Source organism: Herbidospora yilanensis, assembly GCF_001570565.1.
GTDB lineage: Bacteria > Actinomycetota > Actinomycetes > Streptosporangiales > Streptosporangiaceae > Herbidospora > Herbidospora yilanensis.
Genome location: NZ_BBXE01000037.1, coordinates 24,913 through 81,528 on the forward strand (window position 1 = coordinate 24,913; position 56,616 = coordinate 81,528).

Sequence of the window (56,616 nt, forward strand, 5' to 3'; positions counted from 1 at the left end):
TCGCCGGAGGCGCGGGTGGCCAGGGTGGCGATCAGGTCGTCGGCCTCGAAGCCCGCCAGGGACAGGTGGGGCACCTTGAGGGTGTCGAGCAGCTCGTGGATCAGCAACATCTGGCCGCGGAAGTCTTCGGGCGTCTCCGACCGGTTGGCCTTGTAGTCGGCGTAGGCCTCATGGCGGAAGGTCGGCTCGCTGCGGTCGAAGCAGACCACCAGGTGGGTGGGCGTCTCGTCGCGCATGATGTTGGTCAGCATCGACAGGAAGCCGTAGACCGCCTCGGTGTGCTGGCCGTCGGTCGTCATGAGGTTGGCGTCCTTCAGCGCGTAGAACGCCCGGTAGGCCAGCGAGTGGCCGTCCAGCAGCAGCAAACGGGGGGTCTCTTCGGTCTTCGGCACGCTCAGAGCCTAGTCTCCCCCTACGACAGAACCACCCGGAAAGGAAGAGCCTTGACCCAAGAGCTCGTCGCGCTGATGAACGCCGCCGGAACGGGCCATCTGCCCGACCGGATGGGCATCGAGTTCCTGGAGGTGACCGCCGAGAAGGTGGTCGCCCGGATGCCGGTCGAGGGGAACACCCAGCCGTACGGGCTGCTGCACGGCGGCGCCTCGGTGGTGCTGGCCGAGACGGTCGGCTCGATCGCGGCGATGTTCCAGGCCGGCGAGGGCCGGGCCGCGGTCGGCATCGAGATCAACGCGACCCACCACCGGTCGGCCAGGTCGGGCCACGTCACCGCCACCGCCGTCCCGCTGCACCGGGGGCGGACGCTGGCGACGTACCAGATCGAGGTGGTCGACGACGCGGGCCGCACGGTGTGCACCTCACGCCTGACCTGCATGCTTCGCGATCACGCGGTTTCCTGACAACCGGGCATCACAAAGCGGCATCACCCTGCACAGGGGCCACCGCTGTCGCTACTGTCTTCGTCTGAGGGGCCCGTGGCGGGCTGAGTAGACAACGTGCAGCGCCGGGGAAGCTCTGCACGGCCCCAAAGGTCAGCCACGGGCCCTTCCCATTCCCCCGATTCGGCCACCCCGACCTGCGGGGACGATGCAAAACGCACACGACACAGCCAGGTCACCGATTGGTGACGAACTGCCCCTAAACGGGCGTTCGGCTCTATGCTCCGGCCATTACACCGTGGACCTATCGCGGTGTCCCGTGTTCGGGATGGCGAGGCACAACCCCGTCATGACCTACGAGGAGCACCATTGCGCAGAGCCGTGATCGCGTTCACGGCCTTCATGGGTGGACTCATCTTCGTCTTCTTGGCCGGAGCGTCCACAGCGTGGGCGGCCGAAGGCGAAGAAGTCAGAGGCACACTCAGAATCCAAGGCCAGCCTGTAGCAGGCGTGAAAATCACCGTGGCGACCGACGCTGACGCGCCCGTCGGAGAGGCCACGACCGGAGCGGACGGGGCCTGGAAAGTCGCCGTCGACAAGGCCGGTTCTTACAAGGTCACGCTGGACCAGGCCACCCTTCCCGCAGGGAAAGCGCTGCGAGACCCCGACCGCGGGACGCTGACCGTCCAGGTTTTCGAGGGTAACGCGCGTAACGTGCTGTTCGGATTGGTCGACGCCAACGCCCCTCCCCAGGGGCAGCAGGGTGACGGGGGCGGTGGCAGCTCCTACTGGACCCGTGTGGCCCAGCTCGTGTTCGAGGGCCTCAACCTCGGCCTGATCATCGCGCTCGGCGCGGTCGGGCTCTCCCTGATTTTCGGTACGACTGGTTTGACCAACTTCGCCCATGGTGAGCTGCTCACCATCGGCGCTTTCCTGGCGTTCTTCTTCAACACCGTCCTCGGCCTGCACCTGCTGATCGCGGCGCCGATCGCGCTCGTGCTCGCGGCGGGCCTCGGCTGGGGACAGGACCGGTTCTTCTGGGGCCAGTTGCGGCGCCGCAAGACCGGCCTCATCTCGATGATGATCATCTCGATCGGCCTGGCCCTGTTCCTCCGGGCCCTGCTGCTGTTCCTGTTCGGCGGCGGCGGCGAGTCCTACCAGCAGTACGTCGCCCAGGCCGGCATCCAGATCGGCCCGATCGCGGCCACGCCCAAGAGCCTCATCGCCATGGGCATCGAGATCGTGGTGCTGATCGCGGTGGGCCTCGCGCTGACGTACACCCGGCTGGGCAAGGCGACCCGCGCGGTCGCCGACAACCCGGCGCTGGCCTCCTCGTCGGGCATCAACGTCGACCGGGTCATCCGGCTCGTCTGGGCGTCCGGCACCTGCATCGCGGCGCTGGCGGGCATCCTGCTCGGCACCACCCAGAACCTGAACTTCCAGATGGGCCAGCAGGTCCTGCTCCTGATGTTCGCCGGCGTCACCCTCGGCGGCCTGGGCACCGCGTTCGGCGCCCTCGTCGGCTCGCTGGTCGTCGGCATGTTCGTCCAGGTCTCCACGTTGTGGATCCCGCCGGAGATGAAGACCATCGGCGCGCTGGTCGTGCTGATCATCGTGCTCATGGTCCGGCCGCAGGGCATCCTCGGCCGTCGCGAGCGGATCGGCTAGGAGGCACACATGGACTGGACACTCATCTTCAGCCGGGCCGTGGAAGCGGGCATCGGCTCCGAGGCCATCATCTACGCCCTCGCGGCGATCGGCCTCAACGTGCAGTTCGGCTACACCGGCCTGCTCAACTTCGGCCAGGCGGGCTTCCTGGCCATCGGCGCGTACGCCATCGCGGTGACCGTCGCCACCTTCGGGCTGCCCTTCTTCCTGGGCGTCGGCATCGGCCTGCTGATGGCCGTCGTGATGGCCCTGCTGCTGGGCATCCCGACCCTGCGGTTGCGGGCCGACTACCTGGCCATCGTGACCATCGCGGCGGCGGAGATCGTCCGCCTCGTCGTGCGGTCGGTCGCGCTGTCGGACACCTTCGGCGGCACCGACGGCCTCCAGGCCTTCTCGGGCGCGTTCTACGACCTCAACCCCTACCCGCCGGGTGAGTACGGCATCCCCCCGATCATCGGGTTCGACAACCGGTCGATGTGGGTGCTGACGGTCGGCTGGTCCCTGGTGGCGATCGCCTCGTTCATCCTGTTCATGGCGATGAAGAGCCCCTGGGGCCGCGTGCTCAAGGCGATCCGCGAGGACGAGGACGCCGTGCGCAGCCTCGGCAAGAACGTGTTCTCGTACAAGATGCAGGCGCTGGTCATCGGCGGCGTCATCGGTTCGATGGGCGGCTTCATCTTCGCCCTGAGCCGGTCGGCCGTGCAGCCCGACCTGTTCTCGACCGACCTGACGTTCTACGCGTACACCGTGCTGATCCTCGGTGGCGCGGCCCGGATCCTCGGCCCGATCGTCGGCTCGATGCTGTTCTGGTTGCTGCTCATCTTCATCGGCACCGGGATGGAAGAGGCCGTCAACACCGGCGCGATCACCTTCATCACGGTCAACCAGGTCGGCGCGATCCGCCTGATGCTCGTCGGCCTCGGCCTCATGCTGCTGCTGATCTACCGGCCGCAGGGCATCTTCGGGGACAAGAGGGAGATCTCAATCGATGCACGCTGAATCGCGCCCGGCCGGAAAGGCGGCGGCCCTCAAGGCGTTCGAGGGCATGGCCGCCGAGCCCGGGGTCCCCAAGCCCGACCCGATCCTCGTCGTCGACAACGTGGTGCGCCGCTTCGGCGGCCTGACCGCCGTGAACGTCAAGCACGTCGAGATCCAGCGGGGCAGCATCACCGCCCTGATCGGCCCCAACGGCGCGGGCAAGACGACGTTCTTCAACCAGCTCACCGGCTTCGACACCGCCGACGAGGGTCAGTGGACCTTCAACGGCCGGGCCATGAACGGGGTGTCGGCCTACAAGGTCGCCCGTCAGGGCATGGTCCGCACCTTCCAGCTCACCAAGGCGCTCTCGAAGCTCACCGTCATCGAGAACATGCGCCTCGGGGCCCAGTCGCAGAAGGGCGAGAACTTCTTCCGCGGCCTGGTCCCGGGCCTGTGGCGGGGTCAGGAAGACGAGATCACCGCCAAGGCCGAGGACCTGCTGCGGCGCTTCAAGCTCGACGCCAAACGCGACGACTTCGCCGGCAGCCTGTCGGGCGGCCAGCGCAAGCTGCTGGAGATGGCCCGCGCCCTCATGGGCGACCCCCAGCTCGTCATGCTCGACGAGCCGATGGCGGGTGTGAACCCGGCCCTGACGCAGTCGCTGCTCGGCCACGTGAAGAACCTGCGCGAGCTCGGGATGAGCGTCCTGTTCGTCGAGCACGACATGGACATGGTCCGCGACATCTCCGACTGGGTCATCGTGATGGCCCAGGGCGAGGTGATCGCCGAGGGTCCGCCCGACAGCGTCATGTCGGACGAGCGGGTCGTGGACGCCTACCTCGGCGCCCACCACGACGCCCCGCTCTCGGCCGAGGAGGAGGAGCGGCAGCTCCACGAGGCCGAGGCCGAACTCGACAAGGAGAGCACGGAATGAGCGCCGCCGACCCGAACGCGATCGTCGACCGCTCGGCACACGTGGCGGCCGCCGAGAACGCGCTGCTGCGCTGCGACGAGCTGTTCGCCGGCTACCTGCCGGGCGTGAACATCCTCAACGGCGCCGACCTCTACGTGAACGAGGGCGAGCTGATCGGCATCATCGGCCCCAACGGCGCCGGCAAGTCGACCCTGCTCAAGTCGCTGTTCGGCCTCGTCGAGGTGCGGACGGGCTCGATCACCCTCAAGGGCGAGAACATCACCGGCCTGAAGGCCCACGCGCTCGTGGAGCGCGGGGTCGGCTTCGTGCCGCAGACCAACAACGTGTTCCCGTCGCTGAGCGTCGAGGAGAACCTGGAGATGGGCGCCTTCCAGGTGCCCAAGAAGTTCAAGGAGCGCTTCGAGTTCGTCTGCGAGATCTTCCCGGCCCTCAAGGACCGGCGCAAGCAGCGGGCGGGCTCCCTGTCGGGCGGCGAGCGGCAGATGGTGGCCATGGGGCGCGCCCTCATGACCGAGCCGTCGGTCCTGCTCCTCGACGAGCCCTCCGCCGGTCTGTCGCCGAAGCTGCAGGACCTGGTGTTCATCCAGGCCCAGCAGATCAACCGGGCCGGCGTCACCGTGATCATGGTCGAGCAGAACGCGCGCCGCTGCCTGCAGATCTGTGACCGCGGCTACGTGCTCGACCAGGGGCGCAACGCCTACACCGCCTCCGGCAAGGACCTCATCAAGGACCCGAAGGTCATCGAGCTCTACCTGGGGACGCTGGCCCGCGCCTGACGTCTCCCTCCTCGAAAAGGCCGCCGGGTTCCTCCCGGTGGCCTTTTCTGGTTCCGTACCGGAAAGGGGTTTCTCATGGCGCCCAGCCGCCTGCTCGCCCTCGCCGCCCTCGGGCTGCTCACCGCCTGCGCCTCCGCGCCGTCTCCGCCCGCCGCGGCCTCCACCGATCTGTACGTCACCGGCGCCGACCCCGCGGACGATCCGTGCCAGCGGGTGGTCTCGGCGCTCGGGTTCGCCGAACACGTCCTGAAGCCGGCGGGGCAGGAGGACACGCAGGAGTTCGGCGAGGGCGTGCGCGGACGCATCGCCTACGTGGAGGGCGTGATCCTCAGCTACGGCGAGCGGCTGCCGGCTGGGCTGGCGGAGCACACGGCGACCCTGAAGCGGACGATCCGGGTGCTCGTGCCCGCCGCGACACCCCGCGAGAAGGCGGTGGCGGCGCTGAGGGAATGGCGGGCGGCGGCCACGGCGATCGAGGAGAAGTGCTCCTAGGCGCGATGTGACATATCATCCGCGCCCCTGGTTGCCCCCCTGGCGGCCCGCGACGGACGGTCCGGGGGGAAGACCCGATCCCGAAGCCGGAACCCGCAGAAAAGGACTGAGGCCCCCGCCGTTCTCCCGAACGGCGGGGGCCTCGATCACTTCAGGCTGAGCGGGGGAAGATCAGCCGTCGACCTTACCGGCGAGGTAGGTCTCGTTGGTGTACTTGTTGTCCTTGCCGTACTTGTAGATGCCGATCGTGGCCTCGGACGGGTCGCCCGCGTCGGAGAACTCGACCGGGCCGCTGACGCCGTCGTAGTCGATGTCAGTGCCGGCCTTGAGCAGGTCGAGGCAGGCCTTGTAGTCGGTGCACTTGGTGCCGCCCTTGCTGACCGCGACCAGGTTCTTCGAGATGCCGGTGCCGGAGTCGTCCTTGCCCGCCTCGGCGGCCAGGGCGATCAGGATGGTGGCGTCGTAGGACTCGGGGGCGTAGCTGAAGTCCCGGAGGTCGGGGTTGGTCTTGAGCAGGTTCTCCTTGAACTTGCCCTCCGAGGCCGCGCCGGGCAGGGTGCCCTTGACGCCCTCGAGCAGGCCCTCGGGGAAGTCGGCCGAGTAGTCGGCCAGGTTGCCGTCGACGAAGTAGATCTTGACCTTGTCCGGGCCCAGACCCTGCTTCTCGAGCTCGGGGATGAGCTTCTTGGTCTCGTCGAACGAGATCAGCGCGATCGAGTCGGGGTTGGCTTCCTTGATCTTCGCGACGTCGGCCGAGAAGTCGGGAGCGGCCGGGTCGTAGGCGACCTCGCCGGCGATGGTGCCGCCGCCGCCCTCGACGGACTTCTTGACCTCGGCCGCGAGGCCGGTGCCGTAGGAGTCCTGGCGGTTCATGATGGCGATGTTCTCGCCGCCGTCCTGGATCATCAGGTCGCCGAGCACGCGGCCCTGGAGGACGTCGGACGGGGCGGTCCGGAAGTAGAAGCCCTTGTCGTTGTACGACGTGAACTCCGGCGAGGTGTTCGCGGGCGAGAACTGGACCACACCGGCGTTGACGATCTTGTCGATGACGGTGAGGGACACACCCGACGAAGCCGCACCGATGATCGCGTCGGCCTTCTGCTGCAGCAGCTTGTCGACGGACTGCGAAGCGATGTCGGTCTTCGCGTCACCGGAGTCGGCGTGGATCTTGGTCACCGGCTTCCCGAGGACACCGCCGGCAGCGTTGATCTCTTCCACGGCCAGGTCGACGCCCGCGAACTCCGGCGGACCAAGGAAGGCCAGGTCACCAGTCTGGGGAAGGATCGAGCCGATGGTGAGGGTGCCGTCGCCCGCGGCCGCCGCCGTGGTGGCGGGAGCGGCGGCGGTCGTGGCCGGCGCCGAGGTGGCCGGCGCGGCCGTCTCCTCGCCACCACCACAGGCCGTCAGGGCAAGGCTGGCGGCCGCGGCGACTGCCAGCACCCGCCCCATGGGGGCAATGCGGATCATGAAGTGTCTCCTTCATCCATGCAACGGAACGCCGGGCTTAACCAGGACACCGTCCCGTTCGAATGCTGGAAACGTACATAACTCGCAGACGCCTTGCCAGAAAAGCGTCTGAACTGTGGACACTTGGATGCGGAGTCGTAATAAGTCCTCAACACACCGCGCCCTCCGGCCCTGACCTGCGCGGTCGCGGGCCGGAGGGATCTTGGGCCGGTCAGGCCGACTTGTCGGGCGGACCCGCGGCCTCGGCGACCACGATCTGGGCGACCTGACGCATGCTGAGACGGCGGTCCATCGAGGCCTTCTGGATCCACCGGAAGGCCTGCGGCTCCGACCATCCGTGCTGGGCCATGAGCAGGCCCTTGGCCCGCTCGACCAGCTTGCGGGTCTCCAGCCGGTCGGAGAGGGTGGTGACCTCCTTCTCCAGGGCCGCGATCTCCTCGTGGCGGCTGACCGCCATCTCGATGGCCGGCACCAGGTCGCCCTTGGTGAACGGCTTGACCAGGTAGGCCATCGCGCCGGCGTCTCTGGCCCGCTCGACCAGGTCGCGCTGCGAGAACGCCGTCAGGATCAGGCAGGGCGCGATGCGCTCCGACACGATCTGCTCGGCGGCCGAGATGCCGTCGAGGACGGGCATCTTCACATCGAGGATCACCAGATCCGGCCGGAGCTCGGTGGCGAGCTTCACGGCGCTCTCCCCGTCACCGGCCTCGCCGACGACGGCGTAACCGTCTTCTTCCAGCATCTCCTTCAGGTCGAGGCGGATCAGGGCCTCGTCTTCCGCGATCACCACTCGCCGCTGCGTTCCACTCACGCACAAGAGGTTACCGACGTCCGCTAGATTGGGACCACGCACGCCCCGATAGACCAACGGCAGAGTCAATGGCCTCAAAATCCATCAAGTGTGGGTTCGAATCCCACTCGGGGCACTTTTTCGTCATGCCCTGATCCGCGCAGGCGGGGCCGAACGCCGAAAGGCCGCCACGTCGTACGTGACGGCCTTTCCGGATGGGCGGGTCAGCTCAGGTTGGGGTGGGCCACGGCCGAACCGATGGTGTGCACACGCAGGGCGTTGGTCGACCCGGGGTTGCCGGGGGGCGAGCCCGCCACGATGACGATCTTGTCGCCCTTCTCGAACGTGCCGAGGGCGAGCAGGGACGCCTCCACCTGACGCACCATGTCGTCGGTGTGGTGCACGAACGGCACCTCGAAGGTCTCCACGCCCCACGTCAGCGCGAGCTGGCCGCGGACCACCGGGTTGCTGGTGAACGCGATCAGCGGGATCGGGCTGCGGTAGCGGGCCAGGCGGCGCGCGGTCTCGCCGGACATCGTGAAGGCGACCAGGGCCTTGGCCCCCACGATCGCGCCGACCTCGGCGGCGGCGCGCGCGATGGCGCCACCGGTCGACTCGGGGAGCCGGTCGAGGTTGTGGGTCGCGTGGAGGGTGGAGTCCTCGGCGGCGGTGGCGATGCGGGCCATCGTCGCGACCGACTCGATCGGGTAGTTGCCGACCGAGGTCTCGCCCGACAGCATGACCGCGTCGGCGCCGTCCATGACGGCGTAGGCGACGTCGGAGGCCTCGGCGCGGGTCGGCCGGGGCGCGGCCATCATCGAGTCGAGCATCTGGGTCGCCACGATGACCGGGTGGGCCTTCTCGCGGCAGAGCTCGATGATCCGGCGCTGCACGATCGGCACCTGCTCCAGCGGGAGCTCGACGCCCAGGTCGCCGCGGGCGACCATGACGCCGTCGAACCGGTCGACGATCGCCTCCAGGGCGTCGACGGCCTGCGGCTTCTCGATCTTGGCGATGATGGGCAGATGCACGCCCTCTTCGTCCATGATGCGGTGGACGATGTCGGCGTCCTCCGGCGAACGCACGAACGACAACGCGATCATGTCGAAGCCGGTGCGAAGGGCCCAGCGGAGGTCCGCTTCGTCCTTCTCGGTCAGGGCCGGGGCGCTGACGGCGACGCCCGGGAGGTTGAGGCCCTTGTTGTCGGAGATCATGCCGCCGATGACGACCCGGGTGGTCACCCGGGGGCCCTCGACCTTGTCGACCTCCAGGTGGAGACGGCCGTCGTCGACGAGGACGGTGTCTCCCGGCTTCACATCGCCGGGCAGGCCATCGTAGGTGGTGGAGACGAGGTCGCGGTCTCCGGGGACGTCTTCGGTGGTGATCGTGATGATGTCACCGACGCCGAGGCGGACCGGGCCCGAGGCGAACTTGCCCACCCGGATCTTCGGCCCCTGGAGGTCGGCCAGCACGCCTACCGCGCGGCCGAGCTCCTCGGCCGCCTCCCGCACCCGGACGAAGACCTCTTTGTGCAGCTCGTGGCTGCCGTGGGAGAGGTTGAAGCGGGCGACGTCCATGCCCGCGCTGATCAGTTCCCGCAGCCGTTCAGGGGACGAGGTGGCGGGACCTAGGGTACAGACGATCTTTGCTCGACGGCTCACGAGTCCTAGCCTAATTGGTCCAGACCACTTGAATGTGACGGCACCCATAGCTGTGGCCAAATTGTCAATGACTTCACGCGATAGCCGACGTGTCCTAGCCTGTCCCGCTATGGGGTGGTACTGGAGGTTGGCTGCCGTCTTGACGCTGATGAGCGCCCTCGCGTGCGGTGGACAGGCTACCGAATCGACCGCGCCGCCTACCGGTGTTTCGGTCGCGTTGCAGCAGTGGCGTTCGGATGTCGCGGTCCATCGTGTCCAGGTCTCGGTGACCAACACCACCGAGACGCCTCTTCACATCACCGACCTGCGGCTCGACTCCCAGTCGTTCGAGCCCTCCGCCCCCGTGAGGGTCGACACCACGCTGCCCAGGACGCCCCGGACCGACTTCCCGATCACGTACGGCCGGGCCCGCTGCGACGCCGCCGCCATCCCGCCCGTGAAGCCGACCGACGTCGTCGCCACGATGGCGGTGGGCGACGCCCCGCCGAAGGAGGTCCGGTTCCCGATCCCGGTCACCGACGACCTGCTGACCCGGCTCGTGAAGTACGAGTGTGGCGAGTACATCCTGAAGCAGTCGGCCACGATCGCCTTCGGCCCGGACTTCCGCAGACGGGGCGACGACCTCGAAGGGGTCCTGACCGTCACCGCCACCCGTCCGGTGACCATCGACGACGTCGACGGCACGACCCACTACGTCCTGGAACCGGAGAAGAGGCGACCCGTCGCCGAGATCGCGCCGGGCACGACGGGCGTGCCGGTCACGATCCGGCCCACCCGCTGCGACCCGCACGCCTTCGCCGAGGCCAAGCAGGCCTACCTGTTCCAGGTCTGGGGACACACCGAGGGCGGGGAGACGTACCGGATGATCGTCACCCCGCCCAAGGAGATCCAGGAGAAGCTGCTCGACTACGCGATCGAGGTCTGCGACTTCCCCGCCACGTGACGCCGGTGGCGGATGACCGCGAACCCGATCCAGGAGACCGCGACCACCACGATGATCGCGACGCGGACCTCCGTGAGATAGCGCGTCGGATAGACCACGCCAGTGAGGTAGGTGTCGATGAACCCGCCGGGTTCCAGCAGCCGCGCGCCCGCCCGCTCGCGGGCCCAGTTCTCCAGGGCCGTCAGCGGGCACTCGACCACCCCGGTGAGCTGGATCGCGCCCCAGACGGCGAACCCCAGGCTGGGCCAGATCAGGCGGGGCCACCGCCACGCCAGGTAACCCCCCAGCGCGATGTACGCGATGACGAGAAAATGAACGACCATCACGGTTTGCCACAGAACGTGATAAATCATTTTTCGAACCTAGGAAGAGAACCGAAGGCCGGAATCCGTCCGGCTACTCATCTCCTCTCTAGGTACCCGGAATCGTGACCGCCTTCAGCGCGCTGACGATGCCGTTCCCGTAAAAGCCGTTCCGCGACGCGGAGCCCACGCAGACGTGGGTGGTGTCGGCCGAGTAGCGGTAGTTGCCCGAGGCCGGGCAACCGCGGTCGTAGGTGGAGGCGTAGAGCAGGCTCTCCAGCTTGGCCGGGTCGAGCTCCAGGCCGCCCCTGCCGGGCTTGCCGAACCGGGCCACCAGCAGCGCCGCGACCCCGGTGACGTGCGGGGCGGCCATCGAGGTGCCTTCGAGGTACTGGTAGTAGGAGCAGGTGCCGTTCTTGCACTCCCGGATGACCGAGGAGGTCAGCGGCTGCCCCTTGGCGTCGATCGCAGTCGAGGCCCGCAGCGCGTTCTTGGGGGCGGCGGCCAGGATCTCCCGGGCGGCGCCCTTCAGCGAGGTGCCGGTGTCCAGGGCGTCGCCGCCGGGGGCGGCCACGTCGGCCTGCTCGGCGCCGTAGTCGGAGTAGACGGCCTTGCGCTTGCTCGGGCCGACCGAGGTCACCGTGATCACGCCGGGCAGTTCGGCCGGGATGCTCAGGCAGGTGTTGTCGATCTTGCGGGACTTGGCGGCGCCCGACGGGTAGTCGGGGCTGCCGACGTCCTCGGCCGGGGCGCCCAGGTCGGTGGAGCCGTTGCCGATGGCGCCGATCAGGGTCACGCCCCGGGCGCGGGCGTAGGCGACCGCGCGGCTCATGCCCGCGATGATGGCCTTCTGCTCCGACTGCTGGGCCGGGGTGTCGGCCGGGTTGGCCGGGCAGTTGAAGTTCCACGGGTCGACGTAGAACGACATGTTGACCACGTCGATGCCGTTGTCGCCGGCGTACTTGAGGGCGTCCATGGTCGGTTTGAGGAAGAAGTAGCCCGAGTCGGTGCCGGCGCGCAGGTTGACCAGCGAGACGCCGGGCGCGACGCCGCCGACGCCGATGCCGTTCAGCGGCGAGGCGATCGTGCTGGCCACGTGGGTGCCGTGGCCGTCGTCGTCGACGTCGGCCGGGTCCTTGCAGCCCTTGTGCTCACACGGGCCGTCGAGGTTCTTGCCCTTGGAGTCCTTCGGCCGGTCGACGACGAAGTTGCGCGACAACGTGCGGTTGAAGTTGGGCGCGATGTCCGGGTGCCTGCCGTCGATTCCGGTGTCGATGACCCCGACCAGCACCTTGTGGTTGCCGATCTCCTTCTTGTACGACCCCGACGGCGTCGCCCCGATCATCCGCATGTCCCACTGACGGCCGGAGAGCGGCTCGTCCTTCACCGCCGCCCGGCGGGGACCGGCGGCGGGCCTGGCGCGGGCCACCTCGCCGATCGGCCTGTCGGTCATGACGCCCACGATCGCCGGCCCCGACGGGAGGCGGGCCGCGCGGGCCACGAGGTAACCGAGCTGGGCGTCGCCGGACAGCACGTCGCCGCCGGCGGCCTCGACCGCGTCGGTCGCGGCGCCGCGCTGGCCGGGCGTGTAGAACACGAGGTAGTCCTGGGAGACGGCGGCCGTCTCCTGGGAGGCCGCGCAGGCCGTGGTCAGCAGGGTGAGCGTCAACCCCGCGATTACTGCCTTACGCACCGGTCCTCCTTGGGTTCCGAATCTTTCCGATCCTCGCGAACCCATCCGGGCGTCCGCAACTCACCGCGCATTCCGCATAAGTAGATATTTCGGAATTGCCCTTGAGTCACTCGGGGAAAACAACAAAACGGTGCCCCCGGGAATACCAGGGGGCACCGTTTTGACGTACTAGACCAAAGGACGAGCCGTCGGCGGGATGGCCACCGGCAGGGCGGTCGCCCCGGTGAGGTAGTCGTCGACCGCGGCGGCGGCCGACCGGCCCTCGGCGATGGCCCACACGATCAGTGACTGGCCGCGGCCCATGTCACCGGCCACGAAGACGCCCTCGACGCCCGAGTGGTAGGTGCGGTTGCGGGAGACGTTGCCGCGCGGGTCGTAGAACTCCCCGGCCGACAGTTCCGCCAGCTCGTCGAGCAGGCCGGCGTGTTGCGGGCCGACGAAGCCCATCGCCAGGGTGACGAGCTGGGCGGGCAGTTCCCGCTCGGTGCCGGGGATCGGCTTGAAGCCGGCCGCCGGCCCCTCGACGTCCACCACCCTGATCGCCTGGAGGTTGCCCTCGGCGTCCTTGACGAACTCGGTGGTGGAGACGGCGTAGACCCGCGCTCCCCCGCCGTCGGCGAGCTCCTCGTGGGCCGACTCCATCTTGAACAGCATGGGGAAGGTCGGCCACGGCTGCCCGGCCGGGCGCGCCTCCGGCGGCATCGGCATGATCTCGAGCTGGGTCACCGAGAGGGCGCCCTGGCGGATCGCGGTGCCGATGCAGTCGGCCCCGGTGTCACCGCCGCCGATGACCACGACGTGCTTGCCGCTGGCGTTGATCTCCGAGTCGGCCAGCGACCGGTTGGCCGGAGGCAGGTACTCCATCGCCTGGTAGACGCCGACGGCGTCGCGCCCGGTGACCGGCAGGTCGCGCCAGGCGGTGGCGCCACCGGCCAGGACGACCGCGTCGAACTGCTCGCGCAGCTCGGCGGCGGTGATGTCGACGCCGACGTTCACGCTCGTGCGGAACTCGGTGCCCTCGGCCCTCATCTGGTCGAGGCGGCGGTCGATGTGCCGCTTCTCCATCTTGAACTCGGGGATGCCGTAGCGGAGCAGCCCGCCGATGGCGTCGGCCCGCTCGAACACGACGACGTCGTGCCCGGCGCGGGTGAGCTGCTGGGCGGCGGCCAGGCCCGCCGGGCCCGAGCCGACGACCGCGACCCGCTTGCCGGTCTTCTGCGCCGGGGGCTGCGGGGTGACCCAGCCCTCGGCGAAGGCGCGGTCGATGATCTCGACCTCGACCCGCTTGATCGCCACCGGGTCGGAGTTGATGCCGAGGACGCAGGCCGCCTCACACGGAGCCGGGCACAGGCGGCCGGTGAACTCGGGGAAGTTGTTGGTCGCGTGGAGCCGCTCGACGGCCTCACGCCAGTCGTCGCGGTAGACCAGGTCGTTCCACTCGGGGATGAGGTTCCCGAGCGGGCAGCCGTTGTGGCAGAACGGGATGCCGCAGTCCATGCAGCGCGAAGCCTGCTTGGTCAGCTTCTCCGGGGCGAAGTCGACGTAGACCTCGCGCCAGTCGCGGATGCGCACGTCCACCGGGCGGCGGGCGGGCAGCTCACGCGGGTGAGTGAGAAACCCCTTCGGGTCGGCCATGTCGTTACCCCCTTATCCGTGAACCGCGGCCATGATGGCCTCGTCGATGTCGCGGCCCTCGGCCTCGGCCGTGGCCCTGGCGGTGAGCACCCGCTTGTAGTCGATCGGCATGATCTTGCCGAACCGGGCGGCGGCGGCCTCCCAGTCGGCGAGCAGGCCCTTGGCGACCGGCGAGCCGGTCTCGGCCAGGTGCTTCTCGACCAGCTCGCGCAGGATCTCGGAGTCCTCCGCGGTCAGCGCTTCGAGCTCGACCATCTCGCGGTTGACCCGCTCGGGCTTCAGGTCCAGCACGTAGGCCACGCCGCCGGACATGCCGGCCGCGAAGTTGCGCCCGGTCGGCCCGAGGACGACGGCCCGCCCGCCGGTCATGTACTCGCACCCGTGGTCGCCCACACCCTCGACGACGGCGGTGGCGCCGGAGTTGCGGACGCAGAACCGCTCGCCCACCACGCCCCGGATGAACGCCTCGCCGGAGGTCGCGCCGTAGAGGCCGACGTTGCCGGCGATGATCTGGCCGTCGAGCAGGTCGCTCGGCGGGGTGACCGTGATCCGGCCGCCCGACAGGCCCTTGCCGACGTAGTCGTTGGCGTCGCCGGTCAGCCGCAGCGTGACGCCCTTCGGCACGAACGCGCCGAAGGAGTTGCCGGCCGAGCCGGTGAAGGTCACGTCGATCGTGTTCTCCGGCAGGCCCGCCCCGCCCCACTTCTTGGTGACGTGGTGGCCGAGCATGGTGCCGACGGTCCGGTTGACGTTGCGGATCGGCAGCTCCAGCGTGACCTGCTGGCCGAACTCGATCGCGCCCTCGGCGAGCTGGATCAGCGTGTTGTCGAGCGCCTCGGCCAGGCCGTGGTCCTGCGCGACGACCCGCTTGCGCGGGGTGCCCTGCGGCAGCTCCGGCTGGTAGAGGATCGGCGACAGGTCGAGGCCCTGGGCCTTCCAGTGGGTGACGGCGGCCTCGGTGTCGAGCAGGTCGCTGCGGCCGATGACCTCGTCGAGCGAGCGGTAGCCCAGCTCGGCCAGGTATTCCCTGACCTCCTCGGCGATGAACTCGAAGTAGTTGACCACGAACTCCGGCTTGCCGGTGAAACGCTTGCGCAGCTCGGGGTTCTGGGTGGCCACGCCCACCGGGCAGGTGTCGAGGTGGCACACGCGCATCATGACGCAGCCCGAGACCACCAGCGGAGCGGTGGCGAAGCCGTACTCCTCGGCGCCGAGCAGGGCGGCGACGATGACGTCGCGGCCGGTCTTGAGCTGGCCGTCGGCCTGCACCACGATCCGGTCGCGCAGGCCGTTGAGCAGCAGGGTCTGCTGGGTCTCGGCCAGGCCGAGCTCCCAGGGAGTCCCCGCGTGCTTCAGGCTCGTGAGAGGCGAGGCGCCGGTGCCGCCGTCGTGACCGGAGATCAGCACGACGTCGGCGTGGGCCTTGGAGACGCCCGCCGCGACCGTGCCGACGCCGACCTCGGAGACCAGCTTCACGTGGATGCGGGCCTGCGGGTTGGCGTTCTTCAGGTCGTGGATGAGCTGCGCCAGGTCCTCGATCGAGTAGATGTCGTGGTGCGGCGGCGGCGAGATCAGGCCGACGCCCGGCGTGGAGTGCCGGGTCTTGGCGATCCACGGGTAGACCTTGTGGCCGGGGAGCTGGCCGCCCTCGCCGGGCTTGGCGCCCTGGGCCATCTTGATCTGCACGTCGTCGGCGTTGACCAGGTATTCCGAGGTCACGCCGAAGCGGCCGGAGGCCACCTGCTTGATCGCCGAACGGCGGGCCGGGTCGTAGAGGCGCTCGGGGTCCTCGCCGCCCTCGCCGGTGTTCGACTTGGCGCCGAGCCGGTTCATGGCGATGGCGAGGGTCTCGTGGGCCTCCATCGAGATGGAGCCGTAGGACATCGCGCCGGTGGAGAACCGCTTGACGATCTCGGAGACCGGCTCGACCTCGTCGATCGGGACGGGACCGCCGGCCGCCGGGCGCAGCTTGAACAGGCCGCGCAGCGTCATGAGGGTCTCGGCCTGACCGTCGATCAGGTCGGTGTACTCCTTGAAGATCTCGTAACGCCGGGTGCGGGTGGCGTGCTGGAGCTTGAAGACGGTCGTCGGGTTGAACAGGTGCGGCTCGCCCTCGCGCCGCCACTGGTATTCGCCGCCGACCTCCAGGCGCCGGTGGGCGTTCTCGGCCCTCGGGTAGGCCCTGGTGTGCCGCTGCAGCGCCTCCTTGGCCAGCACGTCGAACCCGACGCCGCCCAGCCGCGAGGTGGTGCCGGTGAAGCACTCGTCGATGACCTCGGCCCCGAGGCCCAGGGCCTCGAAGATCTGCGCGCCCGTGTACGACGCCACCGTGGACACGCCCATCTTGGACATGACCTTGAGGACGCCCTTGCCGTACGCCTTGATGAGGTTCCGGACCGCCTTGCGGCCGTCGGGGAACAGCTCCTCGACGGTCTCGATCGCCAGGTAGGGGTTGATCGCGCTGGCGCCGTAACCGACGAGCAGGGCCATGTGGTGGCACTCGCGCGCCTCGCCGGTCTCGATGACCAGGCCCACCCGGGTGCGGGACTTCTCCCGGATCAGGTGGTGGTGCACCGCGCCGGTGAGCAGCAGCGACGGGATCGGCGCCTTCTCGGCGTTGGAGCCGCGGTCGGACAACACGATGATGCGCGCGCCGTCGGCGATCGCCTGCGAGACCTCCTCGCGGATCTCCTGGAGCCGCCGGGTCAGCGCGTCGCCGCCCCCGCCGACGTGGAAGAGGCCGGAGACGACGTGGGGCTGGAAGCCCGGCAGGGCGCCCTCGTCGTTGATGTGGACGATCTTGGCGAGCTCGTCGTTGTCGATCACCGGGTAGGGCAGCACCAGGCGGCGGCACGAGGCCGCGCCCGGCTCCAGCAGGTTGTGCTCGGGGCCGATGGTCGACTGCAGCGAGGTGACGAGCTCCTCGCGGATGGCGTCCAGCGGCGGGTTGGTGACCTGCGCGAAGAGCTGGCTGAAGTAGTCGAACAGCAGCCGGGGCTTGTCGCTGAGCGCGGCGACCGGGCTGTCGGTGCCCATCGAGCCGATCGGCTCGGCGCCGGTCGCGGCCATCGGGGTGAGGATGATCCGCAGCTCTTCCTCGGTGTAGCCGAAGGTCTGCTGGCGCTTGACCAGGGCCTCGTGGGTGGGGTGCTCGTGCTCGCGCTCGGGCAGCTCCTCGAACCGCACCAGACCGGCGTGCAGCCACTCCTCGTAGGGCTCGGCGGCGGCCAGTTCGGCCTTGATCTCGTCGTCCTCGATGATCCGGCCCTGGGCGGTGTCGACGAGGAACATCTTGCCGGGCTGGAGGCGGCCCTTGCGGACCACCCTCTCCTGCGGGATGTCGCTCAGCACGCCCGCCTCGGAGCCCAGGATGACCAGGCCGTCGTCGGTGACGTAGAACCGGCCGGGGCGCAGGCCGTTGCGGTCGAGCACGGCGCCGACGACGGTGCCGTCGGAGAAGGAGATCGACGCGGGGCCGTCCCAGGCCTCCATCAGCGTGGAGTGGAACTCGTAGAAGGCCCGGCGGGCCGGGTCCATCTCCGCGTGGTTCTCCCACGCCTCGGGGATCATCATCAGCACGGCGTGGGGCAGGGAGCGCCCGCCGAGGTGCAGCAGCTCCAGCGTCTCGTCGAACGAGGCGGTGTCGGAGCCGTCGGGGTCGCAGATGGGGAACAGCCGCTCCAGGTCACCGGGGATGAGGCCGGTCTCCAGCATCGCCTCGCGGGCGCGCATCCAGTTGCGGTTGCCCTTGACGGTGTTGATCTCGCCGTTGTGGGCCACGTAGCGGTAGGGGTGCGACAGCGGCCACGACGGGAAGGTGTTGGTGGAGAAGCGCGAGTGCACCAGCGCGATGGCGGTGACGTAGCGCTCGTCCGACAGGTCGGGGAAGAACGGCTCGACCTGCTGCGGGGTGAGCATGCCCTTGTAGACGGTGGTCCGGCTGGAGAGCGAGGCGAAGTAGACGTCGGCCTCGTGCTCGGCCCGCTTGCGGAAGGCGAAGGCGACCCGGTCGAGGTCGATGCCCGACAGGTCGCCGGAGCTCACGAACAGCTGCATGAAGTGGGGCATCACGGCGCGCGCGGTCGGCCCGGCGTGCCGCGTGTCGACGGGCACGTCGCGCCAGCCGAGGACCTTGACGTTCTCCTCGGTCGCGATCTCGTCGATCATCCGCAGCGCGGTCGCCCTCGCCTGCGCGTCGATGGGCAGGAAGGCGATGCCGGCGGCGTACTTCCCGGCCTCCGGGAGGTCGAAGGGGACGACCGCGCGGAAGAACGCGTCCGGGATCTGCGTCAGGATGCCGGCGCCGTCACCGGTGTCCGGTTCGCTCCCCCGAGCACCCCGGTGATCGAGGTTGATGAGCGCGGTCAGAGCCTTCTCGACGATGTCGTAGCTACGGCGGCCGTGGACGTCGGCCACCATGGCGACACCACAGGCGTCATGCTCGTACGAGGGGTCGTAAAGGCCCTGAGGCTCGGGAAGGTCCCCAGGACGGCCATGGCGGGCAGCAGGCATGAAATCACTCCCGTCGTCATCTTCTGCGTGGTGACAGAGGGACGACGCTGGCCCTGCTGCAGTTGTGGTGAGTAGAGGTTACCCCACCGTTTCCGGATGGCACCTGCCGGGGCCACTAAGGTTTCGCGTATGTCGATCGACGAGCTCTACGCGCGTGCCGGTGTGGACGGACGGCGGTTGCGAAAGGCTGTCTCTCTCCTGTCGGACGGACGCTGGTGGACGCTCGCCGATGTGGTCAGGGAGACGGCGACGTCCCGCAGGACGATCGAGGCGCTCATGCGCGTGCTCCCCCTTGAGCATCGCGACCAGCACGTCCGAATCCCAACTGAACAGGTCAAACTCTACAACATTTCGATATCGTCCTCTATTTCGGACCCGGTGTCTCACTTGGTGGACGCATCGGTGGTCGAGAGGATGGCCGGGATCATCGCCCGGGCGCCGCGCGGACGGTCGGCCCTCGACCACGTGTCGGCCACGCCCGAGACCGTGGTCAGGCGGGCCCTGCTGCTGGGCGCGCGGTTCTGGCTGCCCGGTTCGCGGCTGCTCTGCGTGGGCGACCACGACCTCACGTCGCTGGCGGTCCGTCTCATCCACCCCGAGGTCGAGGTCATGGTCGTCGACGTCGACGACCGGATCCTGGCCTACATCGACGAGCAGGACCTCGGGGTCACCACCCGCTGGGCCGACCTCCGGCTGGGCCTGCCCCCGTCGGCCCGGGGCTGGGGCGATCTGGCGATCACCGACCCGCCCTACACCCCCGACGGCGTCGGCCTCTTCGTCGCCCGGGGCCTGGAGGGCCTGCGCGACCGCGACGAGGGCCGGGTCCTGCTCGCCTACGGCGCCTCCGAGCGCACCCCGATGCTGGCCCTGAAGGTCCAGCACGCCCTGGCCGACCTGCAACTCCTCAACGAGGCGATCTACCCCGACTTCAACCGCTACGACGGCGCCGAGGCGATCGGCAGCGCGGCCGACCTCTACGTCCTGCGGCCGACCACCAAGAGCTGGCCCGCCGTCGCCTCCCGCGTCGACCGCCTGGCCACCGCGATCTACACCCAGGGCCCGCAGGCAGTCGAATCGGCCAAGGCCGCGCCCCCCGACCTGGGCGACTACGCCCCCGACCTGCTCGTGGGCGACTGGCCCCGCGACCTGCTCCCGGGTGTGCCCCGGGTCCGCCTCTCGACCTGGCTGGCCAAGCCCTACGCCGCGCAGCTCTCCCGGGTGGCGATCCACGCCCCCGGCCTGGAGGCCGCCCTCCCGCGCCTGGTGCTCGCCGCCCGCGACGCCGAGGTCCGCGTCTTCGGCACGTCCTCTCCGGTACGGCTCCCGCCCGCCCCCGACGCCGTCACCCGCCGGATTTTCGCGGGCAGCCACGGCAAGGTCGCCAACGCCTGGCGCGAGGGCCTGGTCGCCGAGCTCGGCCTGACGAAGAACCAGGCCAGGGCGCGCGTCCCGGCCTGGGCCGGCGCGACGGCCCTCGAACTCCCGCTCCACCGCCTGACCGGCCTCGCCGCGGCGGTCGCCCGCAGCCTAGAGGGCGAGGATCCGGGCCTGGACGAAGCGTGAGGCCAGGTCGAGGGCGGCCAGCGGCTCGGCCAGGTCGGGCCTGACGTCTGGCTGGGCGTCTGGCTGGGCGTCGCCCTCGGCCGACACCCAGCTCACCGACACGAAGTGCCCCATCGCCCTGACCATCGCGGTGCCGGCCCGTTCGGAGCCCAGCGGCGTCAGGAACAGCTCCTCCCGGAACCGGTGGACCAGCGCGTCGGCCTGCGCCACGTCGCCCAGGTTGAACACCGCCACCTGCCCGACCAGCTCGGGCCCCCGGAACAACCCCCGCACCACCTGGGTGCACCCGTCGACGTCGGCGGCCACGGCCGCGCCGCAGTCGGCGGTCAGGGTGACCGACTCCTTCTTCATGACGCCGAGAGCGGGAGCCGGGAAGACCTCCTGCTCGGTCAGCGGCGCGGCGTCGACCCGCTGCTGCGCGATCGGCGCGTAGATCGCCGAGCTGATCTCGGCCCGGACGGTCCCGGGCCGGGCGACGTCTTCGGCGCCGGAACACCCGGCCAGCGCCATCGCGAGCACCGGCGCCAGCATCGGCGCGGCCCGCATCATCAGTCCCACCCTCACCGCACCATCATGACGGGGATCGGGGCGCGGGAGGGCGGACATCTCGAAAGGCGGACACCGAGCGTGGGCGGACGGTGCCATTGGGTGCTCAGCCGGCCGGGACCCCGGTCACCGCGACCACCCGCCGGTAGACGACCTTCTCCGCCTCGCGGACCGCCAGGCCGAGGGTCACCATGTCGTCGGTGTCTTCGGGACGTTCCCCGTCGGCGCGGCCGATCCAGACCAGGCCCAGGTAGTGGCCCATGGCGTGGCCGCTGGCCTCGGTGAAGCCGGTCAGCGCCGGCTCGGCCGACGGCAGCGGCAACAACCAGCCGCCCCGGTAGAGGTTGGAGATCTCCTGGACCAGTTCGCCGGAGGCGGTCGCCGACTCCAGGTTGAACAGGGCGTACTGGGCGACGTAGCGGCCGTCGGAGCTGGTGAACTGGGCGCGGGCGGCCTGGGTGCAGCCGGCCGTCGCCAGGGCCTCGGTCAGCGCCCGGCCCCAGACGGCGCCGGCGCAGTCGGCGTCGAGCACCCGCTCGCCCAGCCTCAGCGTGATCTTGCCGGCCTTCAGGGTCTTGGTGGTGAAGACCTCTTCGACGGTCAGCGGCTTCGCGTCGGCGGCGCGGTCGGCGATCGGCGCGAACTGCTTCAGCGACGGCCACGCCCGGTAGGCCGACGGCCGGGCCTGGCCCAGCGGCGCACTCGACAGTTGCTCGGGCGTCGGGTCTTCGTCGAACGCCTCGACCACGAAAACCAGCACGAACGCCATGAGCAGGATGCCGACGACCGAGGCCAGGACCGCCAGGATCTTCTGCTGGCCGCCGGTGAGCCCCCATTCGGCCAGCTTGACGCTGCCCCAGGTGTCTTCGGGCGCCGGACGGCGTTTGGCGCGGGAGGACTTGGCGGGGGTCACAGGCCGCTCGCTCCGATCAGCGACCCCAGTCCCCAGGTCAGCGCGGCGGCGATCCCGCCGACCAGAAGCTGGCGCAGGCCGGTGAACCACCAGCTCCGCGCGGTCACCCGGGCCACCAGCGCGCCCGCCCCGAAGAGCGCCACCATGGACAACACGGCCGACGACCAGAGGGAGGTCACCCCGGCCAGGTAGGGCACCAGCGGGATCACGGCGCCGACGGCGAACGACAGGAACGACGACAACGCGGCGGTCACCGGCGACGGCAGGTCGTCGGGCCGCACGCCCAGCTCGTTGAGGGTGTGCACTTCCAGGGCCTGTTCGGGGTCGCGGGAGATCTGCCGGGCCACCTCGGCGGCCAGTTCGGGGTCGACGCCGCGCCGTTCGTAGAGGGCGGCCAGCTCGGCCTGCTCCTCTTCGGGGTGGACGGCCATCTCGCGGCGTTCGACGGCGATCTCGGCCTGGGCCAGCTCACGCTGGCTCGCCACCGAGACGTACTCTCCCCCGGCCATCGAGAACGCCCCCGCGGCCAGGCCCGCGGCGCCCGCGAGCGCGATCACGCGGGTGTCGGCCGTGCCGCCGGCCACGCCGGCGATGAGCGCGAAGTTCGACACCAGGCCGTCCATCGCGCCGAACACCGCCGGACGCAGCCAGCCACCCGTGACGTCGCGGTGGTTGTGGTGGGAGGGGAGTTCCGGGCCGGCGGCGCCGGTCATCTCTGACCGGCCTCCTCGGCCTTCTCCGTCTTGTCGTCGGGGGCGGCGGTCTCATCCGGCTCGCCGCGGGTCTCGTTCTCGTGGTCGTCGGCCTGGTCGTGGAGGTGGGCCGGGTCGGCCTCGGCGCCCTCGGACACCGGCGAGAGCCCGCCCTCGGGCACGATGACCTCTTCGGTGGTCTTGTTCCTGGTCAGCCAGAAGTAGGCCAGCGCGCCGAGGAACAGCACGATGGAGGTCCACTGGTTGAGGCGCATGCCGAGGATCTCGTGGGCCGGGTCGACCCGCAGGCCCTCGATCCAGAAGCGGCCCAGGGTGTAGCCCATGACGTAGAGGGCGAACAGGCGGCCGTGGCGCAGCGTGAAGCGCGACCCGACCAGCAGGAGCAGGCCCGCCACCGCGAAGTTCCAGAGCAGCTCGTAGAGGAACGCCGGGTGGTAGGTCAGCGCGCCGGGCACGGTGCCGGGGCGGCCGGGTTCGATCTCCAGGCACCAGGCGTAGTCGCAGGGACCGCCGAAGAGCTCCTGGTTGAAGTAGTTGCCCACCCGGCCGATGCCCTGGGCGATCAGGATGCCGGGTGCGACGGTGTCGGCGACGGCCGACAGGGAGATGCCGCGCCGGCGGCAGGCGATCCAGACGCCGACGGCGCCGAGCGCGACCGCCCCCCAGATGCCGAGGCCGCCCTTCCAGATGAAGAAGATGTGGTACCACTCGTTCTCCGCGTCAGCTCCGAAGTAGAGCTGATTGTCGGTGATGACGTGGTAGAGACGGCCGCCGACCAGGCCGAACGGGACCGCCCAGACGGCGAGGTCGGTGATCGTGCCGGGCAGGCCGCCACGGGCGCGCCAGCGGCGCTCGCCGAGCCAGACGGCGACGACGACGCCCAGCACGATGCAGAGCGCATAGGCCCGGATGGGAAGGGGTCCGAGGTACCAGACACCCTGCGACGGGCTCGGGATCGAGGCGAGGGGCATGTCACAGGACGTTACCGCCTCCGAGGCGCACTCGCGCACCCTCGTCACCAATGAGCCCGTCTCAGGTTGATCACCCCATCCTCAAGCGTCACTTGCCGGCCGCGAGCACGGCCTGCCGGAGCTTGTTCGGCACGAAGGCCACGTTGGAGTCGAGGTCCTTGCCGTTCAGCTTGAGCGTGGGCGTGCCGGTGATCTTCTGGGCGTGGATCACCTTCTCGGACTGGGTGAGCTGGGTCTGGGCGTATTTCTGGGAGGTCACGCACTTCTCCCAGTCGGGCGCCGTGATGCCCGCCTCCTTGCCCCAGGCGACCAGGTCGGTCAGCGCGAAGCCCTCGACGGTCTCCGACGGCTGCTCCTTGAAGAGCCGGTCGTGGAAGGCCGGCCAGCGCGAGCCGTCGGTGACGCAGCGGGAGGCCGCCCCGGCGCGGACCGAGTTGGACTTGGTCGGCTCCATCGAGAAGATCGTGATCGGATGGAAGACGACCTTGGCCTTGCCCTCGGACGCCAGGTTCTTGATCGTCGGCCCCGACGACTCCTCCAGCGCCTTGCAGGCCGGGCACTGGAAGTCCTCGTAGACGTCGAGCACCGGCGCGGTCACCCCCGGCCGGGCCATGGTGACCGTTCCGTCGGCGTTGACGGTGGTCGGGGCGAGTTCGGCCGCCGCCGCCTGCTGCTCGGCGGTGTCCCGGGCGGCGGCGTACCAGGCGCCGCCGCCGATGGCCAGGACGGCGATGGTCCCGATGGTGACCATCGTGGCCAGGCGGCGGTGGCGGTCTTTCTTGCGGTCGGCCTGCCGCTGCGCGGCGATCCGTTCCCGGGCCGTCGCCTCGCGTGCGCCTTTGCCCATCAGTGGTTCTCCTTCACTTCATCCAAGTGATCACTCACGCCGGGCTCGTGATCGCCGGACTCCTCCTCGGCGTATGGGCGGGGGGCCAGGCCCAGGGGCGTGTCGAGCGCGAACCGGCCCGGTGTGAACCAGGCGATCCAGCCCGCCAGCACCACCAGCCCGAAGTCGCGGAGCAACTCCGGGAGATACGACGGCTCCTGTCCCTCGGCGAGCGGCCCGCCGCCGCCGAAGCAGCCGCAGTCGATGCGCAGCCCCCGCGCCCACGCCGAGGCGATGCCGATGACGAAGGCGACCATGAGCAGCCCCGCGCCGACCGCCGACAGGCGGGTGAGCAGGCCAAGGACAAGGAGCACTCCGACGACGATCTCCAGCACGGGCAGGCCGTATCCGACGGCCGTGGCGATCCGGTCCGGCAGTAGTTCGTAGGCGCGCACGGCCTGCACCGACAGAGCGGGGGCGCCGACCTTCAGCCACCCCGCGACGATGAGCACGCCGGCGAGCACGAGCCGGGCGACGGTCGTCACCCAGGGTACAACGACGAATGCACTGAGTGACGAACTCTGGCCGCGACGATGCGTTGACACGGAGACTCCTCCCAGGTCCCGGGGCCGCCTACACGGCCACCGGTCCCGAACTTATTGGAGTCCACCCCACCATGACCTCGATAAACACCTGGTAAGGCGAAACCTGGGGGTGGGTATGGGGAGGCCTGACCGGGTAAATCCCACGGCTTTCCCCTCCGTTACGGCTCCGCCAGGCCGGCCCCGACCGCCGCCCTCCTCCTCGCCCCGACCGGCGCCGACCGGCCCCGCCCATGCCGCGTCGCCACGACCCGTCTCGGGCCGAACCCGGCCGGGTGCTCGTGGGGCGGCCCGGCGACGCGGCCGGTCGGCGCCGGATACGGCCGCGGGCCGTGGTCGGCGGTCGGCGCCGGGGTGGGCGGAGCCGTAACGGAAAAGGAGCCGTAACGGAGGAAAGGCCGGTCACCGCGAGGGTGACCGGCCGTTCGAAACGGGAGAGGCTAGCGGCGGACGCCCTCCGCCAGTTCGGCGGCGAGTTCGCGGACGGCCCGGAGGCCCTCCTGCTCGTTCGGCGCGTCGAGGAGGCGGCGGATGAAGGCCGAGCCCACGATCACGCCGTCGGCGTAGGCGGCCACCTCGGCGGCCTGGCCGCCGGTGCCGACGCCCAGGCCCACGCAGACCGGGAGGGCCGTGTGGGGACGGGTGCGCTTGACCAGGCCCTCGGCCGCCGACCCGACCGACTCGCGGGCGCCGGTGACGCCCATCAGCGAGGCGGCGTAGACGAAGCCGGTGCAGCAGTCGGCCACGATGCCGATGCGCTCCTCGGTGGAACTCGGCGCGACCAGGAAGACCGTGTCGATGCCGGCCGAGGCGCTGGCCTCCCGCCACGGGCCCGCCTCTTCGGGGGTGAGGTCGGGGGTGATGGTCCCGACTCCCCCGGCGTCGGCCAGGTCGCGGGCGAAGCGGTCGGCGCCGTAGCGGTCGATGGGGTTCCAGTAGGTCATGACGAGGGTCGCCGCGCCCGACTTGGCCACGCCCTCGACCGTGCGCATCACGTCGGCGATGCGGGTGCCGTTCTCCAGCGCCCGGTGTACGGCGTCTTGGATGGTCGGGCCGTCCATCAGCGGGTCGGAGTAGGGCAGGCCGATCTCGATCACGTCGCAGCCGGCCTCGACCATGGCGGTCGCGGCGGCGATGGCGCCGTCGATCGTGGGGAACCCGGCGGGCAGGTAGCCCACCAGCGCGGCGCGGTTCTCCGCGCGGGCCTTCTCGAAGACCGTGGCAAGTGTCGTCATGGCTGGCTTCCGGCTACAGGTTGAAGTATTTCATCGCGGTCCCCATGTCCTTGTCACCACGACCGGACAGGTTGACCAGGATGGTGGCGTCGGGACCGAGGTCGCGGCCCAGCTTGAGCGCGCCGGCCAGGGCGTGGGAGGACTCGATGGCCGGGATGATGCCTTCGGTGCGGGCGAGCAGGGCGAACGCGTCCATCGCCTCGGCGTCGGTGATGCCGTGGTAGGTGGCGCGGCCGCTGTCCTTGAGCCAGGCGTGCTCCGGGCCGACGCCCGGGTAGTCGAGGCCCGCCGAGATGGAGTGGGACTCGATGGTCTGGCCCTCATCGTCCTGCAGCACGTAGGTGCGGCTGCCGTGCAGCACGCCGATCGAACCCGCCGTCAGCGTCAGGGCGTGTTCGCCGGTCTCCAGGCCCCGGCCCCCGGCCTCGTAGCCGTGGAGCCGCACGCCCTCGTCTTCGATGAAGGCGTGCATGATGCCGATGGCGTTGGAGCCGCCGCCGACGGCGGCGCAGACCGCGTCGGGCAGCTTGCCGGTCAGTTCGAGGACCTGGCGACGGGCCTCGACGCCGATGATGCGGGCGAAGTCGCGGACGATGCCGGGGAACGGGTAGGGACCGGCGACCGTGCCGAACAGGTAGTGGGTCGAGTCGACGTTGGTGACCCAGTCGCGGAACGCCTCGTTGATGGCGTCTTTCAGGGTCTGGCTGCCGTTGGTGACGGGCACCACCCGGGCGCCGAGCAGCTTCATGCGGGCCACGTTGAGGGCCTGCCGCTCGCAGTCGACGGCGCCCATGTAGATGACGCACTCGAGACCCATCAGGGCGGCGGCAGTCGCGGTGGCGACACCGTGCTGGCCCGCGCCGGTCTCGGCGATGACGCGGCTCTTGCCCAGTCGCTTGGTCAGCAGGGCCTGGCCGAGCACGTTGTTGATCTTGTGGGCGCCCGTGTGGGTCAGGTCTTCGCGCTTGAGCAGGATGCGGGCGCCGCCCGCGTGCTCGGCGAACCTCGGCACCTCGGTGATCGTCGTCGGACGACCGGCGTAGGTGCGCAGCAGGTGGTCGAACTCGCGGATGAAGGCCATGTCGGTGCGGGCCTTCTCGTATTCGGCGGCCACCTCGTCGAGGGCCGGGATCAGCGCCTCGGGCACGAAGCGCCCGCCGAACACGCCGAACTTGCCCCGTTCGCTGACGTCGCCGGCGGAACCGGCGCCGGTGAAGTCGGCGGGGGTGATGAGGGTGCCCTCAGAGATGGACATGGACGAGTCTCCGGTCACGACTGCCGTTCTTGGCGGGACGAAGGATGGGCGCCCGCGGTGACCAGGTCGTTCACCGCCGAACGCGGGTCTTTGCCGGTCACGAGGCTCTCGCCGACCAGCACCGCGTCGGCGCCGGCGCGGGCGTAGGCGAGCAGGTCGTGCGGGCCGCGCACACCCGACTCGGCGACCCGGATGACGCCCTCGGGCACCTTCGGGGCGAGCCTGGCGAAGACGTCGCGGTCGACCTCGAGCGTGCGCAGGTCGCGGGCGTTGATGCCGATGAGCTTGGCGCCCGCGTCGACCGCGCGCGCCAGCTCCTCTTCGGTGTGGACCTCGACCAGCGGGACCAGCCCGATCGACTCGGCCCGCTCGATCAGCGAGACCAGGGCGTTCTGGTCGAGCGACACCACCATCAGCAGGGCCAGGTCGGCGCCGTGGGCGCGGGCCTCCCAGAGCTGGTAGGCGGTGACGATGAAGTCTTTGCGCAGGATCGGGATGTCGACGGCGGCGCGCACGGCCGCGAGGTCGTCGAGGCTCCCGCCGAAGCGCCGGCGCTCGGTCAGCACGCTGATGACGTGGGCGCCGCCGGCCTCGTAGTCGACGGCCAGCGCGGCCGGGTCGGCGATGGCGGCCAGCGCACCCTTGGACGGGCTCGACCGCTTGACCTCGGCGATGACCGAGACGCGGTCGCCCTTCAGGGCTCCGTAGACGTCACGCGGAGTGGGTGCGCGCCGGGCGCGCTCCTTGAGCTCATCGATCGACACGGCCTTCTGCCGCTCGGCGAGGTCTTCGCGGACGCCCTCGAGGATGTCGTCGAGAACCGTCATCGGACCTCACCGCCCTTGCTGGCTCGTTCGCTCACGTGCTCCGGATCCCTCCAGGTCGACTGCGTCCTGCCGATGGTATCGGCCTTGCCGACGTCGGCCCGCCATCGGGTGCCGGTCACGGAGCGAGGAAAGCGCCGTACGGCGTATTGCGGAAAACCCCGAACAACAAGGCCAGTGCGACGAACGACCAGACGGCCACGGGTGCCGTCAGGCGGGTCCGCAGTGGCCTCTGCCGCCAGGCGGACGAGAGCCACTTCGCCCACAGGTACACCAGGAACGGGGCGACCGCAACGAACAGCGGGTTGAACGACAACGCGCCGCCCACATCGAGGCGGGTCAGCGCGTGGACCGCGCGCAGCCCGCCGCACCCCGGGCAGTAGAAGCCGCTGACCAGCAGGAACGGGCACGGCGGAAAGTGGCCGGGCCGCGACGGGTCGACGACCGCGACGAAGACGGTCGCCGCCGCGAGCAGGCCGCCGACCGCGGCCGGGAGCACGACCGCGGCGGTTCTGGAGGTCATCGCCCCAGGGTAGGTCAGCCAGGGTGGCTCAGGAGGTGGGGAACGCCGTGGGCCAGTCGCTGATCGTGTCGCCGTATTCCTGGGCCGCCCCGGCGATGCCCACCAGAGTGAGGATGGCGGCGCCGAAGACCAGCCAGAGGATCACCCACAGGCCGATGGTGATGTAGGAGGTCACCAGACCGGCCACCGCGAGACCGTGGCCGTCTTCGCCGCTGCTCTTGATGCGGCTCAGCGACATGTGGCCGAAGATCACGCCCAGGATCGCGGTCACGCCGCAGAAGACCAGGCCGATCAGGCCCATGATGAGCGAGGCGACGGCCAGGCCGTTGGTGGGCCGGGGGGCGGCGTAGCCGTAGCCCGGCTGCGCGTAGCCCTGGTCGTAGCCGGGCTGCTGGTAGCCCTGCTGATAACCCTGCTGGTATTGCTGGCCGTAGCCGTAGTCGGGCTGGCCGTAGCCCCCCGCGGGCTGGGTGTTCTGCGTCCCATAGCCGGGCTGACCGTAGCCGGGCTGCTGGGGCTGGCCGGGTTGCTGCGGATAGCCGCCGCCCTGGCCGTAGTCCGGCTGCTGACCGTAACCCGGGTAGTCGTTACCCCGGTCCCCCGAGTCGCCGGGCTGGTTCCCGTAAGTCATGCGACGACTGTAGCGACGGGGGCCGACATCCCCATCAAATCAGGGCAACCTGAGGACAAGTTGTAATCAGGTGGGATCGTCTCCGCGATCGATGGCATCCCACATCGACCGCTCCGACGGAGGCTTGCCGCGATCGGCGCGGTCGTAGCGCGACGACATGCCCGGCCAGCTCTTCCCGGCGACCGCCGCCCACAGGCCGCTCACGACCAGCAGCAACCCGCCCAGGCCGGTGAGCCAGGGCCACACGGTGACGTTGACGGACGCGCCGGGCAGATCGGCCGCCTCCAGCAGCAGCATGTCGTCGAACACCCGCGTCATCCCGACCACGGCCGCGCCCCCGCAGATCGCCACCAGCACGCCGACGACCTGCCGGAAGACGCCCTTGGTCGCGAGCACGGCCACACACCCCGCCAGCGCCGCCAGCACGACCGGCGTGACCACCGGCGCGACGTCGGCGCCGGAGACGTCGTGGACGGTCTCGGGGCTGGCCGGCCCGGTGGGCGCGAGCAACTGCGCCCACACCCGGCCGCCCGCGAACAGGGCGAGCGCCCCGGCGGCCACGCTGAGAACCAGCCAGGCGTAGAGCGCGCGGCGGTTCATGAACCCTCGATCACCGGAAGCACGTCGTCATCGAAGCAGGTGCGGGTGCCGGTGTGGCAGGCGGGGCCACGCTGGTCGACCTTGAGCAGGATGGTGTCGCCGTCGCAGTCGAGCGCGGCGTGCCGGACGTACTGCACGTTGCCCGAGGTCTCGCCCTTGACCCAGTATTCGCCCCGGCTGCGCGACCAGTAGGTGGCCCGGCCGGTGGTGAGCGAGCGGTGCAGCGCCTCGTCGTCCATCCAGGCGAGCATCAGCACCTCACCGGTGTCGTGCTGCTGGACGACGGCGGGCACCAGCCCGTCGCCGGTCCGCTTGAGACGGTCTGCGATCTTCGGGTCCAGGGACATATGACCATTCTGCCGCAGCGACCAGCGACGACGGCAAATCCTTGATCGACGCGCGCGGCTAGCTCCGGGTGGCGCCGGCCCACGAGGCGTGCAGGTCGGCGTAGACGCCCGGCTCCTTGAGCAACTCGGCGTGGGGGCCGCGCTGCACGATCTCGCCACGGTCGAAGACGAGCACCTCGTCGGCCGCCTCGGCCGTCGACAGGCGGTGGGCGATCGAGACGGCCGTGCGGCCGCGGGTGACGCCGTCGAGGGCGCGGGCGATGCGGACCTCGGTGGCCGGGTCGACCGCCGAGGTCGCCTCGTCGAGCAGCAGCAGGTCGGGGTCGGCGAGGTAGGCCCTGGCCAGGGCGACAAGCTGGCGTTCGCCCGCCGACAGCGACTCGCCGCGCTGGCCGACCGCCGTCTGGAGGCCGCCCGGCAGGCCGTCGAGCCAGTCGGCCAGGCCGAGCTCGGCCAGCGCCCCGGCGATCTCGTCGTCGGTGGCGCCGGGACGGCCGAAGCGGATGTTCTCGGCCAGGGTCGAGTCGAACAGGAAGCCGTCCTGCGGCACCATCACGATGCGCTCGCGCAGCGACGCGAAGCGCAGGTCGCGCAGGTCGACGCCGTCGACCGTGACGCGGCCCTCGACCGGGTCCATCAGGCGGGTCAGCAGCTTGGCGAAGGTGGTCTTGCCCGAGCCGGTCTCGCCCACCACCGCGACCCGTCGGCGCGGCGGGATGACCACGTCGACGCCGCGCAGGACGGGCGGGCCGTCGGGGTAGGCGTAGCCGACGTTCTCGAACGCCACGGTGATCGGGCCGCGCGGCTGGGTGACGCCCTCTTCGCCCGGGTCGGCGACGTCGGCCGGGGTGTCGAGCACGCTCAGCACGCGGCGCCAGCCGGCGATGGCGTTCTGGGCCTCGTTGAGCACCTCGGTCGCGGTCTGCAGCGGCGCGATGAACAGCGTGATCAGGAACAGGAACGCCACCAGGCGGCCGGGGGTGATCGAGCCGCCGACGCCGAGCAGCACGCCCACGACGACCACCCCGGCGATGGCGATCGAGGCGACCAGCTCGGTGATCGGGAAGGTGAAGCCGATGATCTTCTGGGCGCGGGTCTGCGCGGCCCGCTGGGCGTCGACGGCGGCGTCGATGCGGGTGGCCGTGCGCTCCTCGGCGCCGTGGGCGCGGATCACCGCGCTGCCGACGACCGACTCGCTGATCGCGGCGAGGGTGTCGCCGGTGCGCTCGCGCACGGTCAGGTAGTTGCGGGCGACCATGCGCTGGAACTTCGGCAGCGCGAAGACCAGCGGCAGGAACAGCCCCCACACGAGCAGGGTGAGCTGCCAGGAGTAGACGGCCATCAGCACGGTCGCGATCACGAGCTGGCCGCTCGCCACGATGATCAGCAGGCCGCCCCACTGCATGAAGGTGCTGATCTGGTCGACGTCGCCGGTGACCCGCGACACCAGGGCGCCCCGGCGCTCGGTGTTCTGGGTCAGCACCGACAGGTCGTGGACGTGGCGGAACGCCTTGCCGCGCAGCGTCGCCAGGCCCGACTCGGTGGCCCGGTAGAGCCGCACGTTCATCGCGTAGCCCGCCAGCGCGGTCAGCAGGATCGCGGCCGCGCAGGCCAGCACGGCGTCGCGGATGAACGGCAGGTCGGGCGAGGAACCGCTAAGCCCCTGGTCGATGACCTGCTGGATGGCGATCGGGACGATCACCTTGCCCACGGTGGCCAGGATCGCCAGCACGAGGGTGACCCCGAGGCCGCGGCGGAACTCCGGCGACAACCGCATGCCGTGGCGGATGGTCTCGAGCGCGCCGCGCTCGACGTTCTGGAGCGTCTGGGTGGTCACTGTGTTGGTGGTCACTGTGTTGGTCGTCACGGGGCCACGGCCTCCTCTTCGAGGGCCGCGTTCTCGGCCTCCTGACGTTCGTAGGCCGTCACGAGCTCGCGGTAGCCGGCGCAGCGGGCCAGCAGCGTCTCGTGGGGGCCGTGGTCGGCGACGGAGCCGTTCTCGACGTAGACGACGTCGTCGGCCAGGGAGATCGTGGCCATGCGGTAGGCGATCACGATGACGGTGGCGTGCTGGTCGCGCAGGCCGAACAGGATGCGCTTCTCGACCTGGGGATCGACGCTGGAGGTGGCGTCGTCGAGGATCAGCAGCCGGGGTTCGCGGGCCAGCGCGCGGGCCAGCGCGAGCCGCTGGCGCTGGCCGCCCGACAGGGTGGTGCCGCGCTCGCCGATCTTGGTGTCGAGGGCCTCGGGCAGGGCGCTGACGAACCCGTCGGCCTGGGCCAGCCGCAGCGCGGCCCACACCTTCTCGTCGGGGACGTCGGCGCCGAGCGTGATGTTGCCCCGGACGGTGTCGTCGAACAGGAACGTCTGCTGCGGCACGAGGGACACCGCGCCGCTCACGCCGTCGCGCTCGACCTCACGCAGGTCGACGCCGTCGATCGCGACCACGCCCTCGTCGGGGTCGACCAGGCGGGCCAGCAACTGGGTCAGGGTGGACTTGCCCGAGCCGGTGGGGCCGACCACGGCGACCGTGCGGCCCGGCTCGACGGTGAAGCCGACGTCGCGCAGCACCGGCACGCCGGGCTCGTAGGCGAAGGAGACGCCGGTGACGGCCAGCTCCGCGGGGCGGTCGGCCGGGAGCCGGGCGGAGCCGTGGACCATGGCCCCCTCGGCGCGCAGCACCTCCTGCACCCGGGTCCAGCCCACGACGGAGCGGGGCAGTTCGCCCAGCACCCACCCGAGCGCCCGAACCGGGAAGGAGAGCAGCGTGAACAGGTAGGACACCTGGATCAGCTCACCGGCGGTGACGTCGCCGGAGGCGAGGCGGTAGGAGCCGAACAGCAGCACGGCCAGCACGCCGAGCGTCGGCAGCGCCTCCAGCAGCGGGTCGAACATGCCGCGCACCCGCCCGGCGGCGATGTTGGCGTCGCGCAGCGCGGCGGCCCTGTCGTCGAACCGGGCCGCCTCGGCGTCTTCGCGGCCGAGGGTCTTGACCACGAGCGCGCCCTCGAAGCTCTCGTGGGCGACCTCGGACACCGCCGCCCGCAACTCCTGCGCCCGCGTCGCGAGCGGGGTGAGTTTGCGCTGGTAGACGAGGTTCAGCAGGGCGATCGCCGGAAAGATCAGGAAGCCGACCACGGCGAGCACGGGATCGGTCAGCACGATCGCGACGGCGGCGGCGACCAGCATGACGATCACGCCGACCGCCATCGGCAGCGGCGCGAGCGGCCCCCAGGCGGCCTCGGCGTCGGAGCTGGCGTTGGACAGCAGTTGGCCGGTCGGGTGGCGGTGGTGCCACGACAGCGGCAGGCGGAGGAACTGCCGCCCCAGCGACCGCCGGAAATGCGCCTGCATGCGGTATTGGTGGATGCCGGCCATGATGCGCCGGCCCATCACCCCCAGCGCCTTGAACACCGCGACCCCGACGATCAGCGTGGCCGCCAGCGCCAGCGCTCCCCCGGTGGCGTCGCCGTCGCGGAAGGCCGGCAGCACGGCGTTCTCGGTCGCCCAGCCCAGGGCCCACGACGACAACACGGTCGTCACGCCGTAGACGGCGCTGGACAGGACCGCGCCCGTGAAGATCTTCGGTTCGGTCCGGACCGCGTGACCGATGACGCGGAACCCCTGGCGCATGACCGCGGATGACACCTTGTCGGGCACTCGGGGTTTCCTTCCGTTCGGGTGGTTCAGGATCCGACCATACAAACGACGGCCGACAGTTCGGATCGGACCAAGGTCTGACCGGGGGGCGGGCCCATGGGCGTAGGGCCGGCAAAGCCCACGTGGGGAAATCACGACGATCACCGCTCTTATTCCCGGCGGCGGGGTGCTTAGGGTTGAGCCATGAGTTACGCCCGCGCGGAACGTGCCGCCATCACCGAACTGCTCGACGATCTGGGGCCGTTCGCGCCCACCCTGTGCGAGGGGTGGGAGACCGCCGACCTCGCCGCCCACCTGGTCGTGCGGGAGCGGCGGATCGACGCCGCCGCCGGGATCGCGGTCAAGTTCCTGGCGCCCTACACGCGGAACGTGCAGGCGCAGGTGCGGGCGCGTCCCTACGCCGAGGTGGTGAACGAGGTCCGGCAGGGCCCGCCCCTGTGGACGCCCTACGGCCTGATCCCCGGCCTCGACTCGGCGGTGAACACGATCGAGTTCTTCGTCCACCATGAGGACGTGCGGCGTGCCCAGGCGGGCTGGGAGCCCAGGGAACTGCCCGCCGACCTCGACGACCTGCTGTGGAAGCGGGTCGCCGCCGGGGCCCGGGTGTTCTTCCGCAAGTCGCCGGTCGGGGTGGTGCTGCGCCGGGCCGGGACGGGCCAGAAGGCGGGGGCGAAGATGTCCGACCCGGCCGTGGTCGTGACGGGGCCGGCGCAGGAGCTGCTGCTGTTCGCGTTCGGGCGGCAGGACCACGCGCGGGTGGCGCTCGACGGGGAGCCGTGGGCGGTGGAGAAGCTGATGGGGGCCCGGCTGGGCATGTGAGGAACGGGCCGGCTCCGGTCAGCGCAGCAGGTCGAGGACGGCCTGGCCCGCTTCGTGGTCGCGTTCCGCCGCCCGTGGTGTGACGGCGGCGCGGACCCCCGCCGTGATCTTCCGGTGCGCGGCGCCGACGACACGGTCGGTCGTGCCGGCCCTCTGGTAGGTCTCCGGGTCGCGGGCGAAGGCCAGGGCGGCCGACGCGAGCAGGGTGCGGACGTTCGACCGGGGATCGGGGGCCATGCGCAGGAGCAGCGCGCTCGCCTGGCGGTCGGCCAGGTCGCGGTCGAAGGTGAGGATCTCGTCCAGGCGACGGCCGCCCAGTTCCGGATAGGGGCCCGCGGTCAGCGCCCGCGCCACCTCGGCGGCCCGCGTCCTGACGGCGCCGCCGAGGACCGCCCTGACCACGTCGAGCCGGATCTCCGGGGGCGGGTACGCCCCCGCGCCCGTGCCGCCCGATCCGGTGTCGAGGAAGTCGGACAGGGCGCTGAGGTAGCCGGGGCCGGTGGCGAGGGTGGCGTACACGTCGGCGAAGACCTCTCCGAGCCATCGCTGCCAGTCGGGGCCCGATCCGGCGATCAGCCTCTGGAGCGTCGGGGTCAGGCCGAGGTCGGTCTCGACCAGGTGACCCACCTCGTGGGCGATGACCAGGGCGTCGGGGAGGTGGCGGAGGTGGAACCACGGGACGCCGATCAGCGGGACGGGGAGTCGCTCCACGACCCGGCGGAGGGTGCCCTGGGGTTTGGCGATCAGCTCGGCGGCGTAGTCGGAGCCCCGGGCGATGGAGAAGGGTTCCGCCGACCGGTCGAGGAAGACGAACGGCGGTTCCCTCCACCGGGGGGCGTACGTCCGGACCGGTTCGTAACACTCCCAGGCGAGTTCGTCGGCGACCGTCAGGTAGTCGGCGAAGACGTCGGCCAGGCGGAGGGCGAACTTGGCGCGGAAGTAGTCGAGAACGTCATGGGTGCGGATCAGGAGGTGTTCCGTCGCCGTCCACGGATCCCCCGAGTCGGCCCTGCCGGTGAGGTGGTCGACGGCGACCTGAAGGGCGGCCGTGATGGCCGCGATCTGGGTGTGGTGCTTCTCCAGACGGGCGCCCGGGGCCGACAGGGAACGCCAGGCGGCGAGTTCGGCCGCCAGGCCGGCGATCTTGGCGTGCAGTTCGACCACGCGGCGGCTCATCGGAACCCGGGCATGTCGGCGGGGCGCACGTTGGAGAAGAGCGCCGTGGCGGCGAAGGCGTAGGCGTCGTCCTCCGAGGCGATCTCGTGGCTCTGGATCCGCTGCCACAGTCCCGCCGTCGCCGACCCCGCCGCCACGGAGAACGCCACGTCGGTGATCGCCACCGAACGGGTCAGGCCGGGCGCCGGGCCGAGGGCCAGCACCGTGACGGGGAAGGTGACGCGCGTGATCTCCTGGGCGAACAGGTTGCGGAGCGAGAGCTGCCGCGGGAACTCGGCGCGGTTGGCCGGCGCCAGCACGTCGAGCACGACGAGGGGCGGGCCGCCGCGCAGCCGCCGCAGCGCCTCGTGCAGGTCACCGGGTTCGATCCCGTCGTCTTCGCCGAGGAAGGACAGGGCCGGCACGCCCCGGGCGGTGTCCATCACACCGGCGAGGTGCAGCACGCCGATCTCCCGCCGGCCGAGCGCCTCCAGCGGGGTCCGCGTCCCGGTCGTGAGGTCGCGGTTCCGGTAGACCTCGGCGACCAGGAGCGAACCGGGCAGCCCGCGCGTCCTGGCCGCCCGGACCAGATCGGGCTGAACGATCTGTACGACCGGCTCCCGCCGCCCCGGCGGCTCCTCGACCGGCACGAGCCGGGCCGGCGTCCGGTAGACGCACCTGACGCCGGGATGACGGCCCAGCGTGCGGCCGTCCCAGCCGAGCAGTTCCCAGGGCGCGCCGCCGGCGTCGCCGTCGAGGCGGACGTCGACGGGTTCCCGGGAGTCCTCCAGCCGGTCCCGTAGCCCGGGGAGCAGTCGGTCGCCGAGACCGTCTCTGGCGTGGGGAGCCGTCCAGTCGTCGCCGACGGGCGGGAGCCCGCCGAGGGGCACGACGACTTCCGGTTCGCGATCAGGGGACCTGTCGGTGGCCGGCGGCTCTGAGGCGATGAACTCGCGCTCGATCGCCCGAAGCCTCGCCGACCGCCCCAGATCCCGCCACACCGACATGGCCCGTCGCCGGTGTTCGTGGTCGGGCCGGCCCTGCGAGGCGGCGAGATCGGCCTGGGTCTCCCAGAGGGTGCCGTGCCAGTCCATGGGACGGTCGCCGACGAGTTCGCGGGCCCGGTCGAGCCGGGAGGAGGTCTTCCACTCCGGGTCGATGGGCAGGCGGCGCCGGGCGAGCTCGGCGAGGAAGGCGCCCGTCAGGTCGGGGCCGCCCTGGATCTCCGGGGGTTCCCACTCCCCCGGGCTCGCGGGCCCGATGCGGTTCTTCGCCCGGATCCAGTCGAGCCATACGACGACGTCGGAGTTCGCGAGGCCGAAGACCGCGTCGTCGAGCAGCAGGGCGGCGTCCTCGACGCGGCCGGACACGCGCGCCACCTCCACCGCGAGCAGGTCGAGGCAGGCCCGGTCCTCCCGGTCCCAATCGGCCCTCTCGGCCAGCCACGGGTCGAGGACCACCGCCGACAGATCCACGGGGAGGGTGCATTTCCGCAGCTCCCGCAGCGATTCGAGGCGGAGGCCGAGATCGTCCGTCTGCCGGGCGTACCGGATGAGGTCGCGACCCACGGGCAGTCCGGCCTGGAGCCCGGTCACGGCCGCCCTCACCTGGGCGACGGGGTCGGACGATCCCTTCGCCATTCGCAGGGCGATGCGGACCGCGTCGGCCTCCCTCGCCTGCGCGAGCCGGACGTCCACCCACAGATGGTCCGGATTCAGGACCTCGTCGGAGTTCTCGCCGAGTATCCGCTCGGCGGCCTCGACGTCGCCGGCCACCTCCAGGTGAAGCCGGGCCGTCTCCCGGGTGAGGGCCTTCCGGTCGGCCCCGAGGGTGGCCAGGCGGCGGGCGTGCGTGAGGGCGTCGAGCGCGAGCTGGTACTCCATCAGGTCGCCCAGGGCGCGGGCCCGCACGATCGTCGAACCGGTGTGGTCGGCGGAGACGCGGCCGATCAGCAGGCGGTCGGCGGCGGCCGGCCGGCGAAGCACGATCATGGCCTCGGCGGTGGCGAGCAGCCGGTCGCGTTCCGCGCCGGTCGCGATCCCCGTCTGGGGTTCCCCCGGGAACATGCCGAGCGCGCTCCCGGGCCGGCCGTGCCGGATCAGGAGCCGGGCCAGCTCCGGCAGGTCGCCCGACTCCATCAGGTAGCGGGCCGCCTCGTCGAGGGAACCTCCTCGCGCGGCGATGTCCAGGCCGAGGGCGCGGGCCGTGAACTCGACGCCCCGGCGGTCGTCCCGCTCCTCGGCCCGCGCGTACACCTGCCGCAGTTCCTCCTGGTCGGCGGAGGCGGTCAGGGCCAGGTCGACCTCGGCGGCGGTGTCCTCGTCGAGGTCCTCATCGGCGATCACCAGCAGCTCCGCCTCGGCCTCCTCGTGGCGGCCACGGGCCAGGAGCACCATCGCGGTCAGGGCGTGGTGCATCGGGGACGGCTCCCCCAGCCGCCCCGCCGCCGCGAGGGCGCTCTCGGCCCGGTTCCAGTGGGCCCCGGAGGCGCCGGGCGAGAGGTCACGCCGGGCGGCCTCGATCGCGGCCCGCGCCTGCTCGATGAGGGCCGCGTAGCGGACGTCGTCGTCCCCGGCGTAGATCAGCAGGTCGTCGGCGAGTTCCCCGGCGTGGTCGGCACGGCCGGCGCCCCAGGCGTCGGCGACCAGGGCCCGCCACATCGGCAGGGCGGCCCTGCCCCGGTGCTGGAAGGCGTGGTAGACCGCCTCGGCCGACCAGCGGGCCCAGTGCTCCCGGGCGGCGCGGCGGGTGTAGTGGGCCTCCGCCGACGCGTGCAGGACGGCGAAGACGGGGTGCTCGCGGAGCAGGTCGCGGACCGGGTCGCGCAGGTTCTCGTGGAAGACCAGACGGCCGTCGCCGGTGGGCTGGACCCAGGAGGTCGCCCCCGCGTAGGTCGTCAGCTCCTCCCAGAGGGCCGCCGGGGCGGGCGGGGGCGGGCCGGGGAGGAAGATCTTGGTCTTGCGGTCGGGGCGGGCGTCTTCGGCCGGGTCGTCGAGCACCTTCTCGGCCCGCAGGCCCGCCTCCAGATGGGGCCACAACACGTCGGCGACGAACTCGGCGTCGAGGTGGCGGGGCAGCACCGCGTAGCGGAGCAGCCAGCGCAACCGGTCGTCGGGGATACGTTCCAGGATGCGGTCGAGGCAGTAGAGCAGAGCGGGTTCGCGGGCCTCCTCCACCTCCCGGGCGGTCAGCCCGGGGTTGGCCTCGGCGAGGTCGCCGTACATGGCGAGGGCGAAGGGCAGGCCGCCGGCCCGGCGGACCATGGCGTCGATCAGGCCGGGTCGTGTCACGCCCCGGCGTTCGGTCAGATAACGGGCGGCCAGGTCGTCGTCGAACGGCGGCACCTCGACGGTTTCGGCGTCGGGGAAGGCGGCGGCGAAGCCGGGGAGACGGTCGCGGAGGTCGTACCGGCCGGAGAGGACGACCCGCCCGGACAGGCGCGCGAGCGTCTCGACGAAGGGACGCGGGTCGGCGGCGGGCCTGAGCACGATCTCTTCGAGGGTGTCGAACACGACCACGTGGGCGGGCAGGTCGGCGGCGAAGAAGCGGCGGGTGACGTCGGCCCCGTCGGCGGTCGCGGCGTCGACCTCGGAGAGCAGCGCGGTGTCGGGCACGGCGGCGCGGCTCAGCACCCGCCGCCACCGGTCGTGGTCGCGCAGCAGGTCGAAGAACGGCGCGCCGGGGATCTGCGGCGACAACTGGGCGGCGATCTCCAGCAGCACCAGCCACGGATGGCGGACCGCGTTGACCGGGTCGACGGCGTCGAGGTCGATCCGCGCGATCGGCACGTGGGGCCACTGGGTGAGGCACCAGCGGGCCGTGAACCACCGCAGCAGCATCGTCTTGCCCATCCCGCCGGGCGCGTGCAGGTGGACCGCCGCGGCGTCACCGGTCAGCACGCGCTCAAGAGCGTCTCTGCTCAGGTAGCGGCCGGTCTGGCGGTATTCGGTGGCGTAGGCGGTGCGGGCCGCCAGCCGGGCCTGGAAGGTGGCGTGCGTCTCCGCGATGAGGGGGCTGAGGCCGATCAGGTCGGGCGCGGCGAGGACGTCGAGCGCGTCCTGGCAGGCGACCAGGTCGAAGGCCGAGTCGGCGCGCCGGTAGAGCACGCGGAAGGCGGCGACGGCCCCGCCGGGTGAGACCAGCGCGGTCAGGCGCAGCTCCTCCAGCTCGTCGTCCACCTCGTCGGCGATCCGGCGGGCCGTCTCGCGCATCGCGTCGGGCACTCCGTCTCCCATGACGCGCGCCTCGTCGATCCACCACCGCGACCAGGCCGTCTCCCGGAGCGCCGGGTCGAGCCGGTAGTGTCCCGAGCCGGGCAGCCGCCTGAGCCGCCCGGTCGCGGCCATCTCGGCCAGCGGCGGGCCGTCGCCGCGCAACACCGCGTCGTAGAGCGCCTCGTCGAACCGCTCCGGCAGCGCGCACCGCATCAGCGCACCCCGCACGCCGGACGGCAGCGCGGCGAACAACAACGTGGCGAGATCGGCCAGCCGCCCGACGATCGTGTTCTGCTGCCGGACCAGCTCCCTCAGCACGCCCGGACGGTGGAGCGGCAGCGAGCGGGCGGTCTGGATCAGGATCGCGCAGCACTCCCGGCGCAGCCCGAAGTAGAACTCCGCCAGCGGCCCGGGCAGGTCCGCGGAGAGGTCGGGCAACCCTCGGTCGAGTTCGTCGGCGTCCTCGCCGGAGAGGGGCCCGCGCAGCGAGTCACGCACCCTGCCGACCGCCGCCAGGTGGCCGGGGGCCGGTTCCCGGGGCAGCGCCGGCTCGATCCGGCGGGCCACCGGTTCGGCCATCCGGCCGGCGAGCCGCCGGACGTAGCCCGCCGACAGCCCGCCCTCCTCCTTCCGGGCCGACGCCTCGACGTCGCCGCCGGCCCACAACTCCAGGGCGCCCGAGACCACGGCCTCGGCGAGCGCCTCCACCTCGGCGCTCATGGCCGGCCAGCCGCGATCATGGTGTGGAACATGTGCAGGTGGGACGGCATGAACACCGGCGTGTTGTCCCGGGCCCACTCCGAGGCGTCCTTCCAGCCGCCCTGATAGGGCCGGTTGGCGCGGGCGCCGAACTCACGGAAGATCTCTTCGGTGCGGTCCCGGTCCCACGGCTCGACCGTGAGCCGCTGCGCGCCGTCGGCGAACGCGCCGAGCACCCGTTCGTCGTCCTCCGCGACGATCACGGAGACCCCGCTCAGCCGGCCCTCCGCGACCGGCAGGAGCAGGCCGGGCACCAGGGTGCCGGTCAGTTCCGGCACGAGCGCCAGATGGTCGAGGGCGATCGTCACCCGCCCGGCCTCGGCCAGCAGCCCGCGCAGCGCCTCGAACAGCGCCTCGCGCAGTTGCGGCTCCGCCTCGTTGGCGGCCTCCCACGGGCCCCGGTCGTCCGGCCGGAAGGGCCCCGGCGGAGGCCGCAGGCCGCGTCTCAGGTGGACGAGGTGGTGCCGGAACCTCTCGGCCCCGGCGAGCGGAGGCAGGGCGTCGGCCACCGCGCGGACCACGTCGAGCCACGGCACGTTGCGCCCGTCGCGGAGGGCTTCGGCGTCCACGTACAGGGCCGTGCAGCCGCGCAGCCGCCAGGTGAACACGCACGCCCGGACGAGCGACGACTTGCCCACCTCGGGCCCGCCGCCGACGAGCAGCGCCCGGTAGGGCGGCGCGTCGGAGTCGGCCCCGCCCCACAACCGCCATCGTTCGGCGGCCCGGTCGACCGCCATCGCCACCCCCGAATAGAGCTCGGCCAGGTGGCGCGCCGTGTCGGGGTCGACGCCGAGACTCCACGGCAGCACGTCCTCGGGGGCGTGCCCGACCACCAGCGACGGCGCCTCCCACTCGGGCAGGCCCTCCCTGAACATGACCACGCGGGCGGCCCGGACCGCGTCGCCGACCGTCGCCCCCGACGCGAGCGACTCGTAGAGGTTCTCGGCGAACACCACCGCCGGGGCGGACGCGACGTCGCCCCGCATCGTCACCACGGCGGCGGCGCCGAAGGCGTCGGCGAGGTCCCAGATCGAGGCGGCGGGACCGTAGGCGGTCCGGCAGGCGTTGAGCACGACCAGCCGGGGCGGCTCGGTGATCGCGTTGACGATCCTGTCGGCGGTCACGCCGACGGCGCCCGAGGGGCCGTTGAACTCCAGCATCGGCAGCCCTTCCAGCGGATCGATCCCGCTGTGGCCGACGAAGTGCAGGACGTGCGGCCGCATGTCGTCCATACGCTCGAAGAACTCCCGGGGGGTCGGCTGGTCGAGCACCTCGACGTGCCAGGCGCCGTGGCGGGCGCGCAGCGACCGTCTGATCGCGTCGGCCTCCTCGCGGGCGAGCAGCGCGGGATCGCCGGTGTCGCCGAGCACGATGAGCAGCCGGATCGGCACCAGCACCCCCGGACGGCTCGGCGTCCGCGGTCGCCCGCGCGCCCAGCAGGCCCCCTCGGCGAGGAACGGCCGCCGCCCGTCGGGGGCGATCATCGACTCCCAGGGCAGCGCCCTCAGCTCCTCGTCAACGATGTCGAGGTAGACGGTCCGGGCGGCGTCCAGCGACGGGTCATGGACCAGGTCGTGGAGCGCCCGGCCCAGGGAGCGCCGGCCCTGCGGGGACGCGTCGCCGCCGAGGGCGGACAACCGGGCCGGGTCGGCGTGCCGGAGCAGCCGTTCTCCGGCGTCGTCGACGAGCACGACCGGATGACCGGACGCGCTCCTCGGGCCGACCCGGACGACACTCATCACGCGTTAGGGAACAACCTCCGCGCCAGCGCCGCAAGGTCCGACTCGGCCGCCATCGCCGGCTCCCGGCTGCCCCGCCGCGCGCTCTGCTCCTCGGACGCCAGCACCGCCGACGCCAGCGCCCGCCCGTTGGCCGCGTCGGTCTCCGCCACGGCCGCCCGGTCCTGCGCCTGGACGGCCTCCTGGACGGCGGCGGACGAGCGTCCGACGGCGGTCCCGAAGAGCACCCCGGCCGCCGCGAAGACCAGTGCTTCCAGCCCCTGGAGCAGGAAGACGAGCCGGTCCCACTGCGGGTCGTCGCGCATCAGCACGAGAACCACGAGGGCGGCGACGAACAGGACGATGAGCCCCACACCTAACCAGACCTGCAGCTTGGTGGGCCCTTGGTTCTCCGGCATGTCATCTCGACGCGTCACGCACGGGGCGGGTTGTCACGAAGGGCGGCCCAAGGTGATCTGGTGCACCGACATGCGCCCCGACTCGAAGGCCAGCCCGCCCCCCACCAGATAGAGCCGCCACACCCGGGCGACCTCCTCCCCCACCAGGGCCACCGCCTCGTCGTAGCGGGACTCGAAGGTGTCGTACCAGGCCCGGACGGTCTTGGCGTAGTCCTCCCGCATGCCCTCGACGTGGAGCACCTCGAAGCCGGCGTCCTCGAACATGGCGACGGTCCGGCCGACGGGGCGCATGTGCATGTCGGGCGCGATGTAGCGCTCGATGAACGGGCCGCCGCCGGGGGCGTTGGCCCCGCGTGACATCTGCTGGACGACGACGCGGCCGCCGGGACGCACCAGAGCGAACAGGGCCGAGGCGTAGACGGGATAGTTGTCCTCGCCGACGTGTTCGCCCATCTCGATGGAGGAGATCGCGTCGTAGGGGCCGTCGGAGACGTCGCGGTAGTCCTGCAGCCGGACCTCGCCGCCGCGGGCCCGGACGAACGCCTGCTGCTCGGCGGCGATCGTGACGCCGACCGACTCGGCGCCGTATCCGGCCGCGTGCAGCACCATCGACCCCCAGCCGCAGCCGACGTCGAGGTGCCGCGTCCCCGGCCCGAGGCCGAGTTTGGCGCACACGAGGTCGAGTTTGCGGCGCTGGGCCGAGGCGAGGTCGTCTCCGGGCGCCCACTTGGCGCACGAGTAGGCCATCGAGGGGTCGAGGATCAGCGAGTAGAAGTCGTTGGACAGGTCGTAGTGGTGGGCGATGGCGTCGCGGTCGCGGCCGCGGGTGTGCCGGCGGCCGCGCAGCCGCGCCTCGCTCACGGGGACGGGCGGGCGCGGGCCGGCGACGCCGAGCCCGAGGAGGGTACGCGCCCCGCGCGCCAGTTCGGCCATCCCGGGGCCGCCCGCGCCTGCGGCCCACACCCGGCGGAACCCCTCGGCCAGGTCGCCCTCGACGTCGAGATGGCCGCTGACGTAGGCCCGCGCGAGCCCGAGTTCCCCTGGCGCCCACAGCAGGTGCCGCAGCGCCATGGGCGATCTCAGCACCACGACGGGCGCGTCGGCGGGACCGGCGAAGCCGCCGTCCCACGTGCGCAGCCCGACGGGCAGTTCGCCCCCGAACAGCCCGGCTACCGTGTCGGCCAAACGGCCGGCGACGAGCGTCACGACCCACCCCTCTCCAGAACGAACTGCCGCACGTTCAGATAGCCCGACCGGAAACCGGCCTCCGAATACGCCAGGTAGAAAGTCCACATCCGGTGGAAGACCTCGTCGAAGCCGAGCCGGGAGATCTCCGCCCGGCGCGAGCGGTAGCGCTCCCGCCACAGGCGCAGCGTCTCGGCGTAGTCGCCGCCCATCTCGTGGTGTCCGGCGATCCGCAGCGGCCCGAGGTTCCGCTCGATGGCCGGGACGCTCGGCAGCAGCCCGCCCGGGAAGATGTACTTCTGGATCCACGTGTACGTGTGCCGCGAGGCCACCAGACGATCGTGCGGCATCGTGATCGCCTGGAGGCCCACCCGCCCGCCGGGGGCCAGCAGCCGGTCGAGCGTGGCGAAGAAGACCGGCCAGTAGCGCTCGCCCACCGCCTCGATCATCTCCACGCTGAGCACCGCGTCGTACGACCCGGCCGCCTCCCGGTAGTCGCACAGCTCCACGGAGACCCGGCCGGACAACCCGGCGGCGGCCACCCGCTCCAGGGCGAACACGCGCTGCTCGGCCGAGACGGTGATCGTCCGGACCGTGGCGCCCCGCTCGGCGGCCCGGATCGCCAGCGCGCCCCAGCCGGTCCCGATCTCCATCACCGTGGAGCCCGGCCCGACCCGGGTCTCGTCGAGCAGCCGGTCGATCTTGGCGTGCTGGGCCGCCTCCAGGTTCTCCCAGGTGGCGTCCCCGCGGAACAGGGCGGCGGAGTAGGTCATAGACGGGTCGAGGAACTGCGCGAACAGGTCGTTCGACAGGTCGTAGTGGCGCTGGACGTTGCGCCGGGCGTTCTCCACGGTCCCCTCTTCCGAGCGGGGGTGCCGGCGTGCCCACACGCCGCGCAGCCGCTGCAGGGGCGCCGGGATCAGCGACGCCAGTTGCGTCGCCATCACGGTCAGCACCCCGGCGAGGTCGTCGGCCTCCCAGTCGCCCGCCATGTAGGCCTCGCCGAAGCCGATCAGCCCGTCGGCGCCCACCCGGGAGAAGAAGTCCTCCGCCCGCACCACCCGCATGAGGGGGCCGGAGGGGGCGCCGAGCAGCTCGCCGTCGGGCATCAGGACCCGCAACGGCAACCGCGCCACCGCGTCGCGGAACAGGCGCCGGACCACCCGCACCCGCAGGGGCGACCGTGGGGGCGTGAGGGCGATGGCGTGCGTCATCTCGTTTCTCTCTTTCGGGGTACGACGGGCAGCCCGCGCAGGTAGAGGGCGATGCCCTGACGCCGGATCCGCGCCCCCACCAGCAGGGGCGCGAGCCGCAGCCGGTTGCGCGGCGTCGGCGCCACCCGCCGCCCGCGCACCGTCGCCACGAACGGCCTCCCCTCGGGACGGTGCAGCGTCACCGCCAGGTCGAGCCGCTCGCCGGGGCGCGGCAGCCGGAGCGTGTAGTGGCCGTCGACGGGGTGGAAGGGCGAGACGTAGAACTCCTTGTCCGTCTCGGCGCGGCCGTGGGCGTCGGGGCGGAGCAGGTAGCGGTGGCGTCCGCCGTAGGTGTTGCGCACCTCGGCGACCACGACGCCGGTGTCGCACCAGTAGACGGTCAGGGGGTTGAAGACGTAGCCGAGGGTGCGCCGCCCGGCGAGCATGACGACCCCGCCCGCGCGCTCGCCGTGTCCGGCGAGGAAGGCGTCGAGCCCGGCGCGGGCGTCCGGGTCGAAGCCGCGCGGCGGATCGTCGGGGTCCACCAGCCACAGGTAGCCGTCGTAGGTGAACGCGTGGCGCAGCGGCGAGGAACGCACGTGGGTGATGGAGCAGCGGTACAGGACGGGTGTCACCAGCGTGCCCCCAGGTTCCCGGCGGCCGTCAGCCCGGACCGGCAGCCGTCCTCGTGGAAACCCCATCCGTGGTACGCCCCCGCGAACGCCACCCGGCCGTCCGACAGTCCCGGCAGCAGTCTCCGCAGAGCGACCGTCTCGGGGGTGTAGACGGGGTGCTCGTAGTCCATCCGGGCGATGACGTGTCCGGCGGGCACGTCGTCGCCGAGGGTGACCAGATACCGGGTTCCGGCCGGCAGCCGCTGGAGGCGGGTCATGTCGTAGGAGACGCGTACGGACGAGGGTTCGGCGGCGCAGCCGGACATGCGGTAGTTCCACGACGCCCGCGCGCCCCGGGCGCGGGGCAGCACGCTCGTGTCGGTGTGCAGCACCGCCGGGTTGCGGGAGTAGCGGAGGCCGCCCAGGACGCGCCGCTCCAGGTCCGTGGGGGCCGCCAGGAGGGCGAGGGCCTGCCCGGGGTGGGTGGCGACGACCGCGGCGTCGTAGGAGGCGGTCTCGTCGCCGTCGTCGCGGATCTCGACCGCGTCGGCGTGCCGCCTCAGTTCCCGTACGGGGGTCGCGGTGCGCACCGCCGTGAGCCCCTTGGCCACCTTCTCGACGTAGGTGCGGCTGCCGCCCGTGACCGTCCGCCACACCGGGCTGCCCGAGACGCCGAGCATGCCGTGGTTGGCCAGGAAGGTGAACAGGTAGCGCGCCGGATAGCGCAGGGCGGTAGCGGGCGGGCACGACCACACGGCGGCCACCAGCGGGGTCACGAAGTGCCGGACGAAGTAGGCCGGGAAACGCCCGACGACCTCGCCGAGGGTGCGGTCGTCGTCGGTGGCGAGGAGCGCGCGGGCCATCCGGTGGAACCGGGGCACGTCGGCCAGCATGCGCAGGTAGGCCGCCGAGGGCCGGCGGGCCAGGAGCCCGGCGACGCCCTTGCCGCCGGCGTATTCCAGGCCGCAGCCGTCGCAGCGCACCGACATGCTCATGTCGGACTCCTGCGTGGCCACCCCCAGCTCCCGGAACAACCGCGTCAGAAGGGGATAGGTGCGGTCGTTGTGGACGATGAACCCGCTGTCGACCGCCAGCCCCGCCACGTCGTGGGTGTGGGCGTGCCCGCCGAGCCGGTCATCGGCCTCGTAGAGCGTCACGTCGTGCGTGGCACGCAGCACGTGCGCGGCGGTGAGCCCCGCCACGCCGCTGCCGATGATCGCTACCCTCCGGCGCACCCGACCTCCCTTTATGAGGTCCTTCGGAGCTAAGGGCCCTTCGGTTTGGGGTGAACCGGAGTTTTTCCCGGGGCGCGTGGGGGAAGCGGGCCGGAACCCGCGATCACGCCAAACCCCGCCCACGGCCGGGGCCGATGGGGCAGAGTGATGGCACTGCACACGGTTGGAGCACCGCCATGAACGCCAAGAAGTTACTCACGTACGCCGCCATCGCCTTCGTGATCTTCTATCTGTTCACCCAGCCGCAGGGGGCCGCCGGCGCCGTGCGCGGCGTGTTCGACGCCATCGGCGACGGGGCCCAGTCGCTCGCCTTGTTCTTCAACTCACTCTTTGCCTGAACCGGGGTGTGCGTTGACCGTGGTCGCGCGTGCCGGAAGGTCCTCCTCTCTATCCGGCTAGTTATGATCACTGGTGTCGCCGGGTAGAAAAATCCGGGACACATACCGCAGGAGGCCCCCCAATGCAGGTCAAGAAAGTGCTCACGTACGCAGGCATTGCGTTCGTGGCCTTCTACCTCTGGACTCAGCCGTCAGCCGCGGCCGGCGCTGTCAGGGGAGTGTTTGACGGTGTCACTTCCGGCGCCAACTCGCTGGCCACCTTCTTCAACGGCGTGCTCAACCAGTAGCGCCGTCCGCGGTTCCCTCGTTTCCGGCGCCCACGGATGATCATCTAAAGGGGGGCTTCGGCGCGCGCTGACCGGGCGTCCGGACTCCCCCATGCGAAACTGGTCTGATGAGTGACCTGATCGCGGTGACCGGGGCGACCGGCGGGCTCGGCGGGCGGATCGCCCGGCGACTGGCTCAGGCCGGAGTCCGGCAGCGGCTGGTCGTCCGCGACCCGTCCCGGGCTCCCCAGCTCGACGGCGCGGAGATCGCCCAGGCGTCCTACGAAGACCCGGCCGCGTTCGCGGCGGCCCTCGACGGCGCCGGGGTCCTCATGTTGATCTCGGCGACCGAGAATCCCGACCGCGTCGCCCTCCACACGGCGGTGGTCGACGCGGCGGTGGCGGCGGGCGTTCCCCGCATCGTCTACACCTCGTTCCTCGGAGCGGGGCCCGAGTGCACGTTCACCTTCGGCCGGGACCACTGGCACACCGAACGTCACATCGAAGAGACCGGAGTCGGTTTCACCTTCCTCCGGGACAGCCTCTACCTCGACTTCCTCGAGAACATGATCGGCGACGACGGCGTCATCCGCGGCCCTGCCGGCGAGGGCCGCTTCGCCCCCGTGGCCCGCGACGACGTCGCGGCGGTGGCCGCCACGATCCTCCAGGACCCGGCCGACCACCAGGGCGTGACCTACGACCTCACCGGCCCCGAGCTCCTCACGATGACCGAGGTCGCCCGCATCCTGTCCGAGGCGAGGGGCACGCCGGTGACCTTCGCGAACGAGACCCTCGACGAGGCCTACGCCTCGCGCGAGCGTTACGGCGCGCCCGAGTGGGCGGTGGCGGGCTGGGTGACGTCCTACGCGGCGGTGGGGGCGGGCGAGCTCGACGTGGTGACCGACCACGTCGAGAAGGTGACGGGGCACCCTCCGCTGAGCCTGGCCCAGGTTCTCCGCGCCTGAACGTCGATTTCGGCATCGCCCGTTCGTGTAGGAGGCGAGACCGAAAGGGGCCGCCATCGATGGGCGAGATCGTTGTGACCGAGAGTGTGACGCTGGACGGCGTGATGCAGGCGCCCGGCCGGGCCGATGAGGACACCAGGGACGGCTTCCGGCACGGCGGCTGGGCCGGGCCCTACGCCGACCCGGTGATGATGCGGGTGATGGGCGCGGGCATGGCCGCGACCGGGGCGATCCTGTTCGGGCGCCGGACCTATGAGGACTTCTTCGCCGTCTGGCACGGGCGGACCGACGGGAACCCGTTCACCGCGAAACTGGACGGTACCCGCAAATACGTCGTGTCCAGGACGATGGGCGAGCCGCCGGTCTGGGAGAACACCATCCTGCTCAAGGACGTTCCGGCCGTCCAGGCCCTCAAGAAGGAGCTCGACCACGACATCGCGGTGCTCGGCAGCGGGGAGCTGGTCCGGGCGCTGCTCGCGCACGGGCTCGTCGACCGGCTGGTGTTGTCGGTCCATCCGCTGGTACTCGGGGCCGGACGGCGGTTGTTCCCCCCGGACGGGCGGCCGGCGACGTTCCGGCTGGCAGAGAGCGTGCCGACCGGCACCGGTGTGGTCATCGCGACGTACGAGGTGGAGTGACGTGAAGAACTACCTGCTCGGCATGTACCAGCCCGAGGGGCCCGTCCCCGGGCCGGAGATCATGGACAGGGTCATGGCCGAGGTCGGCGCCCTGCGCCGGGAGCTGGAGTCGGCCGGCTCGTGGGTCTTCGGCGACGGCCTGCACGACCCGGCCACCGCCACCGTGCTGCGGGCCTCGGGGAACGAGGTGCTGATGACCGACGGGCCGTTCGCCGAGGGCAAGGAGCACCTCGGCGGGATCGTGATCCTCCGAGCCGCCGACCTCGACGCCGCGCTGGAGTGGGGACGCCGGTACGCCGAGGCCGTCGGCCTGCCCGTCGAGGTGCGGCCGTTCGCGACCGAGGCCGGCGACTGAGCGGGATCGAGCGGGCCTTCCGCGACGAGTACGGCCGCGCGGTGGCCCTGCTCGTCCGGCTGGCCGGGGACGTCGACGTCGCCGAGGAGGCGGTCCAGGAGGCGTTCGCGGTGGCGGCCGAGCGGTGGCCGCGTGACGGCACGCCGCCGAGCCCGGCGGGCTGGCTCATCACCACGGCCCGCAACAAGCTGATCGACCGCAACCGCCGGGAGGCGGCCCGGCCCGGCCGGCATGCCGAGGCGCTCCTCCTGCACGCCCCCGACGAGCCCGCCGAGGAGGGCGCCGTGCCCGACGACCGGCTGCGCCTGATCTTCACCTGCTGCCATCCCGCCCTGGGCGAGGGCGCGCGGATCGCGCTGACGCTGCGGCTGCTGGGCGGCCTGACCACCGGGGAGATCGCGCGGGCGTTCCTGGTCGGCGAGGCCACGGTGGCCCAGCGCATCGTGCGGGCCAAGGCCAAGATCCGGGACGCCCGGATCCCCTACCGGGTGCCGTCCGACGCCGATCTGCCGGGGCGGCTGAGCTCGGTGCTCGCCGTGGTGTACCTGATCTTCAACGAGGGCTACCTGAGCGGTTCCGGCGACCCGGTGCGCGACGACCTGTGCGCGGAGGCGATCCGGCTGGGGCGGCTGCTGGCCGAGCTCATGCCGGACGAACCCGAGGTCCTCGGGCTGCTGGCGCTGATGTTGCTGATCCACTCCCGGCGGGCCGCCCGCGTGACGCCCGGGGGTTCGCTGGTCCTGCTGGCCGACCAGGACCGCGTCCTGTGGGACCGTGACCTGATCGCCGAAGGTCAGGCCCTCGTCCGTCGCTGCCTGCGGCGCAACCGGCCGGGCCCCTACCAGATCCAGGCGGCGATCAACGCCGTGCACAGCGACGCCCCGACCGACTGGCGGCAGGTGGTGCGGCTCTACGACCAGCATTTGGCCCTGGCCCCCACGCCCGTGGTGGCCCTGCACCGCGCCGTCGCCGTGGCCGAGGTCGACGGCCCTGCCGCGGCCCTCGGCCTCCTCGACGACCTGGATCTCGACAGTCACCACCTCTTCCACGCCGTCCGGGCCGACCTGCTACGCCGCCTGGGCCGCGACGAGGAGGCCGCGCACGCGTACGAGGCCGCCCTCGACCGCACGGAGAACCCGGCCGAGCAGGAGGTCCTGCGCGGACGGCTGGCCAAGCTTCACCCCCGGGAGAAGTAGTCAGCCCCGCACACGGGAAGCGCGGCAAAAGGCCGGGCGTCGTCCATACGACGCCCGGCCCCGCGACACGTCCTACCTGACGGGGTGGCCCGCCTCGCGGAGGGTGTGCTTCACCTCGCCGATCTTCAGTTCGCCGAAGTGGAAGACGCTCGCCGCCAGCACCGCGTCGGCCCCCGCGTCGATCGCCGGTGGGAAGTCCTCGAGCGTCCCTGCCCCGCCCGAGGCGATCACCGGCACCGTCACGGCCGCCCGCACGGCCTTGATCATCTCGATGTCGTAGCCGTCTTTGGTGCCGTCGCCGTCCATCGAGTTCAGCAGGATCTCGCCCACGCCGAGTTCCTGGCCGCGCGCGGCCCATTCGACCGCGTCGATGCCGGTGCCCCTGCGGCCTCCGTGGGTGGTCACCTCGAAGCCCGACGGGGTCGGCGGGCCGTCGACGACGCGGCGGGCGTCGACGGACAGGACGATGCACTGCGAGCCGAACCGCCAGGCCGCCTCGCGGAGGAACTCCGGCCGGGCGATGGCGGCCGTGTTGATGCCGACCTTGTCGGCGCCGGCCCGCAGGAGGCGGTCGACGTCGTCGTTGGTGCGGACTCCCCCGCCGACGGTCAGCGGGATGAAGACCTGTTCGGCGGTCCGCCGGACCACGTCGTACATGGTCGAGCGGTCGGAGCTGGAAGCGGTGATGTCGAGGAAGGTCAGTTCGTCGGCGCCTTCGGCGTCGTAGCGCCTGGCGAGTTCGACCGGGTCTCCGGCGTCGCGCAGGTTCTCGAAGTTGACGCCCTTGACGACCCGGCCCGCGTCGACGTCCAGGCACGGGATCACGCGCACGGCCACGGTCATGACCGGTAGGCCTCCACTTCCACCTCGACCAGCATACGCGGGTCGATCAGGCCGGCCACGCGCACCGACGTGCAGGCCGGGCGGACCTCCCCGAACAGTTCGCCGTGGGCCTCGCCGACGGCGTCGAAGTCGTCCTGGCTCACCACGAACAGCCGGGTGCGGACCACGTCGGAGAGCTCGGCGCCGGCCTTCTCCAGGGCGTCGAGGGCGACGCCGAAGGCGGTCAGGGTCTGCTGGTAGGCGTCGCCGACGTGCTGGACCTCACCGCCGATGGTGGCGGTGCAGCCGGAGACCAGGACGTGGTTCCCGGCGACGACGGCGCGCGAGTATCCGTAGCGTTCCTCCCACGGACCGCCCGAGGAGATGCGGGTGGGGGTCATGCTCTCACCGCCGCGAGTGCCTCTTCGAGCGTGAACGCCTGGGCGTAGAGGGCCTTGCCGACGATGGCGCCCTCGACGCCGAGGCCGACCAGGCCGTTCAGGGCGCGGAGGTCGTCGAGGCTGGAGACGCCGCCGCTGGCGATGACCGGCTTGTCGGTACGCGCGCACACCTCGCGCAGCAGGTCGAGGTTGGGGCCGCGGAGGGTGCCGTCCTTGGTCACGTCGGTGACGACGTAGCGGGGGCAGCCGTCGGCCTCCAGGCGGTCGAGGACCTCCCAGAGGTCGCCGCCCTCCTGGGTCCAGCCGCGGGCGGCCAGGGTGGTGCCGCGGACGTCGAGGCCGACGGCGATGCGGTCGCCGTACTCAGCGATGATCTTGGAGCACCACGACGGGTTCTCCAGGGCGGCGGTGCCGATGTTGACGCGGCGGCAACCGGTGGCAAGGGCGGCCTCCAGGGAGGCGTCGTCGCGGATGCCGCCGGAGAGCTCGACCTGGACGTCGAGCTTGGCGACGACCTCGGCGAGCAGCTCACGGTTCGAGCCACGGCCGAAGGCGGCGTCGAGGTCCACCAGGTGGATCCATTCGGCCCCGGCGTCCTGCCAGGCGAGGGCGGCGGCGAGCGGATCGCCGTACGAGGTCTCCGAGCCCGCCTCGCCCTGCACCAGGCGGACCGCCTGGCCGTCGGCCACGTCCACGGCGGGCAGCAACACGAGTGACATCTGTTCAGGACCTCCGGTCGAAGAGAACGGTGACGAGCACCGGGACGATCAGGATGGACAGGCCCAGCACCGCGAGCCGCGCCATCATGTCGAGCGTGAGCCAGGCGATGACCTGGACCAGCAGGAACAGGACGAGCATGGCCGCGTTCTGGGCGCGGCGGCGCCGGGCCAGCACTCCGCCCTGCCGGGCCACTCTGACCGGCTTGGGCAACACGGCCGTGATCCGGCCGCGCAGTTCCCGCCGCCTGGCCGTCCTGGCCTCGCGGCGGGCCCGTTCCTCCGCCAGGCGGGCCTTCTCGGCCTCCCTCTCGGCCCGGCGTCTGGCCCGCTCCTTGCTCATGAGAGGGTGTTCAGCCAGTTCCGGAGCAGGGTGGCCCCCGCGTCGCCGGACTTCTCCGGGTGGAACTGGGTGGCCATGAGCGGGCCGTTCTCGGCGGCGGCGACGAAGGACACCCCGTGGGTGGCCCAGGTGACCAGCGGCGCCTTGAACCCCTCGTCGTGGGGGACGAGTTCCCACTCCCGCACCCCGTAGGAGTGGACGAAGTAGAAGCGGGTGTCGGCGTCGAGGCCGGCGAACAGGACCGAGTCGCCGGGCGCGGTGACCGTGTTCCACCCCATGTGGGGCAGCACGGGCGCGTCGAGGCGCTCGACCGTGCCGGGCCACTCGCCGCAACCCTCGGTGTGGACGCCGTGCTCGACGCCCTTCTCGAAGAGGATCTGCATGCCGACGCAGATCCCGAGCACCGGCCGGCCGCCGGCCAGCCGCCGGGCGACGATCTGCTCGCCGCGCACGCCCCGGAGCCCGGCCATGCAGGCCGCGAAGGCCCCCACGCCGGGCACCACGAGGCCGTCGCAGTTCAGCGCCTCGTCGAAGTCGGCGGTCACCGTCACGTCGGCGCCGACGCGCGCCACGGCGCGTTCGGCCGACCGCAGGTTGCCCGAGCCGTAGTCGAGGACGACGATGTTCTTCTTCACTGCCACCACATCACTCCCGCCGTCAGGGCCAGCGCGGACAACGCGCCGGTCACCACCGCGGCCAGCTTCAGCTTCTGCTTGGCGAAGGAGACCACCCCGCCGATCATGAAGAGGCCGATGAAGATCATGGCGCTGGAGGAGAAGTTCACAACACGCCCTTGGTGCTGGGCACCCCGGTCGCCCGGGGGTCGAGCTCGGTGGCCGCGCGCAGCGCCCGCGCCAGGGCCTTGAACTGCGCTTCGACGATGTGGTGGGCGTTGCGGCCGTAGGGGACGCGGACGTGCAGGCAGATCGAGGCCGAGGCGACGATCGACTCCAGGATGTGCCGGGTCATCGTGGTGTCGTAGTCGGGCCCGATCATCGGGGCCATGTTCTCGGGCTCGCTGTGCACGAGGTAGGGCCGGCCCGAGAGGTCGACGGTGACCTCGGCGAGCGACTCGTCGAGCGGGCACGACGCGCTGCCGAACCGCCGGATGCCCGACTTGTCGCCGAGCGCCTGTTTGAGCGCGGCGCCGAGCGCGATCGCGGTGTCCTCGATCGTGTGGTGGGCGTCGATGTGCAGGTCGCCCTCGGTCTTGACGGTCAGGTCGAACAGGCCGTGCTTGCCGAGCTGGTTGAGCATGTGGTCGAAGAACCCGACGCCGGTCGCGATCTCGACCTCGCCGGTGCCGTCGAGGTCGATCTCGACCAGGACGGACGTCTCCTTCGTCGTGCGTTCGATGCGCCCGACCCTCATGAGAGGACCCCTTCCAGGGCGGCCCGGAAGGCCGCCATCTCTTCACTCGTGCCGATCGATACGCGCAGCCAGCCGGCGGGCCCGGTCTCGCGGATCAGGACACCGCGGTCGAGTACGCCCTCCCACACCGCGTGACGATCCGGAAACTTACCGAATAGCACGAAATTGGCGTCGGAGTCAGCCACAGACAGGCCACGTTGCCGTAGCCAGGTCACGGTCGCGTCGCGCTCCTGCCGCAGCGCCTCGACCGTGCCGAGGAGTTCGCCCCGGTGCGCCAGCGCGACCCGGGCCGCGACCTGGGTCAGCGTCGAGAGGTGGTAGGGCAGCCGCACCAGCAGCAGCGCGTCGATCACCGCCGGGTCGGCGGCCAGATAGCCCACCCGCGCCCCGGCCATCGCGAACGCCTTCGACATGGTCCGCGTGACGATCAGCCGAGGGTGGCGGGGAAGCAGCGTCAGCGCCGAGGGGGTGCCGGTCCGGGCGAACTCGAAGTAGGCCTCGTCGACGATCACCATGCCCGGCGCGGCGGCCAGGACCCGCTCGATCACCGGGAGCGGCAGGGCGGTGCCGGTCGGGTTGTTGGGCGAGGTCAGGAAGACCACGTCGGGCCGGTGCTCCTCGATGAGGGCGACCGCCCGGTCGGGGTCGAGCGAGAAGTCCTCTTCCCGGCCGCCCTCGATCCAGCGGGTGCTGGTGCCGGCCGCGATGATCGGGTGCATCGAGTAGGACGGCTCGAAGCCGATCGCCGACCGCCCGGGGCCGCCGAAGGCCTGGAGGGCCTGCTGGAGGATCTCGTTGGACCCGTTGGCCGCCCAGAGCTGGCTCGCGGTCAGGCCGTGGCCGAGGTAGTCGGCCAGGTCCTTGCGCAGCTCGACCGCGTCGCGGTCGGGGTAGCGGTTGAGGCTCGCGGCCCCCTGGCGGACCGCCCTGGCCAGGTCGTCGAGCAGGGCCTCGGACGGCGGGTAGGGGTTCTCGTTGGTGTTGAGCTGCACCGCCACGTTGAGCTGGGGCGCACCGTAGGGGTGCTTGCCGCGCAGGTCGTCGCGGATGGGCAGGTCGTCGAGCGTGGTCATGAGCCGGGAATCTCCCAATCGAACCGGGCGCGGATCGCGGCGCCGTGGCCGGGCAGGTCTTCGGCGTCGGCCAGCGCGCACACCAGCGGCGCGGCCTCGGCGAGCGCCTCGCGGTCGTAGTCGACGACGTGCACGCCCTTGAGGAACGTCTGCACCGACAGGCCCGAGGAGTGACAGGCGCAGCCGCCCGTGGGCAGCACGTGGTTCGACCCGGCCATGTAGTCGCCGAGCGAGACGGGCGCGTGGGCCCCCACGAAGATCGCGCCGGCGTTCCTGATCCGGGACGCCACCAGGGCGGCGTCGGCGGTCTGGATCTCCAGGTGCTCGGCGGCGTAGGCGTCGACGACCTTGATCCCGTCGTCGATCGAGGAGACCAGGACGATGCCCGACTGCCGGCCGGCCAGCGCCTCGGTGATGCGCTCGGTGTGCTTGGTGCGGGCGACCTGGGCCTTGAGTTCGACCTCGACCGCGTCGGCCAGCTCGGCCGAGTCGGTGACCAGGACGGCGGCGGCCAGGGTGTCGTGCTCGGCCTGCGAGATCAGGTCGGCGGCGACGTGGACGGGGTCGGCGGTGGCGTCGGCGAGGATCGCGATCTCGGTCGGGCCGGCCTCGGAGTCGATGCCGATGCGGCCCTTGAGCAGCCGCTTGGCCGCCGCGACCCAGATGTTGCCCGGCCCGGTGACCATCGAGGCGGCGGGGCAGTCCTCGGTGCCGTACGCGAACATCGCGACCGACTGCGCCCCGCCGACGGCGTAGACCTCGTCGACCCCGAGCAGCGCGCAGGCCGCCAGGATCGTCGGGTGGGGCAGCCCGTCGGGCTTCTGGGGCGGCGAGGCCACCGCCATCGACGGCACCCCGGCCTCCTGGGCGGGCACCACGTTCATGATCACGCTGGACGGGTAGACGGCCAGGCCGCCGGGCGCGT

At 71.4% G+C, this 56,616-nt stretch carries 55 protein-coding genes and 1 tRNA gene (1 of these 56 only partly in view); 16 read left to right on the forward strand and 40 right to left on the reverse strand.

The window, feature by feature from the left end; genetic code table 11:
- Positions 1-392: 5'-3' exonuclease (locus AW273_RS38900; RefSeq protein WP_439648645.1), on the reverse strand; the 392-nt coding region annotated here is incomplete at its 3' end.
- 75 nt (positions 393-467) lie between these two features.
- Between AW273_RS38900 and AW273_RS28810 the strand changes: the two genes are divergently transcribed.
- From AW273_RS28810 to AW273_RS28835, 6 genes are all read left to right on the forward strand, one after another.
- Positions 468-857: a PaaI family thioesterase gene (locus tag AW273_RS28810; RefSeq protein ID WP_157556280.1), complete on the forward strand. Its 390-nt coding sequence runs from the start codon at positions 468-470 to the stop codon at positions 855-857.
- Positions 858-1,346: 489 nt separating this feature from the next.
- The gene (locus tag AW273_RS28815) at positions 1,347-2,504 is read left to right on the forward strand and encodes a branched-chain amino acid ABC transporter permease (RefSeq protein WP_232327646.1); all 1,158 of its coding nucleotides are present in this window, start codon (positions 1,347-1,349) and stop codon (positions 2,502-2,504) included.
- Between the two features lie 9 nt (positions 2,505-2,513).
- Entirely contained in the window at positions 2,514-3,503 is a 990-nt protein-coding gene (locus AW273_RS28820) for a branched-chain amino acid ABC transporter permease (RefSeq protein ID WP_062354786.1), read from the forward strand.
- Complete coding sequence (locus AW273_RS28825) at positions 3,493-4,416, forward strand: ABC transporter ATP-binding protein (RefSeq protein ID WP_062354789.1); 924 nt, start codon at positions 3,493-3,495, stop codon at positions 4,414-4,416. Before AW273_RS28820 ends, AW273_RS28825 begins: the two co-directional genes overlap by 11 nt.
- Positions 4,413-5,192: an ABC transporter ATP-binding protein gene (locus tag AW273_RS28830; RefSeq protein ID WP_062354792.1), complete on the forward strand. Its 780-nt coding sequence runs from the start codon at positions 4,413-4,415 to the stop codon at positions 5,190-5,192. Before AW273_RS28825 ends, AW273_RS28830 begins: the two co-directional genes overlap by 4 nt.
- Before the next feature lie 75 nt (positions 5,193-5,267).
- Positions 5,268-5,684: a hypothetical protein gene (locus AW273_RS28835; RefSeq protein WP_062354794.1), complete on the forward strand. Its 417-nt coding sequence runs from the start codon at positions 5,268-5,270 to the stop codon at positions 5,682-5,684.
- Positions 5,685-5,855: 171 nt separating this feature from the next.
- Here AW273_RS28835 and AW273_RS28840 read toward each other — a convergent pair whose 3' ends face one another.
- A complete protein-coding gene (locus AW273_RS28840) occupies positions 5,856-7,151 on the reverse strand; it encodes an ABC transporter substrate-binding protein (RefSeq protein WP_062354798.1) in 1,296 nt (431 codons plus the stop codon).
- A gap of 211 nt (positions 7,152-7,362) precedes the next feature.
- Entirely contained in the window at positions 7,363-7,968 is a 606-nt protein-coding gene (locus tag AW273_RS28845) for an ANTAR domain-containing response regulator (protein WP_232327647.1), read from the reverse strand.
- A gap of 36 nt (positions 7,969-8,004) precedes the next feature.
- On the opposite strand from AW273_RS28845, the gene AW273_RS28850 reads away from it, so the two are divergent.
- Positions 8,005-8,077, forward strand: a tRNA-Leu gene (locus AW273_RS28850).
- Between the two features lie 88 nt (positions 8,078-8,165).
- Here AW273_RS28850 and pyk read toward each other — a convergent pair.
- Positions 8,166-9,602, reverse strand: a complete 1,437-nt coding sequence (gene pyk / locus AW273_RS28855; protein ID WP_062354805.1) for a pyruvate kinase — start codon at positions 9,600-9,602, stop codon at positions 8,166-8,168.
- 265 nt (positions 9,603-9,867) lie between these two features.
- Here pyk and AW273_RS28860 point away from each other — a divergent pair, with 265 nt between their 5' ends.
- The gene (locus AW273_RS28860) at positions 9,868-10,545 is read left to right on the forward strand and encodes a hypothetical protein (RefSeq protein ID WP_157556261.1); all 678 of its coding nucleotides are present in this window, start codon (positions 9,868-9,870) and stop codon (positions 10,543-10,545) included.
- On the opposite strand, the gene AW273_RS28865 is transcribed toward AW273_RS28860, so the two are convergent.
- The 4 genes from AW273_RS28865 to gltB all read right to left on the reverse strand — a co-directional run bounded on the left by AW273_RS28865 (position 10,509) and on the right by gltB (position 18,687).
- The gene (locus tag AW273_RS28865; RefSeq protein WP_062354811.1) at positions 10,509-10,898 is read right to left on the reverse strand and encodes a DUF2784 domain-containing protein; all 390 of its coding nucleotides are present in this window, start codon (positions 10,896-10,898) and stop codon (positions 10,509-10,511) included. The genes AW273_RS28860 and AW273_RS28865 overlap by 37 nt on opposite strands.
- Before the next feature lie 58 nt (positions 10,899-10,956).
- On the reverse strand, positions 10,957-12,540 hold the full coding sequence (locus AW273_RS28870; RefSeq protein WP_232327649.1) for a S8 family peptidase: 1,584 nt from the start codon (positions 12,538-12,540) through the stop codon (positions 10,957-10,959).
- A gap of 168 nt (positions 12,541-12,708) precedes the next feature.
- Positions 12,709-14,175 carry a glutamate synthase subunit beta gene (locus AW273_RS28875; protein WP_062354816.1) on the reverse strand — a complete coding sequence of 489 codons (1,467 nt, stop codon included), beginning with the start codon at positions 14,173-14,175 and terminating at the stop codon, positions 12,709-12,711.
- Positions 14,176-14,187: 12 nt separating this feature from the next.
- Positions 14,188-18,687 (reverse strand): glutamate synthase large subunit, encoded by a 4,500-nt coding sequence (gene gltB, locus AW273_RS28880; protein ID WP_083950128.1) that lies wholly within the window; start codon positions 18,685-18,687, stop codon positions 14,188-14,190.
- A gap of 402 nt (positions 18,688-19,089) precedes the next feature.
- On the opposite strand from gltB, the gene AW273_RS28885 reads away from it, so the two are divergent.
- Positions 19,090-20,250 carry a bis-aminopropyl spermidine synthase family protein gene (locus AW273_RS28885; protein ID WP_232327650.1) on the forward strand — a complete coding sequence of 387 codons (1,161 nt, stop codon included), beginning with the start codon at positions 19,090-19,092 and terminating at the stop codon, positions 20,248-20,250.
- Here AW273_RS28885 and AW273_RS28890 read toward each other — a convergent pair.
- From AW273_RS28890 to AW273_RS28960, 15 genes are all read right to left on the reverse strand, one after another.
- Positions 20,215-20,814 (reverse strand): hypothetical protein, encoded by a 600-nt coding sequence (locus tag AW273_RS28890; protein WP_157556263.1) that lies wholly within the window; start codon positions 20,812-20,814, stop codon positions 20,215-20,217. The genes AW273_RS28885 and AW273_RS28890 overlap by 36 nt on opposite strands.
- An 88-nt stretch (positions 20,815-20,902) precedes the next feature.
- Positions 20,903-21,709, reverse strand: a complete 807-nt coding sequence (locus tag AW273_RS28895; RefSeq protein WP_062354828.1) for a hypothetical protein — start codon at positions 21,707-21,709, stop codon at positions 20,903-20,905.
- Positions 21,706-22,422 (reverse strand): VIT1/CCC1 transporter family protein, encoded by a 717-nt coding sequence (locus AW273_RS28900; protein ID WP_062354830.1) that lies wholly within the window; start codon positions 22,420-22,422, stop codon positions 21,706-21,708. The genes AW273_RS28895 and AW273_RS28900 overlap by 4 nt, the downstream gene beginning before the upstream one ends.
- Entirely contained in the window at positions 22,419-23,393 is a 975-nt protein-coding gene (gene lgt / locus AW273_RS28905; protein WP_062354832.1) for a prolipoprotein diacylglyceryl transferase, read from the reverse strand. The genes AW273_RS28900 and lgt overlap by 4 nt, the downstream gene beginning before the upstream one ends.
- Before the next feature lie 88 nt (positions 23,394-23,481).
- Positions 23,482-24,240, reverse strand: coding sequence for a DsbA family protein (locus AW273_RS28910; protein WP_062354834.1), 759 nt, complete (start codon positions 24,238-24,240; stop codon positions 23,482-23,484).
- Complete coding sequence (locus AW273_RS28915; RefSeq protein ID WP_232327651.1) at positions 24,240-24,764, reverse strand: MauE/DoxX family redox-associated membrane protein; 525 nt, start codon at positions 24,762-24,764, stop codon at positions 24,240-24,242. The genes AW273_RS28910 and AW273_RS28915 overlap by 1 nt, the downstream gene beginning before the upstream one ends.
- Before the next feature lie 497 nt (positions 24,765-25,261).
- Positions 25,262-26,056: a tryptophan synthase subunit alpha gene (trpA, locus tag AW273_RS28920; protein WP_062354840.1), complete on the reverse strand. Its 795-nt coding sequence runs from the start codon at positions 26,054-26,056 to the stop codon at positions 25,262-25,264.
- 13 nt (positions 26,057-26,069) lie between these two features.
- Complete coding sequence (trpB, locus tag AW273_RS28925; protein ID WP_062354843.1) at positions 26,070-27,311, reverse strand: tryptophan synthase subunit beta; 1,242 nt, start codon at positions 27,309-27,311, stop codon at positions 26,070-26,072.
- A gap of 14 nt (positions 27,312-27,325) precedes the next feature.
- The gene (gene trpC, locus AW273_RS28930) at positions 27,326-28,138 is read right to left on the reverse strand and encodes an indole-3-glycerol phosphate synthase TrpC (RefSeq protein ID WP_062354846.1); all 813 of its coding nucleotides are present in this window, start codon (positions 28,136-28,138) and stop codon (positions 27,326-27,328) included.
- A gap of 115 nt (positions 28,139-28,253) precedes the next feature.
- Entirely contained in the window at positions 28,254-28,658 is a 405-nt protein-coding gene (locus tag AW273_RS28935) for a DUF2752 domain-containing protein (RefSeq protein ID WP_062354849.1), read from the reverse strand.
- Positions 28,659-28,686: 28 nt separating this feature from the next.
- Entirely contained in the window at positions 28,687-29,289 is a 603-nt protein-coding gene (locus AW273_RS28940) for a DUF4190 domain-containing protein (RefSeq protein WP_062354852.1), read from the reverse strand.
- Between the two features lie 66 nt (positions 29,290-29,355).
- On the reverse strand, positions 29,356-29,889 hold the full coding sequence (locus AW273_RS28945) for a Trp biosynthesis-associated membrane protein (RefSeq protein ID WP_062354854.1): 534 nt from the start codon (positions 29,887-29,889) through the stop codon (positions 29,356-29,358).
- Positions 29,886-30,236, reverse strand: coding sequence for a phosphoribosyl-AMP cyclohydrolase (hisI, locus tag AW273_RS28950; RefSeq protein ID WP_030450267.1), 351 nt, complete (start codon positions 30,234-30,236; stop codon positions 29,886-29,888). Before hisI ends, AW273_RS28945 begins: the two co-directional genes overlap by 4 nt.
- Before the next feature lie 58 nt (positions 30,237-30,294).
- The gene (locus tag AW273_RS28955) at positions 30,295-32,013 is read right to left on the reverse strand and encodes an ABC transporter ATP-binding protein (protein WP_083950139.1); all 1,719 of its coding nucleotides are present in this window, start codon (positions 32,011-32,013) and stop codon (positions 30,295-30,297) included.
- A gap of 86 nt (positions 32,014-32,099) precedes the next feature.
- Entirely contained in the window at positions 32,100-33,869 is a 1,770-nt protein-coding gene (locus AW273_RS28960; protein ID WP_062355002.1) for an ABC transporter ATP-binding protein, read from the reverse strand.
- Positions 33,870-34,079: 210 nt separating this feature from the next.
- Between AW273_RS28960 and AW273_RS28965 the strand changes: the two genes are divergently transcribed.
- Entirely contained in the window at positions 34,080-34,715 is a 636-nt protein-coding gene (locus AW273_RS28965) for a TIGR03085 family metal-binding protein (protein ID WP_062354857.1), read from the forward strand.
- 18 nt (positions 34,716-34,733) lie between these two features.
- Here AW273_RS28965 and AW273_RS28970 read toward each other — a convergent pair whose 3' ends face one another.
- Genes AW273_RS28970 through AW273_RS29005 form a run of 8 tightly spaced genes read right to left on the reverse strand, consistent with a single transcriptional unit; the run spans position 34,734 to position 47,207 of the window.
- Entirely contained in the window at positions 34,734-35,891 is a 1,158-nt protein-coding gene (locus AW273_RS28970; RefSeq protein WP_232327652.1) for a neutral zinc metallopeptidase, read from the reverse strand.
- Positions 35,888-40,804, reverse strand: coding sequence for a hypothetical protein (locus AW273_RS28975; RefSeq protein ID WP_062354862.1), 4,917 nt, complete (start codon positions 40,802-40,804; stop codon positions 35,888-35,890). The genes AW273_RS28970 and AW273_RS28975 overlap by 4 nt, the downstream gene beginning before the upstream one ends.
- Entirely contained in the window at positions 40,801-42,582 is a 1,782-nt protein-coding gene (locus tag AW273_RS28980) for a CHAT domain-containing protein (RefSeq protein ID WP_062354865.1), read from the reverse strand. The genes AW273_RS28975 and AW273_RS28980 overlap by 4 nt, the downstream gene beginning before the upstream one ends.
- Positions 42,582-42,980: a hypothetical protein gene (locus AW273_RS28985; protein ID WP_062354868.1), complete on the reverse strand. Its 399-nt coding sequence runs from the start codon at positions 42,978-42,980 to the stop codon at positions 42,582-42,584. Before AW273_RS28985 ends, AW273_RS28980 begins: the two co-directional genes overlap by 1 nt.
- A 33-nt stretch (positions 42,981-43,013) precedes the next feature.
- Positions 43,014-44,186, reverse strand: coding sequence for an SAM-dependent methyltransferase (locus AW273_RS28990; protein ID WP_062354870.1), 1,173 nt, complete (start codon positions 44,184-44,186; stop codon positions 43,014-43,016).
- The gene (locus AW273_RS28995; protein ID WP_062354873.1) at positions 44,183-45,379 is read right to left on the reverse strand and encodes an SAM-dependent methyltransferase; all 1,197 of its coding nucleotides are present in this window, start codon (positions 45,377-45,379) and stop codon (positions 44,183-44,185) included. Before AW273_RS28995 ends, AW273_RS28990 begins: the two co-directional genes overlap by 4 nt.
- A complete protein-coding gene (locus tag AW273_RS29000) occupies positions 45,376-45,993 on the reverse strand; it encodes a DUF1365 domain-containing protein (protein WP_062354875.1) in 618 nt (205 codons plus the stop codon). The genes AW273_RS28995 and AW273_RS29000 overlap by 4 nt, the downstream gene beginning before the upstream one ends.
- Positions 45,990-47,207, reverse strand: a complete 1,218-nt coding sequence (locus tag AW273_RS29005) for an NAD(P)/FAD-dependent oxidoreductase (RefSeq protein WP_062354876.1) — start codon at positions 47,205-47,207, stop codon at positions 45,990-45,992. Before AW273_RS29005 ends, AW273_RS29000 begins: the two co-directional genes overlap by 4 nt.
- Positions 47,208-47,383: 176 nt before the next feature.
- On the opposite strand from AW273_RS29005, the gene AW273_RS38165 reads away from it, so the two are divergent.
- From AW273_RS38165 to AW273_RS29025, 6 genes are all read left to right on the forward strand, one after another.
- Positions 47,384-47,545, forward strand: coding sequence for a hypothetical protein (locus AW273_RS38165; RefSeq protein ID WP_170991080.1), 162 nt, complete (start codon positions 47,384-47,386; stop codon positions 47,543-47,545).
- Between the two features lie 122 nt (positions 47,546-47,667).
- A complete protein-coding gene (locus AW273_RS38170; protein WP_169806250.1) occupies positions 47,668-47,832 on the forward strand; it encodes a hypothetical protein in 165 nt (54 codons plus the stop codon).
- Between the two features lie 107 nt (positions 47,833-47,939).
- Complete coding sequence (locus AW273_RS29010; RefSeq protein WP_062354879.1) at positions 47,940-48,776, forward strand: SDR family oxidoreductase; 837 nt, start codon at positions 47,940-47,942, stop codon at positions 48,774-48,776.
- 59 nt (positions 48,777-48,835) lie between these two features.
- Positions 48,836-49,414, forward strand: a complete 579-nt coding sequence (locus AW273_RS29015) for a dihydrofolate reductase family protein (RefSeq protein WP_062354882.1) — start codon at positions 48,836-48,838, stop codon at positions 49,412-49,414.
- 1 nt (position 49,415) lies between these two features.
- Positions 49,416-49,769 (forward strand): YciI family protein, encoded by a 354-nt coding sequence (locus AW273_RS29020; protein WP_062354885.1) that lies wholly within the window; start codon positions 49,416-49,418, stop codon positions 49,767-49,769.
- A 41-nt stretch (positions 49,770-49,810) separates the two neighbouring features.
- A complete protein-coding gene (locus tag AW273_RS29025; RefSeq protein WP_232327653.1) occupies positions 49,811-50,965 on the forward strand; it encodes an RNA polymerase sigma factor in 1,155 nt (384 codons plus the stop codon).
- A 72-nt stretch (positions 50,966-51,037) separates the two neighbouring features.
- On the opposite strand, the gene hisF is transcribed toward AW273_RS29025, so the two are convergent.
- The 9 genes in view from hisF to hisD are tightly spaced (at most 4 nt apart) and all read right to left on the reverse strand, a layout consistent with a single transcriptional unit that may run on beyond the window.
- Positions 51,038-51,808, reverse strand: a complete 771-nt coding sequence (gene hisF, locus AW273_RS29030) for an imidazole glycerol phosphate synthase subunit HisF (RefSeq protein ID WP_062354888.1) — start codon at positions 51,806-51,808, stop codon at positions 51,038-51,040.
- On the reverse strand, positions 51,805-52,188 hold the full coding sequence (locus AW273_RS29035) for a RidA family protein (protein WP_062354891.1): 384 nt from the start codon (positions 52,186-52,188) through the stop codon (positions 51,805-51,807). Before AW273_RS29035 ends, hisF begins: the two co-directional genes overlap by 4 nt.
- A complete protein-coding gene (gene priA, locus AW273_RS29040) occupies positions 52,185-52,907 on the reverse strand; it encodes a bifunctional 1-(5-phosphoribosyl)-5-((5-phosphoribosylamino)methylideneamino)imidazole-4-carboxamide isomerase/phosphoribosylanthranilate isomerase PriA (protein ID WP_030450282.1) in 723 nt (240 codons plus the stop codon). Before priA ends, AW273_RS29035 begins: the two co-directional genes overlap by 4 nt.
- Before the next feature lie 4 nt (positions 52,908-52,911).
- Positions 52,912-53,247: a hypothetical protein gene (locus tag AW273_RS29045; RefSeq protein ID WP_062354894.1), complete on the reverse strand. Its 336-nt coding sequence runs from the start codon at positions 53,245-53,247 to the stop codon at positions 52,912-52,914.
- Positions 53,244-53,882: an imidazole glycerol phosphate synthase subunit HisH gene (gene hisH / locus AW273_RS29050; protein ID WP_062354897.1), complete on the reverse strand. Its 639-nt coding sequence runs from the start codon at positions 53,880-53,882 to the stop codon at positions 53,244-53,246. The genes AW273_RS29045 and hisH overlap by 4 nt, the downstream gene beginning before the upstream one ends.
- On the reverse strand, positions 53,879-54,031 hold the full coding sequence (locus AW273_RS38175) for a CG2302 family histidine operon protein (RefSeq protein WP_198168422.1): 153 nt from the start codon (positions 54,029-54,031) through the stop codon (positions 53,879-53,881). The genes hisH and AW273_RS38175 overlap by 4 nt, the downstream gene beginning before the upstream one ends.
- Complete coding sequence (hisB, locus tag AW273_RS29055) at positions 54,028-54,618, reverse strand: imidazoleglycerol-phosphate dehydratase HisB (RefSeq protein ID WP_062354901.1); 591 nt, start codon at positions 54,616-54,618, stop codon at positions 54,028-54,030. Before hisB ends, AW273_RS38175 begins: the two co-directional genes overlap by 4 nt.
- Positions 54,615-55,691 (reverse strand): histidinol-phosphate transaminase, encoded by a 1,077-nt coding sequence (locus AW273_RS29060; protein WP_062354904.1) that lies wholly within the window; start codon positions 55,689-55,691, stop codon positions 54,615-54,617. Before AW273_RS29060 ends, hisB begins: the two co-directional genes overlap by 4 nt.
- A protein-coding gene (gene hisD / locus AW273_RS29065; RefSeq protein ID WP_062354906.1) for a histidinol dehydrogenase crosses the window boundary here: on the reverse strand, positions 55,688-56,616 show its 3' portion. Its footprint extends 379 nt past the window's final position; 929 of the gene's 1,308 nt are visible here — the last part of the coding sequence; its start codon lies beyond the right edge, outside the window; its stop codon occupies positions 55,688-55,690. Before hisD ends, AW273_RS29060 begins: the two co-directional genes overlap by 4 nt.

Bases quoted from the DNA above. Each gene is read 5' to 3' on its own strand.
- AW273_RS28910 (WP_062354834.1), bottom strand. From the start codon at position 24,240: ATGGGCAAAGGCGCACGCGAGGCGACGGCCCGGGAACGGATCGCCGCG.
- AW273_RS28810 (WP_157556280.1), top strand. From the start codon at position 468: ATGAACGCCGCCGGAACGGGCCATCTGCCCGACCGGATGGGCATCGAG.
- AW273_RS28965 (WP_062354857.1), top strand. From the start codon at position 34,080: ATGAGTTACGCCCGCGCGGAACGTGCCGCCATCACCGAACTGCTCGAC.
- trpB (WP_062354843.1), bottom strand. From the start codon at position 27,311: ATGTCCATCTCTGAGGGCACCCTCATCACCCCCGCCGACTTCACCGGC.
- AW273_RS28960 (WP_062355002.1), bottom strand. From the start codon at position 33,869: ATGCGCCAGGGGTTCCGCGTCATCGGTCACGCGGTCCGGACCGAACCG.
- lgt (WP_062354832.1), bottom strand. From the start codon at position 23,393: ATGCCCCTCGCCTCGATCCCGAGCCCGTCGCAGGGTGTCTGGTACCTC.
- AW273_RS29045 (WP_062354894.1), bottom strand. From the start codon at position 53,247: ATGAGCAAGGAGCGGGCCAGACGCCGGGCCGAGAGGGAGGCCGAGAAG.
- hisF (WP_062354888.1), bottom strand. From the start codon at position 51,808: ATGACCGTGGCCGTGCGCGTGATCCCGTGCCTGGACGTCGACGCGGGC.
- AW273_RS28840 (WP_062354798.1), bottom strand. From the start codon at position 7,151: ATGATCCGCATTGCCCCCATGGGGCGGGTGCTGGCAGTCGCCGCGGCC.
- AW273_RS28945 (WP_062354854.1), bottom strand. From the start codon at position 29,889: ATGAACCGCCGCGCGCTCTACGCCTGGCTGGTTCTCAGCGTGGCCGCC.
- AW273_RS28985 (WP_062354868.1), bottom strand. From the start codon at position 42,980: ATGCCGGAGAACCAAGGGCCCACCAAGCTGCAGGTCTGGTTAGGTGTG.
- AW273_RS38165 (WP_170991080.1), top strand. From the start codon at position 47,384: ATGAACGCCAAGAAGTTACTCACGTACGCCGCCATCGCCTTCGTGATC.
- AW273_RS28825 (WP_062354789.1), top strand. From the start codon at position 3,493: ATGCACGCTGAATCGCGCCCGGCCGGAAAGGCGGCGGCCCTCAAGGCG.
- AW273_RS28875 (WP_062354816.1), bottom strand. From the start codon at position 14,175: ATGGCCGACCCGAAGGGGTTTCTCACTCACCCGCGTGAGCTGCCCGCC.
- AW273_RS28835 (WP_062354794.1), top strand. From the start codon at position 5,268: ATGGCGCCCAGCCGCCTGCTCGCCCTCGCCGCCCTCGGGCTGCTCACC.
- AW273_RS28940 (WP_062354852.1), bottom strand. From the start codon at position 29,289: ATGACTTACGGGAACCAGCCCGGCGACTCGGGGGACCGGGGTAACGAC.
- hisB (WP_062354901.1), bottom strand. From the start codon at position 54,618: ATGAGGGTCGGGCGCATCGAACGCACGACGAAGGAGACGTCCGTCCTG.
- AW273_RS29060 (WP_062354904.1), bottom strand. From the start codon at position 55,691: ATGACCACGCTCGACGACCTGCCCATCCGCGACGACCTGCGCGGCAAG.
- gltB (WP_083950128.1), bottom strand. From the start codon at position 18,687: ATGCCTGCTGCCCGCCATGGCCGTCCTGGGGACCTTCCCGAGCCTCAG.
- AW273_RS38170 (WP_169806250.1), top strand. From the start codon at position 47,668: ATGCAGGTCAAGAAAGTGCTCACGTACGCAGGCATTGCGTTCGTGGCC.
- priA (WP_030450282.1), bottom strand. From the start codon at position 52,907: ATGTCACTCGTGTTGCTGCCCGCCGTGGACGTGGCCGACGGCCAGGCG.
- AW273_RS29015 (WP_062354882.1), top strand. From the start codon at position 48,836: ATGGGCGAGATCGTTGTGACCGAGAGTGTGACGCTGGACGGCGTGATG.
- AW273_RS29035 (WP_062354891.1), bottom strand. From the start codon at position 52,188: ATGACCCCCACCCGCATCTCCTCGGGCGGTCCGTGGGAGGAACGCTAC.
- AW273_RS28830 (WP_062354792.1), top strand. From the start codon at position 4,413: ATGAGCGCCGCCGACCCGAACGCGATCGTCGACCGCTCGGCACACGTG.
- AW273_RS28820 (WP_062354786.1), top strand. From the start codon at position 2,514: ATGGACTGGACACTCATCTTCAGCCGGGCCGTGGAAGCGGGCATCGGC.
- AW273_RS28975 (WP_062354862.1), bottom strand. From the start codon at position 40,804: ATGAGCGCCGAGGTGGAGGCGCTCGCCGAGGCCGTGGTCTCGGGCGCC.
- trpC (WP_062354846.1), bottom strand. From the start codon at position 28,138: ATGACGGTTCTCGACGACATCCTCGAGGGCGTCCGCGAAGACCTCGCC.
- AW273_RS28865 (WP_062354811.1), bottom strand. From the start codon at position 10,898: ATGATTTATCACGTTCTGTGGCAAACCGTGATGGTCGTTCATTTTCTC.
- AW273_RS29010 (WP_062354879.1), top strand. From the start codon at position 47,940: ATGAGTGACCTGATCGCGGTGACCGGGGCGACCGGCGGGCTCGGCGGG.
- trpA (WP_062354840.1), bottom strand. From the start codon at position 26,056: ATGACGACACTTGCCACGGTCTTCGAGAAGGCCCGCGCGGAGAACCGC.
- AW273_RS28935 (WP_062354849.1), bottom strand. From the start codon at position 28,658: ATGACCTCCAGAACCGCCGCGGTCGTGCTCCCGGCCGCGGTCGGCGGC.
- AW273_RS28980 (WP_062354865.1), bottom strand. From the start codon at position 42,582: ATGAGTGTCGTCCGGGTCGGCCCGAGGAGCGCGTCCGGTCATCCGGTC.
- AW273_RS28995 (WP_062354873.1), bottom strand. From the start codon at position 45,379: ATGACGCACGCCATCGCCCTCACGCCCCCACGGTCGCCCCTGCGGGTG.
- AW273_RS28970 (WP_232327652.1), bottom strand. From the start codon at position 35,891: ATGAGCCGCCGCGTGGTCGAACTGCACGCCAAGATCGCCGGCCTGGCG.
- AW273_RS28900 (WP_062354830.1), bottom strand. From the start codon at position 22,422: ATGACCGGCGCCGCCGGCCCGGAACTCCCCTCCCACCACAACCACCGC.
- hisI (WP_030450267.1), bottom strand. From the start codon at position 30,236: ATGTCCCTGGACCCGAAGATCGCAGACCGTCTCAAGCGGACCGGCGAC.
- AW273_RS28955 (WP_083950139.1), bottom strand. From the start codon at position 32,013: ATGCGGTTGTCGCCGGAGTTCCGCCGCGGCCTCGGGGTCACCCTCGTG.